Origin of the sequence: uncultured Psychrobacter sp. (assembly GCF_947495825.1) — a bacterium.
Lineage (GTDB): Bacteria > Pseudomonadota > Gammaproteobacteria > Pseudomonadales > Moraxellaceae > Psychrobacter.
In genome coordinates this window covers 57,672-115,342 of the sequence record NZ_CANMAH010000011.1, presented here as the reverse complement: position 1 = coordinate 115,342, position 57,671 = coordinate 57,672, and the positions used below count along the sequence as shown (strand labels likewise).

Here is a 57,671-nt window from a genome sequence, read left to right as displayed (position 1 = left end):
GTGTGACAGCAGATTACATGGTTTTCGGTAGCTTTTCGTCACCGTTTACGGTATAAACAATAGAGTATAAGAGATAACAATAGTTATGTTATCTCTATATAAAGTAGGTTTTGGTCAACTGCCAAGGACGTCTGACAATTTTCGCTTTATCACTGCTAAGGATAGCAATTATGTCTAAACTTGAATCCAACCTTAATAAAGATAGCAAGATCGCTCCAGTCACTTCTATGGGTGTTCAGCAAACAAACTCTATTAGTAACCCAACAAAATCATGCAAACCAACTATGGTGCGATGTGTGCTATCAGTCGCTGTAGCAAGTAGCTTACTACTGATGGCCGGCTGCGGAGACGATGACACCACGGTCACTACTGAGTATATTACATCCGTCCAGACTGTTAACGAATTTAATAAAGCTCAGATAAATGGTGGCTTTGGTCTGGAGGGCACTGCAACACCTGCTGCAAAGTGTGACATCAAAATAGAAAAAGTCAGCTATCCGACAGTGGGAGCTGCAGGCGAGCGTACCAATGCAACAGCGGCGCTAATGTTGCCAAGTGGTGATAGTGCCGACTGTCAAGGTGATCGACCTATATTGCTCTATGCTCATGGCACCACTACTGAAAAATCCTACGATTTTAGTCAAGTAGGTAATCCGCAAAATCCAGCAGGATCAGAGGCAACCCTTATAGCCGCGAATTTTGCGGCGCAAGGTTATATCGTGGTCGCGCCCAACTATGCTGGATATGATGACTCTGAGCTTGATTATCATCCTTACCTAGTGGCAGATCAACAGTCGACTGATATGGTAGATGCCTTAGATAATGCGCGTGTGATAATCAAAAAGCAGCAGCGCAGCAATGATACTAAGTACACTAATATCGACGACTCTGGTGAACTGTTTATTAGCGGATATTCACAAGGTGGCTATGTGGCCATGGCCGCAGCAAGGTTATTGGAGCAACAAGGCAAACCTGTGACAGCGATAGCGCCATCGTCCGGACCTTATGCTTTGGCGGCTTTTGGCGACGCTATATTCTCAGGCAATGTCAATATTGGCGCGACTCGGTTTGCACCGCTATTGGCAACAGGCCTGCAAAAAAAGTATAAAAACATCTATCGAAATAGCACAGATATCTTTACGACAAATTATTCTAATACTCAGCTACCAAACTTGTTGAGCTTTGGAGAGCTGGTCGCGGCTAACAAGCTGCCAGATAACGCATTGTTTGAGGATAATCCCCAAAACAACCCTACACTTGATATGTTACCGCCACCGACTGTCCCTTTTGCGTTCTTGGGATTTGCGGATGATAACTATCTTATCAAAACGGATTTTCGCACCACTTATGTAGCTGATGCGCTACAAAATCCTGATAGTCTGCTTGCTGGAACGGGTGCGCTTCCAGCAGACAGTCCACAAAACAACTTACGTAAAGCCCTAAAAGCTAATGATCTACGTGGTTATATTCCCAAAATACCAACGCTAATATGCGGTGGTAATCAAGATCCAACCGTATACTATGACCTAAATACAGGCTCTATGTCGGCGATACTGCAACAAGCGAGTATGAGTCCAGCTGCCAGTCTAAACATTACTGTATTAGATGTGGACGCAACCAATGATGATGATCGTGATCAAAACACAGTGACATCGATCGGCAGTGCTGCTATGAGCAACGCTTGGATGAATACAGATACAATCGATAATATCCAAAATAGATTTGCCACGACTTTGACGGCAGTTCAGAATCAGGCTATTGCAGATGCGCAGTCAGCAGGAGTCACCGACCCAGAGTTGCTAACACAAGCAGCAAGCGCTGCGGTACTTGCCAGCTATCATGGCGGATTAGCTAGCGCCTCTTGTACTCAAGCTGCGCGTGAGTTCTTTGAGCAAAACTTTAGACAATCATAATAGGACGCACGTAATAGATTTGTTCACACGTAGACGATGAATAAACGATGATAAAAAACGCATAAAAACTGCATCTACTTAGGTGTGGTTTTTTTGTTTTATCGTTAAAAAACAAATACTGTTATGAACGCTCAAACGTCATTTTTACTAGATTTTAATGACCGTGAAATGCCCCTAAATCAGCAAATTTGTGCTAAAATAGCTTCTTTTATTAAACCTTAAAACTATCACTGTTTTCTTACTGTTTTACACGCTTGATGATGCTTTTTATAGTTTGTTTATCGTTAATATTGATGCTTTTATGCGCCTTTATTTTTGTATGATTATGAGCGTCTTCAACTGAGTCAAATGCTAGAAAAAGAATGTGAGTGAAGGAGTGTATATGAGCGACTCGATCAGTCCTATTGCCATCGTGGATGAATTAAAGCAATCCTATTTGGATTATGCGATGAGCGTGATCGTCTCGCGCGCGCTGCCTGATGTGCGTGATGGGTTCAAACCAGTACACCGCCGCGTGATGTATGCCATGCACGTACTGTCTAATGATTATAATAAGCCTTATAAGAAGTCAGCGCGTGTGGTCGGCGACGTCATTGGTAAATATCACCCACACGGTGATAGTGCGGTTTATGATGCGATTGTACGTATGGCGCAGGACTTTAGCTTGCGTTATCCGATGGTTGATGGTCAAGGTAACTTTGGTTCGATCGATGATGATCCTCCGGCTGCCATGCGTTATACCGAAGTACGTATGACCAAGCTTACCCATCAGATGCTTGCCGATTTAGATAAGGACACAGTTGATTGGGAAGATAACTACGATGGCTCTGAGCGCATGCCAAGTGTCTTGCCTGCGCGCATTCCTAATTTGCTCGTTAATGGTGCGACAGGTATCGCAGTCGGCATGGCAACCAACATGGCACCGCACAATTTAACCGAAGTCATCAATGCATGCTTGGCTTATGCAGAGAACCCGCAAGTCTCAGCTGAAGAGTTGATGACGCATATATCAGGTCCTGACTTCCCTACAGGTGGTATCATCTACGGCCGCGCAGGTATTTTAGATGCTTATCGTACGGGTAAAGGCCGTCTACATGTGCGCGGTCGTTATATCATTGAGCCAATGAGCGATACTGGTGTCAACCGTGACCGTGAACGTATCGTCTTCACTGAAGTTCCTTATCAGACCAATAAAGCAAAACTCATTGAACGTATTGCAGAGCTTGTCCGTGACAAAAAAATCGAGGGCATCACTGAGATACGAGATGAGTCTGATAAAGAAGGTATGCGTATCGCCATTGATTTGCGCCGCGGTGAGACTGCTGAGGTTATCGTAAATAACCTATTTCTCCAAACACCACTGGAAACAAGCTTTAGTATCAACATGGTGGCGCTGGATAATGGTCAGCCAAAATTACTGACACTGCGTCAGTTGATTGCTGCTTTTGTGCGCCACCGTCAAGAAGTAGTGACACGCCGTACGATTTATGAGCTAAACAAAGCTCGCGTACGTGGACACCTGCTCGAAGGTCTAACCGTTGCACTCGCGAACATTGATGAGATCATTGCTGCGATTAAAGCGTCTGCAAACCGTGGTATGGCACGTGAGAGCTTACTCAATAATACGTGGGGCTCAGGTAGTGTCGTTGCAATGCTAACAGCTGCTGGTAGTCAGTCAGTACGGCCAGAATTCATTGAGGGTGAAGATCCAAAAGCGCCGTTTGGTTTAATCGAAGGGCAGAGACAAGGTGAGCAGCATTATCGTTTATCGCTTGAACAGGTCAATGCAATTTTAGACATGCAGTTGCATCGTTTGACAGGTCTTGAGCAGGACAAACTGACCGAAGAATATCAAGATCTGTTACGTGAGATTGCTCACTTAGAGTCTATCCTTGGCGACTTTGATAAGCTGATGGCCATCATCTCTAATGAGCTGATTGAAATCCGTGATAATTTTGGTGATGAGCGCCGTACCGATATTATTGATTCACGTACTGACTTTAACCGTGAAGATCTCATTCCTGAACAGACCGTCGTCATGACTGTGTCACGCACGGGCTACGCTAAGACTCAGCCGATTGATGATTATGTCGCGCAAAAACGTGGCGGCAAAGGTAAGTCTGCAACCGCGATGAAAGAAGATGATGTGATTGATCATTTAGTCGTGACCTCGACGCATGCAACAGTACTGTGCTTTACTGATACTGGACGTGTCTTTAGTTTACGCGGTTTTGAAGTACCTATTGCTAGTCGCGGCTCTCGTGGTCGTCCTCTGGTTAATCTGATCGGTCTAAATGGTGATGAAACGGTGACGACTATTTTACCAATACCGCAGACCACGTCCGAGGTAACTGGCCATTTTGTATTCTTTGCCACAGCCAATGGCACAGTGAAGCGGGTAGAGCTTGAGCAGTTTGCCAACATTCGCTCTAATGGTCTGATTGCGATTGGTTTAGATGACGGTGACAAATTAGTAAGCGCGCGCATTACCAATGGTAGCCAAGATGTCATGCTGTTTGCTTCAAGTGGTAAAGCCATCCGTTTTGATGAAAACGATGCACGCTCAATGGGCCGTACAGCAAAAGGTGTTCGCGGTATGCGTCTCGCTGATGATGAATTTATCAAGTCATTAGTTGTCATTGAAGATGATGTGCGTGAGATCCTGATTGCTTGTGAAAATGGCTTTGGTAAGCGTACCTTTATTGATGAATTTAATACGCAAAATCGTGGCGGCGGTGGTGTTATCGCCATCAAGACCAGTCAACGTAATGGCGCTTTAGTACGTGCCACAAAGGTTGAACCTGAAGATGATATCATTCTAATCTCAGACAAAGGTACGCTTGTACGGACGCCAGTAGAACATGTTGCAAGTGCGGGCCGTAATACTCAAGGTGTGACCCTTATTCGGTTATCTAAAGATGAAAAACTGGTAGCAATGGCACGCGTTGAGCACGAAGACAATGACAATGAGCTAATTGATGCAATGAAACAAGACGGAACGTTTGAGTCAGAAGAGCAAGTGAATACAGGTAGTACAACTGACGATACAGCGAATACTGACATAAGCGAGTCTATTGATATTGCAAATGATCATACATTGGATGATAGTACAGCAAATGATAGCAATGACGTTATCGATGAAGAGTAAGCGGAACGAATGGATGTCTAGTTGAATAGCTTTTTAGTTTAGTTCTTTGTAACTTTTCTACAAAAAAGCCTCTGACGTTATCGTTGGGGGCTTTTGTTTGTTTTTATATATTTTGAGTTTTTTATCAATCATGCCCATAAAGTTTTATTTTTTAAGGCTACTGTTATGCTCACGACCAACCAAACTTTTCAGGGAACCGTTGCATCGGTAACATCAAGTTTTTTGTTTGCGTTTATGTTCTTGTTTGGGTTATTTATGATGCCCTTATCAGGTACACAAGTAGCGTCATGGCGTGTGCTAATGATGCTATTGAGTCTGGTATTATTGGTCAGTTTTACCAAGCAGTGGCAGCATGTCTTTGATTATTTAAAAACGCTAAAAACTCCTAAAGATTGGTTGTTATTTATACTACCAACACCAATACTCGGTGGACAGATTTGGCTATTTATGTGGGGACCTGTCAACGGTTATGGTCTTGATGTGACTTTGGGTTATTTTCTATTGCCACTCATCATGATAGTAATTGGGCGCTTTTTTTATCATGAACGTATGAGTATCCTACAATGGGTGGCAGCGCTATGTGCAGCGATGGGGGTTGGTTATGATATATTTCAATACGGGTCGATATCATGGGTAACCTTGTTTGCATGTTTGGGTTATCCGCCATATTATCTACTACGGCGCAAACTGGCAGTACCGCCCGTCACCGGCTTGTTGTCTGATCTCGCCTTATTGACGCCTGTGGTATTAATCATGCTTTATGTCAGCGGTGGTTTTAGCGTTGCGTTACAGACCAGTAAATTTTGGTATTTGTTACCGTTGCTTGGCGCTTTTAGTGCTCTTGCAATGTCGCTCTCCATGGTTGCTAGTAGTAAACTGCCTGTCTCATTGTTTGGCGCGCTAAGCTATCTTGAGCCTATGCTACTGTTTGTATTTTCTATTACAATATTGGGTCAAAGTCTTCATGAGGGCGGCTCTTTATTTATGTATGGTATGATTACTTTGGCACTAGTTTTCATGATTATGGAAAGTAGCTTGGGTTACGTAACGCGGCGCCGTGACAATCGACTCCATGGCTATAATGAGCCACAAGTGGGCGGCTTTCCTCCGCGTCGCCGTCTGATAGATCGCCGTATAGATGGTGTGCTAAAGGCCCATCGTTTTCGCAGAATTAGAAAGTATCAAAGCAAAATAGATAAAATGCAGCGAAAAATAGAGCAGCTAGATGCAAAGTAAGCAGTTCTCAAGAATCAGAATTGACGGGTCAGTTGAGCAGATATATTGCTTATATGACTTGATTTTGACATAATATCGTCATGACGTAAGCAAGATAAATTCAAAGTATTTATCAAAGCATGTATCTTGGTATGGTACGACAATAGTACTGTACGATAATCTTATAAACAAAAGCCTCCGACGTAGACGTCGGAGGCTTTTGTTTTTTTTTAAAACTGCCAAGGAAGCGCTCTAATTTTTAAGGCTGTTATTATGTTCCCTACCAACCAAACGTCGCAGGGCACGATCATCGCGGTAGCTGCAAATTTTTTATACTCGTTATTGTTTTTGTTTGGCTTAATTATGCAGCCGCTATCAGGCACGCAGGTTGCCTCGTGGCGTGTGATTATGATGTTGTTTAGTTTAGTGCTACTGGTCAGTGTATTAAAGCAATGGCAACATATTTTTGATTATCTAAAGACGCTAAAAACAGCGAAAGAGTGGTTTTTATTTATTGTTCCTACGCCTATTTTAGGTGCACAAATTTGGATATTTATGTGGGCACCAGTGAACGATCTTGGTTTAGAGGTGACTTTAGGCTACTTTTTATATCCTATGATTATGATCATAGTTGGTCGGTTTTTTTATCATGAAAGCATGAGCCTGCTGCAGTGGGTTGCGATACTTTTTGCAGGAGCAGGTATTGCTTATGATGTTTTTCAATACGGTGCAATATCTTGGGCGACATTATTCGTCTGTTTGGGGTATCCGCCTTATTATTTGCTACGCCGAAAAATGGCTGTGCCGCCTATTACAGGTCTTATCTCTGATCTTGTCTTGCTATTACCCATCGTCTTGGTCACATTGTATATGAGTGGCGGTTTTGAGTTGGCCATATCCACCAACAAGCTATGGTATTTTTTGCCGCTATTGGGTGTGATTAGTACTGCGGCTATGTCATTGACTATGGTGGCCAGTCAAAAATTGCCCGTCTCATTATTTGGGACATTATGCTACCTTGAGCCCATATTTTTATTTATATTTTCGGTCACTATCTTGCATCAAAGCGTTGAGGAGGGTGGCTCGTTATTTATGTACGGCATGATCTTTGTTGCATTATTGATTATGATTATGGATAGTGGACTTGGTTATTTAGCACGCCGCCGTGACAATCGCCTACATGGTTACAACGAACCACAAGTTGGCAGTTTTCCACCACGTCGCCGTCTAAAGAATCGCCGTATCAAAGGTGTCTTAGCTGCGCATCGGTTTCGTAAGATTAGACGTTATCAATCCAAAATGAATAAGATCTCGCATAAAATTGATCAGCTATATTCAAGATAGTCCACAAAGATACGAGGCACAAAACTGACCACATAGCCATTGCATTTGACTGTCATTGGATGATCTGACTGTATTAAAGCATGGCTAAGTGCGCTATCATCAATAGCATCAACAAGTTACTTTGCTTAATTTACCACTTATCATTAGGATGAATCCATGTTACATCTGCATCATTTAGAGAACTCACGCTCGTTTCGTATTATATGGCTTTTAGAAGAGTTAAACGCAGACTATCAGCTGACCTGTTATGAGCGTACCAACGCTTATCGGGCACCTGATAGCCTAAAGAAAATTCATCCCCTCGGTCATACTCCTATCTTGGAGGTGAACGGGCGTGCGTTGGTCGAGTCAGGGTTCATCATTGAGTATTTACTCAAGCATTATGATAAAGAACAGCAGTTTAAGCCTACTGATGATAATGAAGAGGCATGGGAATCTTTTACCTTTTGGCTACACTTTGCCGAAGCATCAATAATGCCGCTATTGGTCATGCGTTTGGTGTTTACTAAAGTGGTCGAAAAATCGCCAATGCTTATCAAGCCTGTGAGTAAAAGCATTCGTAAGCAAGTCGAAAATAATATGATCAATGATAGTCTGACAACGATGCTAAACATGATGGAGCAGCAACTACAGCACAATCATTGGTTTGCAGGCGAAGCCTTTAGTGCTGCAGACATTCAAATGCATCTTGTGGTCGTCGCTACCAATGCAGGAAGTGGACTCGACAAAGTAAAATATGCCAACATACTAAATTGGTTAAAGCGCTGTGAAGCTCGTGCAGCTTTCAAGCAAGCTGAAGTCAAAGGTGGCCGTGTCCAGTTTTAGGACCACTAAATATATTAGTGCGCTCACAGACGCTATATATTTGTATGTTGATTGTGTTTAAGACATGTTCATTTTAATATGTCCTTCCATAACTCGCCCTATAAAAGGTAAGATAATGACAGATTCTAATAACTTGAATAAACCCTCTAGTCTCGATAAGGATCAGCTTGCACAGCGGCAGCTTGCTTCTCAGCAAGTAACCGTTAAGGCATGGTCGCAAAAGATATTAGTCGTTTTATTATGTATAGCCAGTTTCTATGGAGGATGGAAGTCGCACGAATCTAGCATGGTTAATCAATGTTTTGCTAATGGTGGACAAGTTGTTGAAGGTGATAAAACCATCCTTTGTAAATTGTCATAACTTCTTATTAGATATGAATAAATTTTGCTACGAATGACGACCTATGCTTCAATTAACCTTTTTGGGAACCTCAGCTGGCGTACCGACCAAGCAGCGTAACGTCACTGCGCTAGCAATTGAGTGCCTTAATCCTTATCTATCAAAATCTAATCAACAGCAAAGTAAAAAGTCACGTCCTTGGATACTCATTGATTGCGGTGAAGGCACGCAACATCAGTTGCTACATACTCACTTATCTTTGCACAAACTTACCGCCATTTGTATTACGCATGTGCATGGCGATCATTGTTATGGTTTGCCAGGATTGCTCGCTAGTGCTGCCATGTCAGGACGTAAAGAGGCGCTAACGCTTATCGCACCCAAAGCCATTAGCAAACTGTTGGATGCTGTAACCCTAACTACTGAGCTGCATTTTCCATTTGCTATTAATTTTATGGCAATAGAAGATTTGCCGTCTCAGCCAGATAATGAAAGTCAGGTAATTATCAGCTTGGACAATCAGCAACAGCTTATGATAGATATCCATCGCCTATCACATCGCGTGCCCTCTTATGGTTTTGGTATTACTCAAACTATTAGTCGTCGCATGCTCAATACTGATAAATTGCGTGCAGCTGGTATTCCGGCCAGTCAGCTATGGGGGATGTTGCAGCAGGGTAAAGACGTCATAACCGAGGACGGTAAGCAGCTACGCTCAGCAGATTATGTCGATAATGAAAAGCTACGTACAAGGGTAGTGATAGCGGGTGACAACGATACGCCAAGGCTTTTAACTTCAGCGCTACAAGATGCCGATTTATTGGTGCATGAGGCGACTTATACCGATGAAGTCTTAAATAAAATTCAAGTCGAAAACCCAGACTTTGATCCCATGCATAGTAGCGCACAGCGAGTTGGTAAGTTTGCCCAAGATATTGGCCTGTCTAATCTCATTTTGACACATTTTAGTGCCCGTTATCAGCGCTTTGATAACCTAGATAGCACGACGCTCAATATGGGACATATCCGTTTAGATGCCAAAAGCGTCTATCATGGTAATCTGTGGCTAGCTGAAGATTTTGCGCAATATAGGGTCGATGGTGCAGCAGAAGTAGTTGAGGGTCAAGCAGACAGCCGCGTACAGTGTTTAGGATCTGCACGCGATAGCAAATGAGTTAAGACTGACTATCTGCGGCAGCCAATTGGGATTGTCCTATCCAGTAACGACTAAACTGATAAGCGACACGCCCTGAACGCCCGCCACGCTCTGATGCCCAGCGTAACGCCGCTGCTCTCACAGTTCCATCAAGTTCCTTTTCCTTATCAAGCTCTTCGTCGATCTTTTGCTCGTCGCTGTTATTACCAGCATGCTTAACATCATTAAAATTGTGTGCTGACTGCAAGCTTAGATAATGCTGAACAATCTGTAAATACGTTTGCTGATTCATTGGATAAAAAGACAGCCATAAGCCGAAGCGATCAGATAGCGATACCGTCTCGTCAATGGTTTCATAAGGATTGACCTCATCGGTATTTCCATCATAAATATTGACATTGTCTTTCATCAGCTGGGGCAATAGGTGTCGGCGATTACTAGTTGCATAGACCAAAAGCTTATCTTGTTCAGAATCAAGCGAACCATCTAACACACTTTTTAGCGTACGATAGCTTTCATCTTGACCGTTAAATGCAAGATCATCACAATACACCACATAGCGACTACCACAATCAGCTGGTAGCTCGTTGATGGCTGCGCGAATCTTGTCGAGAACCAACAAATCATCCCGGGCAATCTCAATAACGCGTAAGCCTTCGCTATGATAGGCTTGCAGTAATGCTCGAATCAGCGATGATTTACCGGCGCCGCGTGTCCCTGTCATCAATACGTGATTGGCTGGATAGCCGTTAAGAAATTGGCGCGTGTTTTGTACCAGCTTTAATTTTTGAGTGTCGATACCATGCAAGTCATCCAAACTCAAAAACAAGTTAACCGCCAACGGCTCTAAATGTCCGGTGCGACCACCAACCCAGCGATACGCTAGTTGCTCAGGATCGATCTTAATGGATGGGGTCACGTGTTGTTGTAAATATTGAGTTAATAAGTTCAATAACGGCTCGGGCAAAGCGTAATCAGTGGACAGCTTATCAGTAGACGAATTGGTTGATTGGGACATAATGACTCTAATAATCAAGTTTACGTTTAATTCATTTTATAACAGTTCTATAAAGGCTTGGTCGTACCATGAAAAATAGTGCCAGCAATCCGTCTACAATACAAGCGATAAAGCAAGCCTTGCGTAGGCAAGCGGAAGAGCTATTGCCAGAATTGAGTGGAGCGCTAACAAAGCTAGGCTATGATGAGATAGCCCATCAACGTATTAGCCAACAAAACAATGACCAAAGGCCGTATGTCAAAATCATTAACTACCAAGGACTAACGCGTACGCGCCATTCGCAGTTTGGTCGTGTCATGATTAAATGGGAGCTCAGTCACGAAAGTAATCATGAGCTGTCTTCATCAAGTCATGAAGCTGCTGTCTTAACCGCTGTCAATATTTCCCAGTCAGCTGGGACTCATAGCATTCCTCAAATTATAGTACCACCAGTATTAGCCTTCGAAACCGTATATATGGAAGTTTTAGCGCAAAAAACGCAGCTTAATCTCCTTGCTATGCCTTACTATGAAAATGGCAACTTAGCACAGCAGTTAAGTAATGAGAAGTATTTATTATTAAGCGATAAGACAAAACAGCAACTCATAAAGCAGATTGCGCATCTAGTAGCCAATCTTCATAGAGCTGGCTGGCTACACAATGATATTAAGCCGAGTAATGTTTTGCTAGATAGTTTTTTACCGTATAGTGCGGATAATAGCAGCATCATGCCTAATTTATTGCTGACTGATTTTGCATTAGCGAAGAATATCGACAAACTCAGCGTAGCAAACCCTGCAGGCACTCCAGCTTATCTCGCACCTGAGCGCTGGCAAGGGCAGGACGCAACGGTACAAAGTGATATTTATGCATTTGGAATAATGTTGTATGAAATATTAACGGGCGAGCGACCGTTTAAAATTAATAATCAAAGTAGTAAGCCGTCAAGAGAGTGGGCAATTCAGCATTGTCAGCAGTCTATTCCAGCCTTACCACCAGAGTACCAGAGCTATCAGAGGATTTTGAATAAGGCTTTGGCAAAACGAGTAGAGAAGCGGTATAGAAGTATGAATGAGATATTGAAAGATTTGGAAAGTGTTTGAGTCAAAAAAAATTGCAGACACAAAAAAACCTGCTAAAAAGCAGGCTTTGATATTTGGTCTAAGATGTACTAACCGAAAATGGTGGGGCTGGAGAGACTCGAACTCTCACACCTTGCGGCGCCAGAACCTAAATCTGGTGCGTCTACCAATTCCGCCACAGCCCCATTATCAAAACTCTATCATTAAAGGCGTTTAAACTCAAACACCGTTTAGATAGTTAACTGATTCGGTAGTGCGTCTCAGTGGTTGGCTATTATATAGAGTTTAAATAGTTTGGCAACCCCTTTTTGCAATTAATTTTAAATTAATTGCATTTTTTTGCACGGGAGTTTGTAAGTCGTTGATAAATTTGCAAAATTTAAATCAAGCTTTTATTGATATAACAGCGTTATCACTGACTTATGTCATTATTTTTTATGGTTGCTCTAAGGGATTGTCTAAAGATTCAATATTAAGTAGCTGAAGCTTACGGGTTAAAGTATTGCGTCCCCAGCCTAATAAGTTGGCAGCCGCAATCTTTTTTCCGCCACTATGGGTAAGTGCTGCACTTAGTAGTACGCGTTCAAAATCAGGGGTAGCTGTTTGCAAGATGTCGGTCTCACCAGCCTGTAGTGTTTCTGTTGCCCAGCGTGCAAGCATCTCTTGCCAAGTTAATGTAGCAACTGAGTAGGAGGTAGGTTCTAAAGTCTGCATTGTGTCATTAAGATGAAGCTCGTTATCATAAACGTCATTATGTGGTTGATTAGATTGTTGCTGCAAAGAATGATTATCCAAGAGCTCAGGCGGCAAGTCTTCAATTAAGACAGTATCGCCCGTTGCCATAACTGTCAGCCATAAGCAGACGTTTTCAAGTTGGCGCACGTTGCCTCGCCAGTCAAACGCTTGCATGAGGCGTAGCGCGTCAGGATGCAACTGTTTAGGCGCAGTACTCATTTGCTTAGCTGCGCGCTGCATAAAGTGAGTGGTCAGTGCTGGAATATCCTCACGGCGTGAGCGCAGTGGTGGTAATGGCAAGCGAATGACGTTTAGACGATAAAATAAGTCTTCACGAAACTTGCCTTGCTGTACAAGATGCTCTAGATTTTGATGAGTCGCAGCGATGATACGTACATCAACCTTGATAGGCTGCTGCCCGCCAACTCGGTAAAATTCACCATTTGCCAATACTCGTAACAAGCGCGTTTGTGTACTAAAGGGCATGTCACCGATTTCATCCAAAAACAGTGTGCCACCATCTGCTTGTTCAAAACGTCCTTGTCTGCGCGTGGTAGCACCGGTAAAAGCGCCTTTTTCGTGCCCAAATAGCTCAGACTCAATCAAATCATGGGGGATGGCTGCCATGTTAAGCGCGATAAAAGACTCTTGCTGCCTTGGTGAGTGCTGATGTAGGGCGCTTGCGACCAGCTCTTTGCCTGTACCTGATTCGCCTGTAATCAGTACCGTAATGGGGGAGTGCGCCAGTCGTCCAACGGCTCGAAAGACCGTTTGCATAGCTTGTGACTGGCCAATAATACCATTAAAGCTATTATCAGCTTGCTTATTAGTCTTGTCTGTATCCAAGGATTTCTTTTCTACTGAACTGTCAAAGCGGTTCATTGGTTTGGTTTTTGGATTTAGCTTGCTTGCTTTTTCTACCTGAGCTTTGACATCGGTTTCGGCTTGTTTATTATTTATCTGATTAATCGGCTGATAGTTAATGGCTTTATAAATCGTTGCGACTGCTTCATCCAAATCAAAGGGTTTAGGCAGATACTCAAAAGCACCCGTCTGATAGCTGTCTATGGCAGAGCTGATGTCTGAATGAGCAGTCATAATGACAACGGGCAGCTGAGAAAAATGCTGATGTACCCAATCACTAAATGATAAGCCATCCATCATCGGCATACGGATATCGGTTAAAATCACATCTGGTAGCTGCGTCGCTGATGCGTGCTGTTGTAATATATCATTAAGCTGAGTCCATGCCGCCTGTGCTTGCGTAAAGCTGACAACCATAAAGCCGGCATCTTCAAAAGTATCCGCCAATATCAATCGCAGTGCTGCATCATCATCGATCAACCATAGAGTCGCAGGGTTTGCATCGGGCACATTATCGACCGTCACTTTGATCGTCTGGTTATTCATCGACTCATCATTTGACATCTGAGTAGCGCTTTGAGATTTGGGGTAGTGGTTATATTTAGTCATGTGTTAGGCCTGATGAGCAATTGTTTCAGGATTATGGTTTAATTCAGTAGAATTATTCTAATCTTTATTTCGCTATTACATTCATGTGTCAAGTACTGGCTGATTAAAGGGTAAATACAGCGTAAATTGTGTCTGTTTATGCTGATTATGATTTTTAGTAGCAGTGGAGCTAACATCAATCATACCATGATGTCGGCTGATAATATCTTGTACGATAGATAACCCTAAGCCGGTGCCCGAAGCACGACTGGTCACCATCGGGAAAAATATTTGCCCAATCAACGCATCATCTATGCCTGGACCATTATCAGTGATAGCGACTTGCAGCACTTGTTTGTGTTGCTGGCTGCCAATAGTATGCTGAAAAGCAACACGCGTCTGAATGTGCAACTGCGGTTTATAGCCTGCATTACCGTTATCTGTTTGAGTGTCATCCGCTTTTGCACAGGCAGTGTCAAAATCATTCGCTGCATATTGCTCTATCATTGCTTCACAAGCATTATTAATTAGATTTAAAAATACTTGAATTAACTGGTCTTTATCGGCATCCAACTCAGGTAAAGAAAGGTCATAATCACGTTTTAAGGTTATTTGTGGATAGTGATTCATCACCAAAGTTAACACATGCTCCAATGGTTCATGAATATTAATAGATTGCCAATTTGGCAATTGATTGGAGCCGAGAAGCTGACCGATGAGTTGGGTTAAACGGTCAGTTTCTGAGATAATAATATCTGTATAACTGCGTAGTTTTTGGACGGTTATTTTAAAATTATTGTCAGCACTTTTATGATCGTGAGTAGCGCTTTGGCTGCCCTTAGCAGCAGCATCACTGAATTTGACAAACTGTCGCTGTAACAGTTGTGCTGCGCCGCGGATACCAGCTAGCGGGTTTTTTACTTCGTGAGCCACTGAGCGCAGCATGTGACGCGCGACATCATATTGCTGCTGTTGGCGTTGTTCTTCTGAGATGCGGCTTTGTCGGTCTTTGCCCCACATCTCAATTATATAATGAGCTTGCTGCTGATACACAACAGGCGTGACGCTATAGTCTATTGTCACGGCTATGTCGCCTGCTTGTAGGGTTATTTTATGATCATGGTCGATGAAAGGTTGTTGATATTTTTGCGCTTGATTAAAGCGTTCACTCAAAGAGCAAATGGGACGTTTTTGCTCTACAGCATAAGGTTTTAAATGGTTGTGCAAAGGTTTGTTTGAGAGATTGTCTATGCTATCTCTTTCATCTTTTTTGAGTTCTTCAGGGGCTAGTAATGTCAGTATAGACTGGCCCAATAACCGTTCACGACTGACCGCTAATAGCTGCTCAGCTTGGGCATTGAGCCAAGTAATCGTTAGATCATCATTGACCCATAAGACAGCAGTATATAAATGCTGCACAATAAAAGCCGAGTCTGATGCGTCATTAGGTGCTACTGGAGATGCCATAAATATAAGAAGCCTAGTCACAAATCAAATTTAAGTGAATATTTAACCATAAATCAATACTCTAGCGCGGCAAAACTGGTGATTGTCATAAAAAAAACGTACAATGCGTCCAGCCAATTTATCTTTAGCAAGGTTAGCCATGCCCAATATTTCTACTCAGTCTTCTGATTCTACGCTTTCAATCGATAGCTCAAACTCAAATTCAGACTTAAACTTAGATACAGTCGCTTCAAGTGCTGATGTATCAGCAACAAAGATACAGACGATAAAAGATACTGCAACGGTGTTTAATCCTGCTCAAACGCAACAAGAGCAAGAGCCTGCGACTATCCAACCTTACCATCATAAGGCCAATCATAATCAAAACCGTAGCATTGCACAAAGTAGCGACGCGACTACCAACGTAGCGAGCGCTGATGCTCCCGCAATCAATGCGCCAAAGATTGGGTTTGTGTCTTTAGGTTGCCCAAAGGCTCTAGTAGATAGTGAACGTATTATTACAGAGCTTAGCCGCGATGGCTATCAAGTGGCAAGCGACTATGACGGTGCAGACCTAGTGGTGGTCAATACTTGCGGCTTTATTGAGTCAGCGGTACAAGAGTCGCTTGATGCAATCGGTGAAGCTATCAGTAAAAACGGTAAAGTCATCGTGACGGGCTGCTTGGGTAAGGAGGCTGAAAAGATACGTGAAATGCACCCAGCAGTGCTAGCAGTGACTGGTGCACATGCTTATGATGAAGTAATCACGGCGGTCTCCCAGCATGTACCCAAACCAAACCGTAGTCTCGATGCAAACTACGACCCAAAGATAGATTTGATCGATGAGGCGGGTATTAAGTTGACCCCAAGCCATTATGCTTATCTAAAAATATCAGAAGGCTGCAATCATCGCTGTACTTTTTGTATCATTCCAAGCTTGCGCGGCGATTTGGCGTCACGCTCGATTGACAATGTGATGAATGAAGCGTTGGCGCTCAAAAACGCTGGCGTAAAAGAGCTACTTATCATCTCGCAAGACACGTCTGCTTATGGGCTAGATCTAAAGTATAAGACCAGTTTTTGGAATGGTATGCCGCTTAAGTCAAAGTTTTATGACTTATGCCAAGCATTGAATGACTTAGATATATGGGTGCGTCTACATTATGTCTACCCGTATCCACACGTAGATAAAGTCGTTGAGCTCATGAGTGAGAAAAAACTTCTGCCTTATCTCGACATACCTTTTCAGCACGCAAGCCATCGTATCTTAAAGGCCATGAAGCGCCCCGCGCATAGTGAGAATACCTTGGCACGTATCAAAGCATGGCGAGATATTTGTCCTGATATCGTGATTCGTTCAACCTTTGTGGTGGGCTTCCCCGGCGAGACAGAAGAAGACTTTCAATGTTTACTTGATTGGCTGGTTGAGGCACGCTTGGATCGTGTTGGTGCTTTTACTTATTCAGAAGTAGAAGGCGCGGTTGCCAACGATTTGCCAGATCATGTGCCTGAAGATGTAAAGCAGTCTCGCTATGAGCGCTTGATGGCATTACAACAAGACATCTCAGCACAAAAGCTACAAGAGAAAATCGGTAAGACCTTAACGGTGTTGGTCGATGAGATTGATCATGAAGAAAACATTGCTATTTGTCGTAGCTACGCAGATGCCCCTGAGATTGACGGGCATGTGTATGTTGATGAGATTACCGCCAAAGTCAAAGTTGGGTCGTTCTTAACCGTCACTATTGATGATGCTAGTGAGTATGACTTATTCGCCAGTTATCAAGGCTAACCAAATCCATAAAAAGCAGGACATAAGTGTTGGACATCGGTGCCCAATGAGTGACTAAATAAAAACTGGCGCGGATTACCGATGAAAATTGCCCAATTGTGAGTAGTTTTTGCTACAATTAGCGCAATTTAGCCTACTAGCCTGTTTTGGACTATTGGTTCTAGCCTGTGTTCCAACTCTATTGGTTTTAACCATTATTTAACGATAAATTTAACGATAAAAAGGTGCCCTCATGTCTGACAAAAACCCTCGTTTCTCGCGCATACTGCTCAAACTCTCCGGCGAAGCTTTAGCCGGTGGCAAGGATATGGGTATTGATACTGAAGTGCTTGATAAGATGAGCTTGTCGATTGCACACTTGCGTGGCCTTGGGGTTCAAGTCGGTATTGTCGTTGGCGGCGGTAACTTATATCGCGGTGCACAATTGCAACAAGAGGGCTTGGTGGGCCGTGTCACTGGTGATCAAATGGGCATGCTGGCAACGGTTATGAATGGACTTGCCATGCGTGATGCGCTTGAGCGCCGTAATATTAAGACGCGTTTGATGTCGGCGTTGCCAATCGGTGAAGTAACCGAAAGCTATAGTAGCCGAAATGCGATTCGTTACCTTAAAAATGGTGAAGTTTGTATCTTTGTCGCGGGTACCGGTAACCCCTTCTTCACGACCGATACCGCAGCTTGTTTGCGCGGTATTGAGATTGAAGCAGGCTTGATTTTGAAAGCGACTAAGGTTGATGGCGTCTATGATAAAGACCCAAGCTTGCACGCTGACGCTACCAAATACGATGGTCTAACCTTTGATGAAGTGTTAGAGCAAAAGCTTGGCGTGATGGACTTGACTGCTATTGCGCTATGCCGTGAGCATAACGTACCGCTACAAGTGTTTGATATGACCAAGCCCAACGCTTTATTAAATGTCGTGATGGGCGAAAACGAAGGCACACGCGTTTATCATTAACCAAAGATAATTGTTTATAGACAGTTGATAACCCACTGCTCTAAATGGCAGTAGCATAATAGGTCATGTACCTCTCATAATGTAATAATATAGAACATTATCGATATTGATAAGTAAGGATATATAATGATTAAAGAGATTAAGCAAGACGGCGAATCACGCATGCAAAAGACATTAGAGGCGCTAGAGAACACCTTTAGTAAAGTTCGTACTGGGCGTGCACATCCAGGTATGTTGTCAGGCATCATGGTCAGCTACTACGGTGCTGATACACCGCTTAACCAAGTCGCTAGTGTCAACGTCGAAGACTCACGTACGCTACTGGTGCAACCGTTTGACCGCACTATGGTACAAGCGGTAGATAAAGCAATTCGTGAGGCAGATTTGGGTCTAAATCCAATGACTGCTGATGTCATTCGTGTACCGATGCCAGCTTTGACTGAAGAGACACGCCGCGATATGCAAAAGCTTGCACGTAGTGAGGCTGAAAACAGCCGCGTTTCTATTCGTAATATCCGCCGTGATATGATGAATGACATCAAAGACTTGGCAAAAGAAAAAGAAATCTCAGAAGATGATGAGCGCCGTGCTAGTGATGATATTCAAAAAATCACTGATAAGTTTATCGGGAGCATTGATAAAAAGCTCGATACTAAAGAGACTGAATTGATGGTTGTATAAGCCGTACTATTTTTGATAATGGTTTACTAACAGACTTATCAAATGGGTAGTCAATAGCCCGTTATTATTGGCTGCCTGTTTTTATATATCTTATGTCCAACGATGCAAGACATTTGCAGCATTTCAATAGCATCTTCTCAAAGCCGTATCGCTGATAAATTTACCTTGATAATAAGCAGTATAGTCCATGTCTACTTTACCCCCTCTCGGTTCTACTATTGTCCCTCGTCATATCGCCATCATCATGGATGGCAACAACCGTTATGGCAAAGCCAATGCTTTAGGTCGCGGAGAAGGGCATATCGCTGGTAAAGATGCACTAGATCCTATCGTTGAGTATTGTTTAGATACTGGCATCGAGATGCTAACGGTATTTGCATTTTCGAGTGAAAACTGGCAACGACCACCAAGTGAGGTGGCGCTACTCATGCGCTTACTGACCTCAACCATTCATGAGCAAATGCCGCGCATGAATAAGTATCGTATTCGGTTGCGTTTTATAGGTGATCGCAGTCAGCTTGACGACGATTTACAAACCTTAATGCTCGATGCAGAAGCCAAAACGGCACACTTTGAAGCAATGACACTGGTGATTGCTATCAGTTATGGTGGCCAATGGGATATTGCACATGCTGCAAAACAGCTTGCTCTACAAGTTGAGGCAGGTGATTTACGTGCTAAAGACATCAACAATGATTTGCTGGGTCGATACGTTCAGTTAGCTGATGCGCCTGCGGTGGATATGTTAATCAGAACAGGCGGTGAATATAGGATCTCCAATTTCTTATTGTGGCAAGCAGCCTATGCAGAGCTGTTTTTTACCCAAACGTTGTGGCCCAATTTTTGTGCAAATGAGCTTGCAGACATGATTACAGAGTTTGCCAAGCGTCAACGCCGTTTTGGCAAAACCAGCGAACAGGTTGAAACGCAAGCATTACGCTAGTTCATGCATTTGTATTAGCTGCTATAATGCAATATTGAGCAAATGTCTCTTTTTACTATAAGGTCTGATTGGTATGTGGCAACGGATTAAAACAGCAATTATTTTAATTATCATTGTTGGAATTGCATTGTTTGCAAGCCAAACGCCCATCTTTTTTGCACCGTTATTAGCGATCGGAGTCACCATTGCTGCGCACGAATGGACGAAGCTGATGCCTAAATGGCGTCAACCTGTTGTCTTTGTCATGATGGTGCTGACAATTACTCTAATATCTTTACTGCTTGAAATCACTTGGGTGATGTGGTGGATTGCCTCTTTAATCATCTGGCTGCTGGCATTATCTTGGGTACGTAGTTTTCCAACATATACAAATTGGTATGGTAAAAAGCTGAGTTTGATGGGAGTGGTGATATTGACTGCCTCTATTACAGCTATGTTTTATTTATGGCAGCTGTCGGCTTGGTGGCTAATGTATGTATTTTTATTGGTATGGTGTGCAGACAGTGGCGCTTACTTCGTTGGACGCAAGCTTGGTCGACGTAAGATGGCACCCAATGTCTCTCCTAATAAGAGTATGGAAGGGTTAGCTGGCGGCTTGATCACAGGCTTAGTGGTGGTTATCGCTATTAGTGTCTTTAAACTGCAACTGACAGGTATGGCATTGATCGCTTTTGTCGCGCTCTCAGCTGTGACGATTCTTGCCTCAGTATTGGGAGATCTATTTGAGTCTATGCTTAAACGTCGTGCCAAAGTGAAAGACTCAGGAACTATTTTACCAGGTCATGGCGGTATTCTAGATCGTATTGATTCCTTATTATCTGCCACTCCGATATTTGCCCTCGGGTTTTGGAGTCTGCAACATTTAGGATTACTCATTGTCTAAATTTGCATCTACTGCAATCTATTTATCTTAACGCTACGTTTTATAAGGTCAGCAGCAACTCTTTGCTGACTTGGCGTTTTAGCTAGACGATTTTTATTTTCAACGTTACCTTTTTTATTAATATTTATGGGCATTAATAGTTATGACGCAACGCATCGCTGTACTTGGCGCAACGGGCTCTATTGGTGACAGCACATTAGCAATTCTAGCGGCGCATACGCAAGACTATAACGTCTATGCTCTATCCGGGTATCAGCGTTTGGATAAACTATTCGCGCTGTGTCAGCAGTTTGAGCCGATGCGTGTTTGTGTACCAGCGGCGGCTGTTGATGACTTTGCTCAGCGTTTAGATGAGGCAGGCTTGTCCATTGATGTGGTAAGCGGTGATAGCGGTCTGATAGATATTGCCACTGATACCCAAGTAGATACTGTGGTCGCGGCCATAGTTGGCGCAGCAGGACTGCCATCTACATTGGCTGCTGCACGCGCGGGCAAACGTATCTTACTTGCCAACAAAGAAGCATTGGTCATGGCTGGACAAGTCATGATCGCAGCGGTTAAAAGCCATCACGCTACTTTATTACCCATTGACTCTGAACACAATGCCATTTTTCAGTGTTTGCCACCTGCTATTCAGCAAAACAATACCCATATTCATGAATCAAACCATGGTGTGCGCAGACTGTGGTTGACCGCTTCAGGTGGACCATTTTTGCAGCAGTCTTTTGAACAAATGCAGCAGGCAAGCGTTGCTCAAGCGGTCAAACATCCAAACTGGTCGATGGGTCAAAAGATATCGGTTGATTCTGCGACAATGATGAACAAAGGACTTGAGCTGATTGAAGCTTGTCATTTATTTGATTTGCCAGAAAGTAAGATAAATGTGGTCATTCATCCACAAAGTATTATCCACTCAATGGTAGAATATAGCGATGGTAGCTTTTTAGCGCAGCTTGGTAGCCCAGATATGAAAACGCCGATTGCGCATGCTTTGAGCTATCCTGAACGGATTGATAGTGGCTCTCAACCATTGGACTTATATGCGCTAAGCGGTTTAGAGTTTATTAAACCAGACTTGCATAAGTTTGCTTGTCTGCGTCTTGCACGTCAAGCCATGCAAGCGGGTACGCAAGCGACCATTATATTGAACGCTGCCAATGAAATAGCAGTCGCGGCATTCTTAGCAAGTCGGTTACGTTTAACTGATATAGCCAATATCAATGAGCAAGCGTTAACCGAGATACAAGTACCACTATTAGATGAAAATGCTGATATTGATGACATTTTAGCGATTGATAGACTAGCAAGGCGTCATACTGAAGCGCTTGTCGCTGAGATGGCATAGCACGATGAAGAGTAACCTAAACGAGAAAAGATCATGACGTTCTTACTAACACTGCTCGCAGCGATTTTTGTTTTAGGGCCTTTAATTGCACTGCATGAGTGGGGTCACTATATAGTGGCACGATTGTGCGGTGTCAAAGTGCTAACCTATTCTATTGGTTTTGGCCCAAAGCTGACGGGCTGGACCAGTAAAAAAAGCGGCATCGACTATCGTATTTCTATGCTGCCGCTAGGTGGTTACGTCAAGATGCTTGATGAGCGTGAAGGTGAAGTGGCAAAAGATGAGCTACATCTGGCATTTAATCGTCAGCACCCATTGAAGAAAATCGCTATCGTCGCTGCTGGTCCAATTATGAACTTTATCATCGCGATTGCGCTGTTTTGGGTATTGTTTATGACCCCATCTGAACAATTAGCGACGAAGATTGGTCAAGTACTGCCAGACACTCCAGCAGCGATGGCACAATTGCCAGTTGGGGATAAAATCATCGCAATTGATGGTCACGAAGTACAGACGTGGGAAGGTATTAATTACCGTTTAGCAGGACGAATGGGTGAGACGGGTAATGTCAGTATTACGCTACAATCAGACAAATCATCTACAGATGCGGCAAAAACCTATCCAGCACCTGTTATACAATTTATGCAAGGTGATGATAAAGGTAAGGATGCGTTAACCAGCTTTGGTATGTTACCTTGGCAACCACAGATTGTACCGATCGTTGGTGACTTATCAGCGGATGGGGCAGCCATACGTCAAGGTCTAGAGGTAGGCGATCGTATAACAGCGATTAATGATCAAGAGATCAAAGATTGGGTTAGTGCCACACGAATTATTCGTGACAACCCTGAAGTGTTACTCAACTTTACTGTCACGCGTGATGGCAAGCCAGTACAGCTACAGATCATGCCACAAGGCAAGAAAGACAATCTAGGTAATGCCTACGGTCAAATCGGCGCTATGGTTGAACAAACCGAAATCGTCATTCCTGATGCGTATAAAGCCACCATAGTTTATGGTCCTGGCGAAGCAATAGTAAAATCGTTTGAAAAGACGGAACAGCTGGCCGTGATGACAGTCAGTTCAATGGGCAAGATGATCTCAGGTATGATAGGTTTGGACAATCTATCTGGGCCTATTACCATCGCTAAAGTTGCCAAGCAAAGCTTTGATATTAGTTGGGAGATGGTGCTATCTACTGCCGCCTTAATCAGTTTGAGCCTTGCAGTTTTAAATCTATTACCGATTCCTGTGTTAGATGGTGGACATATTGTGTACCATCTTATTGAGCTAATTCGTGGCAAGCCCTTATCAGAAGGGGTTCAAATTGTAGGATTAAATATTGGTTTACTCTTACTGGCAGGTTTCATGGTGTTAGCGATTGGTAATGATATTAGTAGGCTATTTTGATTAGAGGATAAGTCATTTATCAAGTAAAGTACGACAAACTAACGTCTATATAGACATTGTGTCCTAGTTATTTGGTCGTTTTACTATTACTAACGCATCGATGTAACTGTACTAATCGTAATTTTTAGTTTATTTTATGATGCATTTTATATAAAGTGTCCTCTGTCAGTTCATGTTTGAATCGCAAATTGCGTACCAATCGGACTAGACAAAACACGCTTTTTACCTTAACTTAAGCAAGTTTTTTATTGACGGATAGTGTTTATGCGTACGCCTTTATTTATGAGTGCGGCTGGGTTGCCGTTAGTTGTAGCAATGATGAGTATGCCTGTACAGGCGGCAAACTTTGTAGTCACTGATATTGGCTTTACTGGTCTACAACGTCTAACCCCTGATAGCTTGTATCCAGTCTTACCTGTCACAGTAGGTGATACGGTCAACGACAGTAGTCTTGCAGCCAGTATTAAAGCACTGTATGCCACTGACAATTTTGCAAATATCCAAAGCCGTGTCGAAGGTGGTCAGCTGATTTTTGATGTCATCGAACGCCCTATTATCGCTGAAGTGAATTTTGAAGGTAATAAGCTTATCCCCGAAGAAGGTCTAGAGCAAGGACTTGAAAATGCTGGATTATCTACAGGTGATGTACTCAAACAATCCACTCTACAAGGCGTTGCCAACGAGCTACAACAACAATATATTAGCCAAGGTTATTACAATAGTAATATCGAGGTGGATCAAACCTTACTTGATGGCAACCGTGTAAAACTAGATGTGCGCTTTATCGAAGGCAAGCCTGCTAAAGTGGTCGATATCAATGTCATTGGTAATAAGCACTTTATTGATGAAGATATTAAAGACGTTTTTGCGGTAAAAGAATCCTCATGGACACGTCTATTATCTAAATCTGATCGCTATGCAAAAGAAAAGCTGGCTGCCAGTTTAGAGAACTTAAAAGCTCTATACCAAAACGACGGTTATATACGCTTTAATGTTGATAACGCTGTACTAAATATTAGTGAAGATAAGCGTAGTGTGTTCATTGAAGTCAGTGTAAGCGAAGGTGAACAGTATCAATTTGGTGAAATAAACTTCTTAGGAGACCCAAAATTTGCTACTGATGAGCTGAACGAACTCGTTACTTTTGAGTCCAATGAGCAATACTCGCAAGCCAAGCTTGATGCATCTACCGCTGCTCTAAAAAGTCGTTATGGCAATGAAGGGTACTATTTAGCACAAGTACGTCCAGTACCACGTATTAATGACGAAACCAAAGTTGTTGATATTGATTATTATATTGATCCTGCACGCCCTATTTATGTACGCCGTATCAACTTCAATGGTAACATCAAAACCCAAGACGAAGTATTACGTCGTGAAATGCGTCAGTTAGAAGGGGCGTTGGCATCTAATGATAAGATACAGCTATCACGTACTCGTTTGATGCGTACAGGTTTCTTTAAAGCGGTCAATGTCGATGTAAAACCAGTACCCAATCAGCCAGACCAAATAGATATTAACTATACGGTTGAGGAACAACCGTCTGGTAGCTCGACCATTGCTGCGGGTTATTCACAAAGTGGCGGTGTGACGTTCCAGCTAGATCTTACTCAAAACAACTTCATGGGTACAGGTAACCGCGTTAAAGCTGCTTTATCACGTTCAGAGACACGTGATTCTTATAGTTTAGGTTATACAGATCCGTACTTTACAGAAAATGGCGTATCTCAAGGCGTCAGCGCTTATTATCGCGAAACTAAATACGATGATCGTAACGTTAGTAACTATGTTACCGACTCTTATGGCGCAACACTAAACTATAGCTACCCTGTAGATGAGACCAAGCGCGTCAGTGCTGGGGTAAACTTTGATAACACTGCCGTACGTGGTGGTCGCTGGCTTGGCGTATCAAACGTTCAACAAATCATTGATGATGGCGGTACTACTGAAGAGTTTAGTGGAGAGTTTGATGGTCGAACTAGTTTCAAAAACGACTATAACACCTACAACCTACTTTTAGGGTGGGATTATAGTACGTTAGATCGCCCCGTATTTCCGACTAAAGGCATGAGCCATAATGTTAATGCAACCTTCGGGTTTGGCGATACGAATTATCAGAAACTACTTTATACGGGTAATGTGTACTATCCTGTATATAAAGATGTGATCGCACGTGGTTATACCAAGCTTGGCTATGGTAATGACTTGCCTTTCTATGAAAACTTCTACGCTGGTGGTTATGGTTCGGTACGTGGTTATGAAGCGTCGACGCTCGGTCCACGCTCTGAGTCTTATTACAATGCAGTAAAGGGCTTTGAAAGTAAACAAAAAGAAGAGGTTGGCGGTAATGCGTTAGCGACCTTTGGTACTGAACTGATCCTGCCAATGCCATTTAAAGGTGACTGGGCTGATCAAGTGCGTCCAGTACTGTTCGCTGAAGGTGGTCAGGTCTTTGATACCACAGATAAAGAAGATCGTAACTTTGTTGATCCGATTAGTGGTACTGATGAGTTTCCAGACCGTAGTGATCCTGATAATCCAGACAAAACCAAGAATGTACCCTTATTGATACAGGATAATGATCTACGCTTTAGTGCTGGTTTAGGGGTCACTTGGTATACACCTATCGGTCCTATCTCATTAAGTTATGCGGTACCTATCGGTGATAAAGAAGGCGATGAGACTGAGAAGGTGCAGTTCCAGATTGGTAGCACGTTCTAGTTAAGTCTATGGACTTAAAGTCGCTTTATTACGAAGTTAACTTTAAAAGCTTGGTATTATTTTATACCTATTATGTTAATTGGTCGCTAAACTGAAACATCAGTTTGGCACCAGTTTTATCTTTATTAATAGTATTAACGCCAATTATGATAACGATTAAGCAACTTATCTCTCAGATTGAGCAGCGTCAGCCGGTATTGAATAAAGCTGAGCTTACTACCGATCAGTTAACTCTAACCATGAGCGGTGTCGGTAGTCTGACTGGCGCAAATAGTACGCAGCTGAGTTTTTTGGCAGATCCAAATTATATAACCAGCTTAGCCCATACTCAGGCAGGCGTAGTGCTCGTCACTGAACAGTATCGTGAGCAAGTACTGCCATCGTCTGTTGCTCTAGTCGTCGCGTCACCCTATTTGGCTTATGCTAGCAGTAGTCAGCTTTTTGTCCGTCATACTACAAAAACCAATAATATTCATCCGACAGCAATTATCGCTGAGAGTGCAGTAATTGGCAATGATGTTCATATTGGTCCTTATTGCGTGATTAGTGAATATGTGCATATCGGTGACCGTAGCTGCCTAGACGCTAATGTAGTCGTTGAAGCATACAGTCATGTTGGTACTGATTGTGTGTTTAAGTCGCAAGTCGTCATTGGACATGATTGTGTTATTGGCGATTATGTTAGACTACACGCTGGTGTTAGCGTTGGTGCTGAAGGCTTTGGCTTTGCACCTACTCAAGACCCAAGTATTGATGGATGGGAGCGTATCGCCCAGCTAGGCCGCGTGGTCATTGGCAGTCATGTCCGTATTGGTAGTAACACCTGTATTGACCGCGGCGCTATCGATGATACCGTCATCGATGATCATGTCATTATTGATAATTTGGTTCAAATCGCTCATAACGTACGTATCGGTGCTGGCACTGCTATTGCTGCGAATACAGGTATTGCTGGTAGTACTACTATAGGCAAACGTTGCATCATTGGCGGCGCAGTAGGTATCAATGGTCATATCGATATCACAGATGATGTTACTTTATCAGGTATGACGATGGTGACCAAGTCTATCAAGACTGCCGGCTCATACTCTTCAGGAACGGCTGCCATGCCAACCGCGAAATGGCGGCGAGCAGCAGTACGCTTCCGCCAATTGGGTGACAGCTAAATATACTTATTTAAAGTTATCTATAAGATTATTAACATGAGAACAATTCTACTATCAACAATATGTAATAAAAGCAAGGAAGCCCCTTTATGAGTGCTACAGACATAGATACTTTAAACGACGAAGACATCAAAACATTATCTGAGCAAGGTCTGACGCTGCCGCTAACTTATCATACGCTCAAACATTATTTGCCACATCGTTATCCTTTTATGTTGGTGGACAAGATTACAGCCTGTAAACCTGGTGAGTGTATTACTGGCATTAAGAATGTGACTATTAATGAAGAGTTTTTTAATGGCCATTTTCCTGATGAACCTATTATGCCAGGTGTATTGATGGTTGAGTCTATGGCTCAAGTTTCAGGCGTATTAGGCTTTATTAGTGCAGGTCTAACTGCCGAAGATGGTTATTTGTATTTGTTTGCAGGGGTTGATAAGGTTCGTTTCAAGCGCCGAGTGATTCCTGGTGATCAGCTCATCATCCGTGCCAAAACTGTAATGCAAAAGCAAGGCATTTATAAGTTTGACTGTACCGTACACGTCGAAGATGAGTTGGCCGCCAGCGCTCAAGTGATGATCGCTCGCCAAGAGCAATAAAGAGCTGATGATGAAGGCGTTTGAATAAGTAATAGGCTAGATTTGTTGGAGAATTATGTTAGCATTCGCGATGAGAATCATCATCAACAATAATTTTGGTTATAATTGGTATTAGCCTTGAGGCTAAACTATTGGTATTCTGTTTTACCATTTACTCGCATTAAATGATACAAAGGCCTATATTATGAGTCAGATTCATCCCACAGCGCTCATCTCACCATCTGCCAAGATTGATGAGACAGCTATTATAGGACCATATTGTATCATCGGTGATGAGGTAACGATCGGTGCCTATACTACTTTGCATCGACACGTGGTAGTGACCAAACTCACTCGGATTGGCAAGCATAACCAAATTTACCAGTTTGCAAGTATCGGTGAAAACCCACAAGACCTAAAATATGCAGGTGAGCGTACATGGCTTGAGATTGGCGATCACAACACCATTCGTGAAGCTTGTAGCTTACACCGTGGTACTGTGCAAGATAACAAGTTAACCAAAGTTGGTAACCATAATTTATTTATGGTGAACACTCATATTGCTCATGATTGTATGATAGGTGATCACAATGTGGTTGCAAACAATGTCGGTATTGCAGGACACGTGACGATTGGTAATCATACTATTATTGGTGGTAATTCAGGCATACATCAGTTTTGCCGAGTAGAAGATTACAGCCTAGTTGGCGGTGCTAGTCTAATTTTAAAGGATGTCGCTGCTTTTACTATGGTTTCAGGCAATCCAGCACATGCTCATGGGCTTAATATTGAAGGTATGCGCCGCAAAGATTGGCCACAACAAACCATCGATATATTACGCCAAGCATATGTGACTATTTTTAGATCGGGATTAACGACTGTTCAGGCTCTCAAGATTTTACAAGAGGATTTATTACCAAAAGAACCAAAAATCCAGCTGCTTATTAATTCTTTACAGTATAGCAAACGAGGTGTGGTACGTTAAAGTCTGATAAACCTCTTCTGATATTGTGTACTCTTTTCTTATATTTTTCTATAAATGTCAGCATTTAAAAAAGCCATAACTAATTGTTATGGTTTTTTATGTTTATGAGTACTTGACTTTTTATAATGTTTAGCAGAAACTTTCTAGAGTTATTCAGTAAGATTATAGTAACTTAATTTAATTAAGAAATATTTAATTAATAGATAATTTATAACATTTTTTTTGCTAATTTAGCTATCTCTTGGTTTATGAGATTTGAGTAGCTTACCATTGTAATGTTAGGAGGAGTGTATGGCGGAACCAAGAGAGAATTGGTCGAGTAGGACTGGTTTTATTGTAGCGGCTGTCGGTTCAGCAGTAGGATTGGGTAACATATGGCGGTTTCCTTATGTGGCTTATGACAATGGTGGTGGGGCATTTATGGTGCCTTACCTTATCGCTTTATTAACAGCAGGTATTCCACTGTTGTTTTTAGACTACATTATAGGACATAAATACCGCGCCGCCGCACCACGTGCTTATAAGAAGATGGTAAAGTCTGCCCAGTTTGTAGGCTGGTGGCAGACGCTCGTATCTTTTGTCATTGCTATTTACTATGCTGCCGTCATTGTATGGGCAGGCAGTTATATGCTTTTCTCGTTTGGACAAAGGTGGGGAGAAGATACCACAACCTTCTTTGTCAGTGACTTTGTACAGCATACAGGAGATCTGACCTCTGTATTTGTACCGCAGATGTTCACAGGTCTACTTATCGTTTGGGCATTGGCCATCTTAATTATGTTTGGCGGCATTCGTAAGGGTGTTGAGCTTGCTAACAAAATCTGTATTCCACTACTCATAGTGTTGTTTGGCATTATGGTGTTTAAAGCCGTCAATTTACCAGGTGCACAAGTTGGTTTGAATGCTTTTTTTGAACCAAATTGGGAGAGAATGAAAGATCCTAATGTTTGGCTAGCGGCTTATGGCCATGTGTTTTTCTCATTGTCAGTCGGTTTTGGTATTATGGTGACTTATGCCTCTTACCTAAAAAGAAATACCAATTTAACTGGCGCAGGCTTGGTTGTAGGTTTTGCTAACTCATCATTTGAATTGATTGCTGGTATCGGTATCTTTGCCGCTATTGGTTTTATGGCGATGTCAACAGGTCAAGAAGTCTCTGAGGTTGCTAGTGGCGGCGTAGGACTGGCGTTCTTTGTATTCCCCAAAATCATCTCAACGATGGGTGCTAGTGGTGATTTTATTGGTTTCTTGTTCTTTGGTTCTTTAGTAGTCGCTGGTATTAGCTCTTTAGTGAGTATTCTTGAAGTACCTATTTCAGCTTTTCAAGATAAGTTTGCTTGGTCTCGTAAAAAAGCAGTTGCTGCAATAGGCGGTGTATGTGCCGTAATATCGATTGCGGCGTTCTCTACTGGTAGTTCGCTGGTATTGGTAGATGTCATCGATCATTTTGCGAATAACATTGGTATTGTTGCCGGTGGCTTAATGTCGATTGTATGGGTAACTTGGTTTAATCGCCATAAGATTCCAGGCTTATTAGAACATATTAACCGTATCTCAAGTGTCAAATTAGGCGGCGCTTGGGTATTTATGCTAACCGTTATTACGCCAACTGTACTTACCATTGCTTTAGGATTGAAGCTTATCAATTTGGTCCAAGAGCCTTACGAGGGTTACTCTACTACCATCCTATTATTGTTTGGCTGGGGTGTTGTAGTATTCTTTGGATTAGGGGCGTTTATACTTTCTCGTATAAGAGGTCGTCATGATGAAGAAGATGACAAGTCTCGTTTGATTGATGACGCCCACTAACCAAATTGAAATTTTAATAGGAATTTATTATGACAACATCAGCAATTATTTTTATGATTATTTCAATGTTACTTATATGGGGTGGTTTGATCGCTGCAATTTTGCACTTAAGAAAACATCCTGATATTCCAATGAGTGATTTGCCAAAGGATCATGTTTAAGGACAGTAAGTTTTTTACAGTGATAAAAAACCATATTGCTTAAAAAATGTGAGCATGTGAAAAAAGCCAGTCAGTAAGAAACTGTCTGGCTTTTTTATGTTTGATGGTTTTGCTAAAAGCTTTATAAGTAAATCGTACTTAAATTATCGTAAGTTTAGCTCAGGTACCGTTTGACCACGCTTGGCATAAAACTCACTGACAAAGGTATCGAAGTTATCTTGCTCGATTGCGTCTCTGATGCCTTGCATCAAGCGCTGATAATAACGCAGGTTATGAATGGTAGCCAGCTGCGCCCCTAGCATCTCTTTACACTTATTGAGATGGTATAAATAGGCACGGCTAAAGTTTTGGCAAGTATAGCAGTCACACTCAGGGTCTAGTGGGCCTTCATCGTTACGATACTGGCTATTACGGATACGTACCACGCCTGCATTGTCTGTATCGCCTGTGACGAAGTAATGACCATTACGGGCGTTACGAGTGGGCATAACACAGTCAAACATATCGACCCCGCGGCGTACCGCCTCAACGATGTCCTCAGGCTTGCCAACGCCCATCAGATAGCGCGGTTTGTCTGCTGGCATCGCATCTGGAATATAGTCTAGTATATCCATCATCTCATCTTTTGGCTCGCCGACAGATAGGCCGCCGATGGCATAACCATCAAAACCAATCTCAAGCAGGCCTTCGAGCGATTGCTGGCGCAAATCTGGGTACATACTACCTTGAATAATACCAAACAGCGCATTGGTGCTGCCCAGTCTGTTGTGCTCATCGACGCAGCGCTGGCCCCAACGTAGCGACAGCTCTAAAGACTTTTTGGCCTCGTCGTGAGTGGCAGGATAGGGGGTACACTCATCAAACTGCATGACGATGTCTGAGTTTAAGCTGTACTGAATTTGCATCGATTTTTCTGGCGACAAAAACACCTTGGCACCATCGATGGGCGACTTAAAATTGACGCCTTCTTCGGTGATTTTGCGCATTGCACCGAGACTGAAGACCTGAAAGCCGCCTGAGTCGGTCAAGATAGGCTTATCCCAGTGCATAAACTTGTGTAGGCCGCCGAACTTGTCGATGACCTCAGTACCAGGACGTAACCATAAGTGGAACGTATTGCCAAGGATAATATCAGCGCCAATGGCTTCGATATCGCGCGGCAGCATACCTTTGACCGTGCCGTAAGTACCGACAGGCATAAAGGCAGGCGTTTGTACGTCGCCATGATTGAGATGGACAGTGCCACGGCGCGCACGCGTTTCGCCGCTGGCCGTTTTGTGTAAGACAAATTGCATATGATAACCGCTATGTAAGCTATGAAAATGGCGCTAATTATACCATTGTTAGGAGTTTTTTTGGATATGGATGCCAGTCTCAATTTTGTTGCCATTTATATTATGCGCGGCTCATAGCGCGTTTTGAGGAGTGAACCTAAAAGCGCCATAAAAAAAAGACAGCCATTTGCTGCCTTTCTTGTACTTCATAGTTGAGTTGTAAAATTAGGCGTTTTGCTCGCGGATGATGTTTAGCATACGGCGTAAGGGTTCAGCTGCGCCCCATAGTAGCTGATCACCGACGGTAAATGCACCGAGATATTCAGGTCCCATATTTAGCTTACGTAGACGTCCTAGCGCTACAGTTAAGGTACCTGTTACGGCAACTGGCGTTAAGCGGTTCATAGTGGCTTCTTTGTCGTCTTCGACCACATCTAACCATTTATTGCCGCTATTTTTTAGCGCCGCTTCGATCTCCTCTAGCGGGATGTCTTTTTTGAGCTTGATGGTCAAGCCTTGAGCATGACAGCGCATGGCACCAATGCGTACACACATACCATCAATAGCGATGTTGTCAGCTTCAGAGTTGCCAAGGATTTTGTTGGTTTCGACGCCGCCTTTCCACTCTTCGCGTGATTGCTTGTTTTCTAATTGCGCATCGATATAAGGGATCAAGCTACCTGCGAGCGGTACGCCAAAATACTGCTTAGGAAAGTTGTCTGCGCGCTGGGTCTGCGCGATTTTTTTGTCGATATCAAGAATGGCACTTGCTGGATTAGCCAGCTCGTCCTTGACTGCATCACGTAGCACGCCCATGCCTTCGATAAGCTCACGCATATTGTTTGCGCCTGAACCACTGGCTGCTTGATAAGTCATGGCGCTGACCCATTCTACCCAGCCTTTGTTGAACAGCTCACCGATAGCCATTAGCATCAATGATACCGTACAGTTACCACCGATGAAGTCTTTTTTGCCACTGGCCAGCGCGCTATCGATGACGTTACGGTTAACTGGATCAAGGATAATGATGCTGTCGTCTGCCATACGCAAGGTGCTGGCTGCATCGATCCAGTAGCCATTCCAGCCGCTATCACGTAGGGGTTGATGTACTTTAGAGGTATAGTCGCCGCCTTGACAGGTAATAATTACATCGCACTCTGCTAGCGCATCAATATCATGAGCATCCTTTAATTGACTGGTTTTAATACCGTCAAAGCTTGGTGCATCGCCACCTGCGTTACTGGTCGAAAAAAACACAGGCGTAATACCATTAAAGTCGTTTTCTTCTTGCATGCGTTGTATTAATACTGAGCCAACCATACCGCGCCAGCCCACCAAGCCTACTGTTAAATTACTCATGAAATCTAATCCTATTTACAATCAGTTATTACATCGTCAACCAGTAACAATGCCGTGAATATCCTTAAAAATCAAGGTATTTTAATCGTTTTTCGAAGTTTTTCACACAATATTTACTGTGCTTATTATAACTTTTGGTTATTACTATAGGAATGGTATTCAGTGGAGAGTAGAACCATTAGCTATTAGATTGATCGATATTCGACTATGATGATTTAAATGAGGTTAAGTGAATTTTGCTTTCAATGCTTTACATATTGAATTTGTAATATTTTATGATAGTTTAGGCTTGAGTAATGTTTAGCAATAGGCGATAGTCTTATGAGATGCTAAAGTGTGTACCTGATATAAATATTCAATATACTTACTCGTGTAAGCACGTAGCACAAAAGCTCAGATATCTTAAAAGTAAACTGTACGAGCTTTTGTCATTTAATTTAAGTTAAATATAATCATAAACTTAACCAACAAACTTATAAACGGTTAACACAAACTATGGATCTATCCCTATTATATTACGGCATACAGTGGTTAGCAGGATTCATCGCATTTTTGACAGTCTGGGGCTGGTTACCTTTAGATAATTGGTGGGTACGAGGTGTTGAGTTTCCACGTATTCAAATCATGATTCTTGGTATTGTCGCTTGGGTCGGCATGTTGATGTTTTGGCCAGAGTGGCAACTAGGACAGTGGCTGTTATTTATTGTCTTGAGTATTACGCTGGCTTTTCAGCTTAGAATGGTATTGCCTTATACTAAACTTTGGAAAAAAGAAGTCCAAAATGCAAAAGACAAGCCAGAAGGGCAGGCATATCAACTTAAAATAATGGTATCAAACGTTCTGACTCCTAATGATGAGACACAAAAACTGGTCAATTTGGTCAAACAAAAACAGCCTGATATTTTGATCACTTTAGAAACTGACGATAAATGGGAAAAGGCTCTTAATCAAATTGAGCCTGATTATCCTTATACGGTAAAAGTACCACTGGATAATTTATACGGCATGCATTTGTACTCTAAGCTTGAGCTGATCGACCCTGAAGTAAAGTATTTGATGATAGATGACATACCGTCGATCCACTCGCAGCTGCGTCTGCAAAATGGTCAAGTGATTTGGCTGTACTGCTTGCATCCGATGCCGCCCAGTCCCACTGAGGCCGACAAGTCGACCACTCGCGATGCCGAGCTGCTGATGGTGGGCAAGCACATCAAAGAGCACAATCAAACCGCCATACTGGCAGGCGATCTAAATGACGTGGCATGGTCGAAGACCACGCGCCGTTTTCAGCGTATCTCAGGCTTGCTAGACCCACGTATTGGTCGACATTTTATCAATACCTTTCATGCTGATTATCCGTTTTTGCGCTGGGCATTAGATCATTTATTCCATAGTGCTTGCTTTACTGTGGTTGATATTCAGCGCCTGCCATCTGTAGGCTCTGATCATTTTCCTGTCATGACAATTTTGCAGTACGAACCGGAGGAAGCTGACAAACAAGAGCAGAATGCGCCTACCGCTCAAACTGAAGACATTGAAGAGACAAAAAGCAAAATCGAAGAGGGTAAAAAGGAAGGAGATAAAGTAACAAAAGAACATGCAGATTGTAATTGAAACAATGTCCAAAACACTCTTTTTCTTTTTATTCACTTAAGCGGATAAATGTAAGCAAAAACGTACAATAAATAGAGTTTTTAGCCTCTATCTACCTATATCCGTTTACCATACAATAGTTTCATCAACACAAGGATAGGCAAGGATGCAGTGTTGAGACAATAATGCTATGAGAACAGGTCAGCCCGCTGTCTTATAGGTTATTGTTTAAGACTTAGGATGGGTCATTAAGGAAGAACAATAATAATAACATGAAGCGCTAAAGCCCCGAACCAATTGCCCTAGGTTCGGGGCTTTTCTTTGTGAAACAAATAGCTGAATAAGATGTTATTGTCTTTACCACGCTAGCTGCAAATACAAAAAAGCATATGTATCTATATATGCTTTTAAATAAAAATCATTTATTCATAGTAAAACTTTAGAATAATAACACTTATTCTAACAAGCCATAAAGCCAGCTTTAATTACAAATTGGCTTCTTGTTGTGTCAGTGGAACGATTTTGATAGGTACAGCATATAGCCAAGTCATACCAGCGGTACAATAAAACTTTCCATCACGGAAAGATACGATACGAGCGGTAAAATCATTGTCAATTTGATCACTAATAGCACGTGCATCGCTATCGTCATCTACAGCACACCAAATCTTTTTATCGCCACGATTTAGCATTGCTCGAGTTAAGTCACTGCCAGTTAATGTATTATTCACGCTTATGTATCCTAAATATCAATTATGATTATGGAGTTATAAAAAATGCACGGCGATACATCCTTTCACCTTTATAATATCCTCGATAGTCTGTAAGACCTTAAATTGTGATGTTCTCACTCAAAATAAAACCATCGAGGAAGGACTCCTCGGACTTAGCAAACTGTCGTAGCATTATATTTACTAAACATCAGCTGATTGTTACAGTTATTGTGAATAAAAGTTAGAAACAGTACAAACAACTATAAAGAAACTTGAATAAATGAAAAATTTATGAAGCCAAACCCTAGTTTGCTATATTGATATTAGCACATAAGAAGTTGATTGCAGGTTGTAAAAGTGTTGATATTTTATAGTTATAATATATAAGCTCTAAGCACTATCAATAAAACTTAAGAAAATAAAAAGGACGTATATAAATATATACGCCCTTATGAGTTAATAAATATTATGTAAATAAATGGTAAGGCAACTGACCTTAGTTAAGGACTTGTATATAAGCACCAGCCCGCAATTCTTGTAACCAGTCCTCTTGCGCTTGCGGTGCTAAGCGTTGATAAAGCGCTTGACGAGCCATATTGCGACGGTATTGATCACTGAAATCTTGTTGACGTTTGTCTTCTACTTTTAGAATATGCCAACCAAATTGAGTTTTGAAAGGAGCAGAGTAATCACCGACAGTAGTGTTTTTCATAACATCTTCAAATGGACCAACCATATCTTCTTCGCTGACCCAATCAAGATCGCCACCACGTCCTGCTGAGCCTGGATCATCAGAATAAGTCGATGCTAAATCAGCAAAACTCGCTCCTTGACGTAGCTGATTATATAAATCATTAATCTTCTGTTCAGCGAGAGCATCTGTTTGAAGCTCATCAACTTTAACCAAGATATGACGAGTATGCCACTGCGGTATAATCATGGTATCACTTGATTTTTTGTCAGCTAATTTGATGATATCAATACCTTCAGGGGTCACCAACGGAGCGCTAACAGCACCTACTTCAAGCTTGGTAATTTCGCTAGAGAGCTCTGTAGGTAATGCCGCAGCTTTGTGATAACCCATGTCGCCACCCTGCAATAGGATAGGATAACTGCCTTGAGCCTCAGCGACTGCAGCTTCGACATCGGCGTTTGGTGCTTGCAGGCGAGTACGCAAATCCTGCGCAACTTTTAGTGCCTCACTACGCTGAGCTTCTGATAAGCGACTGTAGTCATCTATGTAAGGTACGCGAATGTGGATGGTTTGATACTCACTTTGATTTAGGCGTTTTGCTTCAGGAGAGCTCAAAAATGCATCAATATCTTGTTCACTGATGCGTACACGGTTAGTGATTTGTCGCTGTTGTAGTGCTTGAATAGCGGCATCTTCAATCAGTTGAGCACGTAAAGCCGCGTAGCTTCCTGCTTGGCTGGCATCTAGGCGCTGCTGTAGTGCACCAATACTGTTAAGGCCTTCAGACTGAGCAATTTGTGCAAGACGTTGATTGATAGCAGCCTCATCAGGCTTTAGGCCGACACGATTGACCAATGATAACTGTAGCTCACGCAATATCAGCGCATTTAGTACCTCAGACTGCAATTGTGCTGAATTAGCGATAGGTTCGCCAGCGGCTTGTGCCCGTGCTTGTGTTTGCGCAATAGCATTTGCTAAGTCACTTTTTAATATAGCATTATCATTGACCAAAGCGATAATACCGTCAGTACTACTAGCAGACGTTAAACGAGCGTTATTATCTTGACTAGATGTTACAGCGTCCGTTTGCGTAACTGCTGGTGCAGCTTGGCTACCAGTGCTTAATAAAATGCCTGCACTAATACTCATAGAAACTAGTACAGCACGGCTGGTCTGGCGTAAAGAAAAAAATCTCATGATGCTCCTCATCAATATCATCGCATCGGATGGTAGTTGAGCAATTATCCTTATGACACGTTGCGAGTTATCGTGCAAATAATTGTGTACTAGATATTTTGCTCATAATATTGTTATGTGATTATTCACACTTGTTTTTCAGTTTATTATACGGCACAGTTTGCTATATTATCGCTCATGCATCTAATTTTGCTAAACTTGGCGTTAGCGTAACTGTCAGTCTTTCCACGCTGTTTGTACTGGCTCAAAACCTAAGACTTTATCTGCCAGTAAGCGAGTCAGACGACTGCTACTACTGCCAAGTCCATTAAGTCTGATCTCTGCCATAACCGCTTGTGTGGGTTTTTCTCTAAGGTTTAGATCATTATAGTAGCGACGACCATAAACTGCAAAACCAATGCAGCAGTCTTCATAATCGATACCAACGAGGGCGTCCAGCATTTTGTCGCTACGATAATCGTACTGACCTTGAGCAAGCACACGCCAGCTATTATTGACAGGGAAAATAGCAGACGCTGTAAACGCAGATAATGGCAACTGATCTGTGTTTTCATCACGTTGACGCTTCACAAAGCCGACGTTAAATAAGCTATTATTTGATGGCTGATAGCGTAATTCTGTCGTAAGGTAATTAAGATCATAGCTATTGTCTAACGCGCCACTGACATCAACCCACACGTTATTGTAAGGTTGAGCACTAGCATTCCATACCATTCCAGAGGAAGACGTGCTAAATACGGGCGTTTGGTCATCAAGAGTGACGCGCCCATCACCATAATAGAATTGCTCTGCAATGCTACCATCAAAACGTGTCACGCCCGTTGCATCGATGTAACGATAATTGATACCTGGCGTGATGGCATGCAAGTCCTGCAAGCGATCATGTCCTAAAAACCAGCTGTCCGAAAATAACTGTTCGTAATTGATAGAAGCAATACGAGTATTAAAGTTAGGAATGTCGTTTTGATCTTCAAAGGGCGAATAAGTGTATTTCAGTCGCGGGCTAAGTAGCTGATATCCACCCATGGTATTGTCGAAAGCTCCAAAGGGTGAGCCTGCACGATATAGATGCAATCCAGCATCGATACTAGCTTGCGGTACAAAGACCGATTGACTGCCATCTTCTTTATTCAACTGGTTGTCTTCTAAACTGTCTTGATCATAAGAGGTATATAGATGTTGTAAGCTAAGCTTTGGTTTTACATAACCCCACGCAGCTTCAATTGGGTAAGTAGTACTGAGTTTATTGTAGACACGTATACCGCTTTTTTCGTCCTCAGAGCCGTCATCAATGGATTTTTTGAAGTAAGCTGAATCATGAACGCCTGTAATGTCAAAGGCATCTAACCAAGGCAGACGATAATTGAGAGATAGCTGCGGCAGGCGTGAGTAGGGTTTGTCTTTATCTTCTAACGCATCGCCCGTACTTGTGAAGGCACTAAGCGTCTGGAACGTTTCAAGCTTTAGCTCACCATTGACATAATCATTGTAATAGTTAAGCCGCCCGCGTCTTGGTAAGTTTAAAGTATTGTCTGATAGACCAAGTGTATCAAAGTCGTTTAAGTAGTCTTCATCAGACACATAACTGTATTTAGCATCGCCGCTCAAACGCGGAATGCTACTCGATGACCAGTAGTGATCATAAAAAAAGCTACTGCGATTCTCCCCATCGTATTCTCTATCGTTGGGTAAGTATGAGCCATTAAAGATGCCCTCGCCATAATCTTCAGTTAAGTAACGAAACTCGCCTGATAGCATAGGATTTCGATTGGTATAAAGATGAGTGTTGAGCGTAGCATCATAGTTGGGCGCGAGGTTAAAATAGTAGGGAATATCGATTTCTAAACCACTCTCGCTACCGATATTCGCGCTGGGTAATAAAAAACCACTACTACGGCGACTGTCTATAGGGAAGTTGAAGTAAGGTAAGTAAAATACAGGGACATCTGCAATACGAAAAGTAGTATCGTAAGCTTCGCCGCGTCCAGTCTCGGTATCTAGATCAATACTTTTGGCATCGAACTGCCATTTACGATTGGTTGGCGGGCAAGTACTAAACATTACCTCATCAAGCTCATACTGAGTATCATTAGGTCGATTCAAACGCTTAGCATAACCGTGTGCCTGCAACTCTACACTGGCAAACGCCACTTCATCAGCAGTAGATTGTCCAGTCTCTGTGTTATATGCTAGATTATCTGCGACCCCAATAAGACCGCCCTTTGCAGCTTTATCAGTGATACTGACTTTACCGCTGCTTTGAGCATTGTTATTATTGGAAGCTTGGTCAGTAAACATGACTTTGCCTTGTGCTGCAGCAATGCCATTAGCCAGATCAAGCGTCACCTTATCGGCTTCGATATGCTGACTACCTTGGTCGATAATGACATTGCCAGATAGCTTAGCATAATCTACATTATTATAATAGCCATAGTCAGACTCCGAAAACAGAGGTGCTTGCTCGTTGGGAATGCCATTAAGGTTGGTGTTTGTCTGTCCGTCTGTTTCGTTGACTGCACGTTGATAATTGGGGTTACGCTTAGGGCTGACCCATTGACCTACACAGCGCTGTGCACTATCCACTGTGTTCGGAAGTAGCTTTAATTCTTTACCTACTTTAGGGATATTTTGAGTTGTGGGCGTTAGTTGATTTCGAACATCGCTTTGTTCAGAGCTTATAGCAGCATTGTTGTTCCTTAAGGTTGATAAATCTGTGTCTGGTGTCAGCTCATAAAACTCTGCTAAACGCATCAGGCTGTCTTGGACACTCTCATCATTGATATCAAGACGGCTATTCTCAACTGCTGGACTCTGCTTTATAGGTTGTTTTGCCTGCTCTGTATTTTTTTTATTGTTACTATCGATATTGTCTTGTGACTCCTTAACATCAATGTTTGAAATTTGAGTGGTTTCAGAGATTGTTAAGGTGGCATTATTAGTATTAGACACTGTACTATTAGCAGCCAAATCATCACTGGCATTGAGTTTTTCGCTAGGGGCTAAGGGATAGCCGTTGTCGTTAGCTTGGTTACCAATTGCCGTATCAGCACTGTGCTTAGCGTTTATAGGATCTACGGTAGACAAAGGAGCAACATCCGTGGTTGTTGTATTGCTCAAGCTGTTGCTATCTCTGCCGCGGTAGTCTTTAGTAGAAGTACTGGCGATACTAGGGCTGTCAGAAATTAGCGGCGCTGCTGCCTGCTTATCATCGTTATCTATCGTGGCAGCGCTTACAGTCAAACCTGTTAAGCTGATGGCACCAAACAAAATCAAACGAATGCTTTGGTAAAGCGGAGAATATAACAAGGGCACACCTATGATTGCAAAGCCTATGGGGTTGCGGTATTTGATTTAGTTGTAGGTTTTAATCTCGCTGTATGTTTAAGCTGAACTGATAAAAACCAGTTTGAAACAATAAAAGCGAGTTAAAAGTAGTCATATTTCTGACTACTATACGGTAATATAAATTTGAATATACCATCATATTACAACTATTGACGACTTATCATAGTCAAAAAAAACCAAATCAGCTACACTATTCATCAAATTTTTTGACGTAGTAAGATGCTTTTAGCGTTGAAGCTTAGCACAGCCTATAAACTGAAGCTTAAAAGAGCTAAAACGTCTAGCTGTTAAAAATAGCTCGTCATTCTAGCAAGTATTTACTTTATTTATTACTACTTTAGCTATTAATGCTTAGTATTTGACAGTTATGTTCTCAATATCATGGTTTTATAATGATCAAATGCTCAAGCTTACTACCTGTTAACCTGCGATGCCCTTATGACAGACAATATACCTTTACAGCCCGATACCAATACGAATCTTAACGCCAGTGCAGTGACCACCACCACTACTACTATGGCTAATAATAATGTGACTAATCGTCAGCAGCAACTAGAGAACTGGTTGCAGCAAGTATTTGTAGATCAGACGTTTATGCTTGATAGCTTACCGGGTGATGCCAGTGCACGCCAGTATCACCGCATACAGCTATTTGATAGCAATAATAGCGATGATATCCCAGTGGCAAGGTATATCGTCATGGATTCTGCTGATGAACAAGATGCCATGCAGCAGTTTGTCAATGTGACTAAACTGATGGCGCCTGTAGTCAATGTACCAGATCTTGTGGCTCAAGATATGGCACAAGGGTTTTTAGTATTACAAGATTTTGGAGCGACAGAGTTTGCGCACTTATTGGTTGATGCACCAGCTAAAAAAGTTGACGATTGCTATCAATTGGCGATGAAGACGTTGATTGACCTACAAAAGACGCCTGTGCAAATAGCTCGCGTAGAGCACGAATTGCCAGATTATGATAGCGCAATGCTCAATCGAGAAATGGATTTGTTCCGTGATTGGTTCATACCTTATATCGGTGTAAGCCTTGATGAGACGTTATGGGAAAATTTAAAAGCAGCTTTAATCAATGATATTTTGACCCAGCCGCAAGTCGTGGTTCATCGTGATTATCACAGTCGCAACTTAATGCAAGATCAAGTAGATCATTCGCGCTTAGGTGTCATTGACTTTCAAGATGCTGTCATCGGTGCGTATACTTATGATTTGGTATCGTTAGTGCGTGATGCTTATGTGGAGTGGCCAGAGAGTCAGGTATCAAGCTGGGTTAATGATTTTTGGCAATTGCAACAGCAGGCAGTGCTACCGACAGCAGACAGTGCTGAGCAGTTTGAGCATGATCTAAACGTGATGGGTGTACAGCGACACCTAAAGGTATTAGGGATTTTTATTCGCTTGTCTGAGCGTGATGGTAAAAACCGCTATTTAGCTGATATTCCAAAAGTCATGCGCGATCTTATCTTTGAGTTAGATTGGTTGGCTGAGCAAGGTTGTGATGCTATGACACAAGCAGTATTGCCGTTTAATCAATGGTTAAAAGATAGCGTATTACCTGCTTATCGAGATAAGTTTGCATCGTGATAAACACTAATGAGTTATAAATAATAATGAATTGAGTCAATTTTTAAAATAATAATATTAATAAGGAGCATACATGGCTGTTATAACACAAGCAATGATTTTGGCGGCTGGCAAGGGGACTCGTCTGCGTCCATTGACTCTTGAAACTCCAAAGCCATTAGTTGAAGTAGGCGGACAGCCGTTAATTGTCTGGCATATTAAGGCGTTACAAGCAGCAGGCATCAATGACATTGCTATCAATGTCTCGTGGCTCGCTGAAAAGCTGATGGATGCCCTAGGCGATGGGTCACAATACGGAGTGAATTTACATTGGTCGGTTGAAGATGATGAGCCTTTAGAGACCGCAGGTGGGATTTTTCAAGCGCTACAAACGGGTAAACTGCGAGATGAACCTTTTATTTTAGTCAACTCTGATGTCTGGACGACGTATGATTTTGCACAATTACAAGATTATACATTGAGCGCCGATCAGCGTGCACATTTATTATTAATTGATAATCCAGAGCATAATGACAGTGGCGACTTTGCTATTAATAATGGGCTTGCCAGTGAGAATCCAATCGGTGAGGCGGACAAATATACCTTTGCTGGTATTAGCGTGATGTCACCCAGATTGGTTGATGGCTTGGTCGCGGGGCAACCAGAGGCGCTAGCGCCACTACTCAAGCAGGCGATGCTTAAGTTTCAGATTACCGCTGAAGTTATTACTAATAATTGGATAGACGTTGGCACACCTGAGCGTTTAGCACAAGTTAACGAGTTTATTGAAAGTAAAGGCGTGGATAATCATTACGGTGCTTGATTAATAAAAAACTTGATAAATAAAAAAGGCAGCGCTAATCATAAGATCAGCGTTGCCTTTTTGTATTAGATAAACAACGTTTTAAACGCCCATTGCCAGTTTGATTAATTGAGCAATAGTAAAAATAACCAAAAAACCTGCCAGATATAGACCAATGAACCATGCCCATTGCGATTGTTTTTTACTGAGCTTTTTCATGGGAACCTCCCCATTTGCTTTTGTTTGCGGCTGGCATCATCTAATTGCGGCAGCCACAGTCATTCTAATTTATCCAATACATATCGCTATTATTTATTAATACATAGGATTGTGATCAGATTTTCCCTTAAAGGTATAATACGCAAAAGCTGTATAACTTAGGATAATCGGTAGCATAATAGCGGCACCAATCAGCATAAAGGAGAGCGAGGTATCAGCCGCCGCTGCCTCATAAATCGTCATCTGATACGGTACTATATAAGGGAATATGGCAAAACAAACACCGATATATCCCATCAAAAATAGAGCAACCGTCAATAAAAATGGACGATATTCGCGCTCAGTGTTTAAGTCTTTACGCATTAAGAAAAATAGCACTAATACAATAATAGGCATCGGCGCAAGATAGAGCAAACCTGGGAAGCTAAACCAGCCTTCAAGCGCATCGATATCCGAGAAAAACATAAAGATTGTAACTACTATCATCGCACCCACTAATGCCATCAACATCCAGCTAGAGACTTTGCGTGCCCATACTTGTAGCTTATGTTCAGTTTTGATAATAAGCCAAGTAGAACCAAGTAGTGCATAACCAATGATAAGTGCAAATCCACACATGATTGGGAAGGGTGAAAACCAGTCAAAAGGACCGCCAGTGTACAAACGGTTGCTGGCTTCTAATCCTTGCACCAATGCACCAAGCATGATTCCTTGAGAGAAGGTGGCAATCACAGAACCTACAAAAAAGAAGGTGTCCCAGACATGCCGGCGTGAGGAGGCTTTAAAGCGAAACTCAAACGCAACCCCACGCATGATGAGGCCAAACAGCATAGCGGTAACGGGCAAGTAAAGGCCAGTCATGATAATACCGTAAGCGACTGGAAAGGCAGCAAATAAGCCACCACCGCCCAATACCAACCAAGTCTCATTACCATCCCAAAATGGGGCAATGGAGTTCATCATTCGGCTACGGTTTTTGTCTGAGCCTGCAAATGGAAATAAAATCCCACAACCTAAGTCAAAACCATCAAGTAGCACGTAGATAAAGACAGAGAGCGCGATTAGTCCGCCCCAAATCAAAGGTAAGTCTAATACATCACCGTAGTTAAACATTAGCGTAACCCTCCGTCATCGACATCATCTGTCGGTGTATCAAGATCTTCTCCGTCATCCTTCTTAGTGTTTTCAGAAGGATTACTGTCACCACTCAATGTGCGACCTTGTCCTTCAGTAATAGAGTGTTCATAAAAATTGTCATCTGCAGGGTCTTCGTAAGGTTTTGGCCCTTGAGCAATCAGACGTAAGATATAAAAACTGCCCGCACCAAAGACAAAAGTGTATAGAACAATAAAGCCAATCAGCGTCGTTGCAACTTGCTGAGCTGCCAGTGGTGACATACTTTCAGCGGTACGTATTACCTCATATACTGTCCATGGTTGACGCCCTGTTTCAGTGACGAACCAACCGGCAAGTAAGGCAACAAAACCAAGAGGCGTCATCATCATCCATGCACGGTGGAACCATTTACTTTCAGGACTGTACTGCTGTTTTTTAAAGTATTTATAGAGACTAAACAATCCGACTAGGACCATCAGCGTACCTATACCCACCATGACGCGAAATGACCAAAACACAATAGGAACATAAGGCTGATCTTCTGGCGCCCAATTCTTAAGCCCTTTAACTTCACCATCCAACGAGTGCGTCAAAATTAGACCAGATAAATAGGGGATTTTAACTTCATAATGGTTTTTTTGTGCTTCTTGGTCTGGAATGCCAAATAGGACTAATGGCGCCCCGCGCTCATCTTCCCAAAGACCCTCCATCGCTGCAACTTTAGCAGGTTGATGCTCAAGCGTGTTTAAACCATGCATATCGCCAAATACTACCTGCGCTGGCGCAACAAAAATAGCCATTACCATTGCCATACCTAGCATGACGCGGCCATGTTTGCGATGTTCAGTATGTTTTTTGGATTGGATATAGTAGGCACCGATACCACCAATCACAAAGGCAGTGGTTAAGAAAGCTGCCGTTATCATGTGGGCGTAGCGGAACGGGAATGATGGGTTAAAGATAATCTCAAGCCAGTTGGTTGGATAGAGCAAACCATCTGCACCAACCATAAAGCCCTGCGGCGTCTGCATAAAGCTATTAGCCGCCAAAATCCAGAACCCTGAAATGAGTGTACCAACGGCCACAATCGCCGTTGAGGCAAAGTGCATGCGCTTGCTAACACGCCCCCAACCAAACAGCATAATACCAAGAAAAGAAGCTTCTAAGAAAAATGCGGTCAGCACTTCGTATGCCAGTAGAGGCCCCAAGACGTTGCCGGCTTTATCTGAGAATACTGCCCAGTTGGTGCCGAATTGGTAGGACATGACCACGCCTGATACTACGCCCAAACCAAAAACAACAGCAAATATTTTTACCCAGTGCTTGTAAACTTCTGCATAAATAGGCTCGCCTGTCTTTAGCCACCGAAATTCAAGCACAGTTAAAAAACTGGCGAGTCCGATAGAAAAGGCAGGAAAAACTATGTGAAAAGAGATAACAAAAGCAAACTGGATACGCGCTAGCATAAGCGCATCCATCTGATCGATCATAAACGTAGCGAACATAAACGGTTACCTTTACCTGTTAGCTGACTAGCGATGGCTTCCATGATACGCTCAAATAACTGTCCGTAATCAATAATACAAACGTTACGGGCAATAGCCAATTGTTATTTAGCTACAAACGACATTTAGCTAAGAGCGTCTTATATAAAGATATTTTATACAAACACTATTTAGCTGTAGTAGATAACCTATATCCTTATAAATTAAAGTCATTTGTCTATAAATTACGTAAATTAATATCTATTAACGTGCATATATTATGCGCCACCCTAAGTACACACGCAAGCTGTGCATGGTAAGTGTTGTTAACCTAACGACTACGAGTCCGTCCTCAGTAATTACTGATAATAAAGATATACTTAATAGTTGCTCATAACATATATTATTGCTTTAGCTGCTTATGTAATATGCGTCTCAACGTCAAAATAGTCTGCGGATTGGCTTGGATACTATGGCCGCCGTTGATGACGGTTTCAGAAGACGTGCCTTCAAGATGAGCGCTGGTGTAAGGAACGATGCCATCAGATAATCGTTCTGTGAGTGCTTGACTGATATCATTGTCTACGACGACAGCAGCGACCAGTGGTTTACTAGATATGCCCGATGTGTCGCTCGTATCGGATGATACTGCTGTAGATAAGTCTATCTTGGCACCGTTTGGCTGCATCTGCGCCAAGCCTTGAGTAATATCTGCATCGTTGTTGGCGATAATTGAATGATAAGTAACACCGTCATCGATAGAAATGTCTTTAGTCAATTGAATAAAGGAGGACTTATTACTTAATTGACTGGCCCCATTTTGTAAATATAGGGCACCTAAAGGATTTTGTGCCAAATCACCTTTGATGGTAATGGCGGCTAAATTATCTGTGATGGTTTTTACCAAGCCTACTGGTAAGTAAACAATACGGCGCAGGGCACGAGTAAACCAGCGATCTGCATAATCAGTCCCTCTAAATGGCGCTGACAAAAAAACAGCTGTATCTACTTGTGGTAACGTTTGTAATTCAAAGCGATCTTTTAGTTGTTGACCGCCAAAAGACTGATTAAGTGCATTACGAATTTTATGCTTTTCACTCATAGAAAGCATGTCTTGGTCATCAAGCCTATCTAAATCATCCATTAAATTGTCGTTAGATAGCATCATACGAGAAATAACAGCACCCATACTATGACTAATAATCACGCTATTTTTGCTAGCGCGGTTTTGTCCGCTAGGGTCTGTTTGTTGATAAGTGGTTTCGAGTAGTTTTTGAATCTGATAGCGATTTTCTAAAATAGGCAGATTGGTTGGATAAAATATCTGCCATACTTGATAGTTATCACGTAGCTTGTCGTCATTGAATATATCATTGGTTAAGTTGACCCAAGTAGCGGGACTAGAGGCCAGACCATGTATCATGACAATCACCCGCTTATCTGGATCGTAAGGTTCAAGCATAAATAGCTTAGGTAGTGTGGTTTCTTGTCGCCGCGTCAGTAAGTTTAGATAACCGACCCCATCAAGCTGGTTTTCTGCTAGCCATAGTCCATACCCTGCTGAGAAGTTGGCAGCAAGTGGATAGTCATTGCCAAGAATACGGACGTTACGACTACGGTAAGGATTGTATAAGTGAATATCGAGCTGATTGCTACTAAGCACATCAAGAATGCTGTCACCAGCGGGTTTTATGAGACCTGTCAGGAGAAGATGGCCAGTAGGATAGATACGTGAACTTACATCGCTATCGTTCATACTGCCGTTGCTTGCCATAGTAGATAGCTTACCCGATAACGATGAAGCCAACAATTGGCGAATAGTAGTCGTATAACGATCGTTTAATGAGGCAACCAAGCTTACGCCAAGACCTGGGCGCTTACTAACAGAATTTAGCCCCGATAGACGCAGCTCATAGGCTGAAGTTAAGTCTGTAAGAGCAGAGTCTTGCTCATGTGCGTTTTGTAAGTAGTTATTTTCGTTAGGCAAATAAACATTAAGGTCATAGTTGTCGACTTCAATATTCATGACGTTAATCTGATCAGTAGGTTTACCATTTAATGGTGCTTGGTTGGCAATTGCTGCTTCATTACTATTGTTAATTTTTGCATCGGTTGGTAAATGCTTTATTTTGGTATGGCCCATCAAATTATTTGCACTATCTTTTGACTGGTAGAGCTGTTTGATAACGCTGTTAGTGGCAGCATTATATACGTCTTGAGTTTGTATATCGATTTCTGTTGGAATACGGTTTGATGGATGTGTGACAGTCTTGTCCGTATTGGTCTCCTCAAAATCATGAAGCAAACTGTCATAAAATAGATAGCTGTAACTGAGCTTAATCGCATCGAAAAGCCTTGCTTGATAGCTGCTGGTACAGTTAGTAGCATTTTGCTGTTGAATCTTAGCTTGCTCAGTTGTCAAAGGCGCATTGGCGTAGTAAGGATCAAGGGGCGGCCGGGTTAAAGACTGCTGACAATCGTTTGAATTAACAAGTTGACGCGCCTTTGCATAGTGAAGCTCAGCATAGACAGCAAGCGCGGCTCTATAGTGCTCGTCAAGCATGCTATCTGATAACTGCGCTAAACACTGATCAAAGTACTGTAGACAAGCTTGCTCATCGAGACCTGCAGACAATAGGGTTGAAGACGTAGCCGTACTCAGCTTATTTTCAGTAACAATACTACCACGCTGATCTTTGATGGTTTTTGATGGTGTTTGAGTGTTGACTGAGACTGTACTACAGGCGGGCAGTAGCATCATAGTCGCTACAAGTACTGCTGGTACTGTGGTAGCCATCGACTTTTTCTTAATATATGCTGCTGTGATCGCAGTAAGAGTGGCAAATGACATAGCAGACCTTAGTAAATAAGTTTTATAAATATAGATTTTCCATAATTGTTTGCATTACGAACACCCATATACTAATGAGTCTAGCGTAACTTATGCGTTTACACTATATGGATTAACGCTTAATATTGAAATCTTAATAACTGAACAGTGGGTCTTAAAAAAAGTAATGCTAAATACAGACGGTTTTATATAACAAATATACCAGCCCATAAAAAAGCACGTTCGCTCTATTATCGATATATTATCAATATAAAACGAACGTGCTTTACTTAAGGTGAGTTTGTAGGTAACGCTTTAATTAACCATATAAATGAGCGGTATGCACTCATTTATGGCCACTCATAAAATTAGGTAATCGGAGTATTTGGTTTAACATCAATATCAGGTGCAGGCAAATCCCAAATGTAGTACTTGCCATCTTCAATCAGTTTAATCTGTTGACGAATGATTGAGTTGTCCGGCACTTGTTGTTCAAGACGACGTAGGCGCTCTAAGGCTTCATTACGGCGATCACTCAACAAATCAGACTGCGCTAAGCTTTGCTCAGCTTCGGTATAACCAAGCTCGACCGCTTTGTCCAGATACTTTTTACCCTCTTTAAACCCGCCACCTTCTGATAGCATCATGCCATATAAAAAGTTGGCTTCTCCGCTATCTGGCTTGGCTTTAATAGCGCGATCTACATATTGACCAGCGCGAACTGCATAATCTGAGCCTAAATCTAAGTTACGACCCATACCGTTAAGTTTGGCGGCGCGCAATAAGACATCATAAGAAGCGTCAGGCTCGCTGGCATAAGGTTCGATCCATTCAGTCAATACTTTGATTTTTTCACGAGTGTAGTGACGTTGTGAGCGGTTGGGGAAGTTTGGAGGATAGTGGCGTGCGTTGGGCGAGACGTCTTCAATAAAGTCATCAAGTAAGCTGACATCCAGCTTGTCTGTACCAAGGCCAGTTTTTTGTGGAATCAACAGCGTAGGGACAAAGCTAATATCTGAGATACGGACTTGCGGCGTTGGTATGCCGTTTAGCTGACCACGACTGATATCGATACCAGTGCTGGTAATAGGGCCGCGTTGATAAACTTGTGTCGTACCAGTAGGTTTAGGTGCTACAGGGACTGCAGGAGTATATGGAGTTGGTTGAGCTTGTGTCAAAGAGTTATCTTGCTGCGCTGCATTTTGACTGGTCATTGAATCAGGAGTAATGGCGTTAGCAGCATTTGACTGCGCGCTATTTGATTGTGGACTGTTAATAGTTGCATTGGGTTTAGCACGACGGATAATGCGTTTACTTGAGTCAATAGCACTAGGTGCGGTAGCCGTAGGTGCAGTCGCTGCATCAGGAGTTGCCGCTAGCGCAGGCGCTGAAAGCATTAAAGTACATGCCGCTGCTAAAGCAGTTAAAGTAGCTGATTTATTATGTTTGACGGGATTTATGGGTTGGCTCATGGCAATCGTTACCTTGGTTATTGATAAATTATTTCTGATAAGTAATGTCTATGTGTTAAACACATATAGTAAATGCTAACTGGTTAGAAACTGTACAAATTTTTTATACCCTATCAAATTAGCATAAATCCTCTCAATAGCAGGATTGTTAAAAACCCTACAGGTTAGCTTCAATTGTCAAAGTCATCAGGGACTTTAGAGACTAAAACCTTTTATCGAAATGTAAGATTTTAGTAGGCTATTTTAGCGTCAAAACAGCTCGCGTAGCTTTGCTAGACTACAAATGATAAGCCGTGGCTTTCATGCGATTGGCCATCCAGCGCATAGTACGGCGAATAGGGGGAGATAATGCCGCACCGCCACTGTTAATTGCCAGCTCTCGATGATGTAGCTCTTCGATGTCCATCTGTGCCAGTATGGCACGCGAACGCTTATCTTGTGCTGGTAGCTGTTCGATATGATCTTGCAAATGCTCACTAACTTGAGCCTCAGTTTCAGCGACGAAGCCTAAGCTAAACTCGTTTGAGATAGCACCAGCAACAGCACCAAGACCAAAAGACATACCATACCACAATGGGGTAAAAATACTGGGATGACTGCCCAACTCTTGCAGACGAGTCTCACACCATACTAAATGGTCCACTTCTTCTTCGGCTGATTGCTGCATGGCTTGCTTTACGTCCTCGTCTTTGGCACTAAAAGCTTGTCCATGATATAGACCTTGCGCGCATACCTCACCAGTATGATTGATGCGCATAAGACCTGCCACGTGCCGCGATTCTGTAATGCTCAGCTCAGGAATCGTATCATCATTGACTGGTAGTGGACGAGTACTGGGGTTAGAGTTTGGAACGACTGCCCGTAGCGCTTTATCAACGCCAAGAAGCAAATTGTCTATCTTAGTTAACGAACGCAGTGCCATAATTAGCTCCTGATATAGCTTTGTATCGGTGTTGGCTTATTCAGATTGCAAAAATAATCTTTTATCACTATAGCAAACAATCTTAATTATCGGCATGAAAATTCGTGCTATAGCGTTATTATAATTTAACTGCTGCTTTATATATTTTTGATAAAAAATGTCATACTACATTAGCCTTCACTGCTAAGTGGTTCATCACAAGTTTGCATAACGGCTTGACCAATATGCTTATTAAGCTTGATATATAAAAACACGCCGAAGATGATATTGAGTAGGCCTGTGACCAAAAACAATTGTGGCAACGACAGGTTTAGCGTGTTTAATACCACTATGGCAAATATAGCCGAAGTGACCATAAATATAGCATTAAAGATATTATTGGCACCTACGATACGTGCACGATGGCTTTTGGGAGCATAAGCTTGCATAGAAGCGTACAAAGGCACAATATACAATCCACCACTAAACCCTAAAAAGAATAAATCAGCAAATACACGTAAGCTACCGCTTCTACCAAGTACATCACTGATTCCTAAAAGAGTATTGGAAGTCAAGTCGATATCTAACCCTGATAAAGAAAAATAAAGATCGATAGCAAAGATGCTCAATCCTGCGATGCCAAAAGGCAATAGACGTAAGCTCACTTGGTTCTTAGTCAAACTTTTACACAATAAAGAGCCAATAGACACGCCAACAGAGAAGAGAGTCAATAGAAAAATAACGACAGATTCATCACCCTGTAAGATGACTTTGCTAAATTCAGGCGTCTGAGTCAAAAACGTTGCCCCATAAAACCAAAACCAGCTATTGCCCAAAATCACAAAGAACAAAAAAGGCAAAGAATACAAGTAACGTACCGTAGCTATGCTAGTGGTAAAAATATTCCAATTAATGGTCAGATTGGGCTGCATCGCTGGCGTCGTAGGAATAAAGCGCGCTGCCATGTAGCCCAATAAGGCTATGACTACAACTGTTGCGCTGATCCAATATAGTGACTGCGGCAGCTGCGTTAATACCCCAGCGACTATCATGCCGAGTAAGATAGCGAGAGAAGTCCCCATCTGAAACAAGCCATTGGCCCCGACAAGCTCGTCTTTTTGCATTGCTTGTGGCAGATAAGCATATTTGATTGGACCAAAAAAGGTAGAATGCGTACCCATCAAAAACAGCGCCACGAATAACAGGGCGTACCATTCAAACACAAAGCCTATGGCCGCCACTGTCATGATGACCAGCTCAAGCAGCTTAACAAAGCGAGTGAGTTTAGACTTTTCAAACTTGTCTGCAATTTGACCTGCTAGAGCAGAAAATAAAAAGTAAGGCAAAATAAATAGCATGGCGGCTAAGTTATTTAAGATACTTACTTCTACGCCGATTTGACTGGCGGCAGTATAGGTCAAAACTAAAATCAGTGCTTGCTTAAAAATGTTGTCATTAAAAGCGCCCAAAAACTGGGTAAAAAACATAGCGTTAAAGCGACGACGCTTAAATAACTGAAATTGATTTGCCATGTGGTCTCCTACAAGTGGCTAGCGTCTGAGGCATAAAGTGGACTAAACACAGGCAGCATAAGGTGCTTGCATGCTATATAATTATGATTATTATCAAAAACTTATCAAAATATAAGATAGGTTTTATTATTTTTAGACCGTATAATAGCAAGGCTTTGCTATAAATACATGTGCTAGATGCTATGATTTGATAATTAACTAAGCTATGATTTGTAAGTTTGACATGGTTTTGTCAAAGTTGATTACAAGCGTTATTAATAAATATTAAATATGATAAGTATATTCATCGGTTAATGCAGGCGTGTAGCCATCGTCAGTATCAATATGCCGCGTGAAGTGATAGGAAATAAGTATGATAAGACATCAGCCTTCAACGCAGTCGCGCAGCTTGTCAGGTTTGCCGCGTAGCTATTTTAACCGCTCAACGCTTTTTACAGCGTTAGCAAGTGCGTTAGTCGGCTTTGGTGTGGCATCTCCTGCATTTGGTGCAGATGACGCCAATACCAATAGCGAAGCATCTGCCAAGCTTTCAAGCTTGTCTAAATACAATGCGCTAATGAATGATCAACAGACTGAGCTTGATGCAGCTTTAGATGCTCTACGCCTAAAAAAGGCAGTAGAGCAAGGTGTCATCGATGAGTCAGTATTAGAAGATTATAGTGAGCAAACATTAAAAGGCGAATCAAAAAACTCTTTGTCGACCAAACCTATCAATAGTAAGACGACTGACTCGGACAATATTGAAAAACGCTCATCTAACACAGGTGATGATGATTTATTAGAGCAAGCAGCCACAGTACAGCAGCAAGGCTATCAGATGATGACGCCTGAGCAGATTGAGCGAGAGCTGGCTGCAGTAGAGGCACAAAACAATCAAGACAATGTGACAAATGAGAACAATAACGACAATAACGACAATAACGACAGTGACGACGATTTTGATAACCCAGTAGCGACTTTAGATAGCCGTGATACACCTATCGGCTTAGATCCAAGTCTGGATGCAGCAAGCTTACCAGCACCGACCAATCTCGATACCCTTGGGCGTCTGGAGAGTAGCGATAAGAATGCTAAAACTGATGAGATTATGTCACGTCCGATTGAGGTTAGTGATGCAGTTAGTAGCGATGGTGTAGATAGTAGCCAACAGAGCCCGACACAGACGCTTGCGCAGCAAGAACGCGATCCAGTAACAGGTGCTGACGATACTGTCATTGATACTAAGGTTGATGCAAGTACGGGTAAGTTGCCTAGGGTAGATGAGACGACAGACCAGACAGAATCTTTAAATCCAGATGATTATTTACCTGATTATCAAGCAACAACAGAAACCCAAGCAGTGACCGATAGTATCGTGCAAGCATCCAAACCTAGCACACGTGTACGTAATAGTAGCAACGTCGTTAAACGCTTATACAATCGTTTGTTTAATGGTGGTGCAATGGCGCTGCCACACGTAGAGACAAGCGTTTACTTACAGCAGATAGATGGCAATAGCGCTGAAGATACAGTCGATACGTCGCCAAAGCTTATCAAAGCTGATGAAGATATCCAGCCAATTAACAATATCAAAGCCGCGCTTGATGATACAACTGTACAATCTGTCGCCGACTTTACCGCAGCTTTACCACGTTTGCGCCAGACTGCCCTAGATGCTGCACGCGCAGTGGGCTACTATGATGTTACCCTACGTTTGCGCCAACCAACTGTCGATACCATTGATGTTATTATTGAAAATCTTGGTGAGCCAGTACGTGTCGATAGTCACGTTGTAGATATTCGCGGTGAAGGTATTGAACAGCAGGAGTTCCAAACTCTAGAAACACAGATGCCCCCGCAAGAGGGAGAGGTATTTAATCACCGCGTCTATAAAAACAGTAAAGCGGCACTGGAAGCATTAAGTAATACATATGGTTATTTTGATCAATATTGGTTAAACAAATCAGTTGATATTATTTTGCCGGACAATACAGCTGATGTGTCATTGGTCTACAATACAGGCGATCGATATAAATACGATGATGTGGTGTTTTTTACTTATGATGAAGAGACAGGAACACTGACGACAGATCCTGAAAAGTTGCCGGTAGAGTCCTCATTATTAAAGCAGATGTTTGACTTTGAAGCAGGCGACCCGTTCTATCGTCCTGATATCACCAAACTTGGTAATGATCTATCAGCGACTCGTTATTTTAATACCGTCAATGTTGAGACAGTATTGCCACCAGATGATATTAGCGAAAATAGCACTTTAGCTTTCGACAATACACCGGTAGATACTGACAATGATAGCGTTATCGATGATGATATCGACAGTGGTGGTGTTGATATTGATGCTTCTAATATCGTCAGTAGTAGCGATGATATGGATGATAGTCGTACAGATGCCAATGCTGCTGACGCTAATATTGCTGATAGTATCGAGGCCAATAGTGGCGCTACTGTAGATGCAATGGATGTCGCTCCAATTGAGTTTGAAGTGGATCAAGAAACGCAAGATAAACTACTGGCTATCAAACGTAAGGCGGATCGGTTAAGCGGGTTGCCAAATGATCGAGTGCTCGACGAAAAAACACAAGAAGCCGATAATCTTTTAGGAAAGATCAGTGACTCTATTAGTAAAGTCGCCAAAAAGATATTTCCTGATAATGAAGGTGTATTAGACGAAGATTTTGTACCGCCAACCCTTGCTGGACGTAAAACACCAGCAGAGGTTCAAGAAAGCAAAAAAGTACCACTGTATGTTTTTGTCTACGCTGACAAGCCGCGTGATGCACAAGTCGGTATCGGTTATGGCACAGACACAGGTGTGCGAGCGACTGCTAAGATAGACTACAATTTAATCAATCGTAAAGGCTACCAAGCAGGCGCAGAAACCGAGATTTCTCGAATTAATAAAAATATCGCTGTCTATGCCAGTCGACCATGGAAGCATCCACTCAACGATAAACTAGAGGGACGTCTCTCTTATGAAGAGGAAGTGATTGATCAAGGTGAAGGTAACTTTGATCTGTCAACCAAAACGCTAAAGGCTGCATTGGCTCGTAATATTCGCCGTGAAAACGGTTGGAACCGTAGTTATTCTGTGCGTTATCGTCTAGATGAGCTAGAGACCGGTGTTGATGACACCGAATTGGATGATCTGCCTATACGTTTTACATCTTCTAGACCCAAGCAAAAGGCACTATTATTTGGGTATGGAGTCAATAAAACGGACGTTGACAGTGCGACTAATCCAACGCGCGGCATACGTCAGTACTACGGTATTGAGGCGGGCGCGGATAAAGCGCTTAGCGATACTGACTTGGCCATAGTTCGCGCAGGTGTCAGTGGTATCTATAGCTTTGGTGATGATGACAAGCATCAAGTGCTTGGGAGCGTAAATACAGGCTATATATGGGCAGATGACTTTTATGAAGTACCTTATAAGTTGCGCTTTTTTGCTGGTGGCGACCAAAGTATTCGCGGCTATGATTATGAAAGTTTGTCTCCGTTAGAAAATGGCTATCTAACTGGCGGACAAGTACTAGCAGTCGGTAGTGCCGAGTATAATTATGAATTTATTCCAGGCTTTCGCGGTGCGGTATTTACCGATGTGGGTAATGCTTATGACAAAGATTTTGAGACTGAAACCAAGGTCGGCGTTGGGGTTGGTGTTCGCTGGGCATCACCTGTGGGTATTGTACGTGTAGATGTAGCCGCTGGCGTGACAGAAGATAGTGTTCCAGTTAGACTACACTTCTTTATTGGCTCGCCACTCTAGTGAAAACTATAGACGTGACTATATGTAGACGATTACACTCACTAAAGTAGAAAAGCTATATAAGTCATCTTTATTAATTCTACCGATTGCCGGTAAACAATCTTTTAACGTAGTTGAGTATCATGTTGAACAAAAAGACCCCGCCTAAACGTTCACCCGATGAAGATCCAGCTCAAAGAGATGCTCGTGCAGTAAAGCGCTGGTATCCACTTTCCTTTGTATTTAAATTATTGATATTGATAATTATCGTTCTACTGCTTATGTTTGCAGTATTCTTTTATATGATGGGCACAGAGTCAGGGACGAGGTTTGTCTTAGAAAAGGTCAGTGCAGAAACAGGCATTAAGATTACATACGGCAAGGGCAATTTGCGGGATGGTATTTGGGTCACAGATATAGACATCAAAGCGACTGAAGATCTTGAGGTCGTGGTGGATAAAGCCTATGTTAAGGTGGGCTGGCGCGCGGTCTTTTCTAAAGAAGTACACCTTCGAGATGCTGACATCCAACGCATAGAAATCATCAATAACAAACCACCAACTGGTGAGCCATTTGATTATAAGACGCTCAAATTACCAGTCAATCTACGCTTTGATCAAGCCAAAATAAAAAACATTGTTTATAAACAAGTCACCAAAGATCCTATCGTAGTCCATGATATTAGTGCTCGAGATTTAACGTGGGTAGGGAGTGAAGTCACTGTTGGTCGCGGTG

The 57,671-nt window shown here is 42.4% G+C and carries 41 protein-coding genes and 1 tRNA gene (1 of these 42 only partly in view); 26 read left to right on the top strand and 16 right to left on the bottom strand.

The window, feature by feature from the left end:
- Positions 1 to 170 precede the first annotated feature (170 nt).
- The 7 genes from Q0895_RS11850 to Q0895_RS11820 all read left to right on the top strand — a co-directional run bounded on the left by Q0895_RS11850 (position 171) and on the right by Q0895_RS11820 (position 9,959).
- Positions 171 to 1,913, top strand: coding sequence for an alpha/beta fold hydrolase (locus Q0895_RS11850; RefSeq protein WP_299189179.1), 1,743 nt, complete (start codon positions 171 to 173; stop codon positions 1,911 to 1,913).
- A gap of 382 nt (positions 1,914 to 2,295) precedes the next feature.
- On the top strand, positions 2,296 to 5,061 hold the full coding sequence (gene gyrA, locus Q0895_RS11845) for a DNA gyrase subunit A (RefSeq protein WP_299189177.1): 2,766 nt from the start codon (positions 2,296 to 2,298) through the stop codon (positions 5,059 to 5,061).
- Between the two features lie 165 nt (positions 5,062 to 5,226).
- On the top strand, positions 5,227 to 6,297 hold the full coding sequence (gene rarD / locus Q0895_RS11840; RefSeq protein WP_299189175.1) for an EamA family transporter RarD: 1,071 nt from the start codon (positions 5,227 to 5,229) through the stop codon (positions 6,295 to 6,297).
- Positions 6,298 to 6,549: 252 nt separating this feature from the next.
- Positions 6,550 to 7,620: an EamA family transporter RarD gene (rarD, locus tag Q0895_RS11835; RefSeq protein ID WP_299189173.1), complete on the top strand. Its 1,071-nt coding sequence runs from the start codon at positions 6,550 to 6,552 to the stop codon at positions 7,618 to 7,620.
- A 156-nt stretch (positions 7,621 to 7,776) separates the two neighbouring features.
- Entirely contained in the window at positions 7,777 to 8,445 is a 669-nt protein-coding gene (locus Q0895_RS11830) for a glutathione S-transferase (protein ID WP_299189171.1), read from the top strand.
- A 115-nt stretch (positions 8,446 to 8,560) separates the two neighbouring features.
- Positions 8,561 to 8,806 carry a hypothetical protein gene (locus Q0895_RS11825; protein ID WP_299189169.1) on the top strand — a complete coding sequence of 82 codons (246 nt, stop codon included), beginning with the start codon at positions 8,561 to 8,563 and terminating at the stop codon, positions 8,804 to 8,806.
- A gap of 43 nt (positions 8,807 to 8,849) precedes the next feature.
- The gene (locus Q0895_RS11820) at positions 8,850 to 9,959 is read left to right on the top strand and encodes a ribonuclease Z (protein WP_299189166.1); all 1,110 of its coding nucleotides are present in this window, start codon (positions 8,850 to 8,852) and stop codon (positions 9,957 to 9,959) included.
- 1 nt (position 9,960) lies between these two features.
- Here Q0895_RS11820 and Q0895_RS11815 read toward each other — a convergent pair whose 3' ends face one another.
- Positions 9,961 to 10,959 carry an ATP-binding protein gene (locus Q0895_RS11815; RefSeq protein ID WP_299189164.1) on the bottom strand — a complete coding sequence of 333 codons (999 nt, stop codon included), beginning with the start codon at positions 10,957 to 10,959 and terminating at the stop codon, positions 9,961 to 9,963.
- 68 nt (positions 10,960 to 11,027) lie between these two features.
- Between Q0895_RS11815 and Q0895_RS11810 the strand changes: the two genes are divergently transcribed.
- Positions 11,028 to 12,041, top strand: coding sequence for a serine/threonine-protein kinase (locus Q0895_RS11810; RefSeq protein WP_299189163.1), 1,014 nt, complete (start codon positions 11,028 to 11,030; stop codon positions 12,039 to 12,041).
- A 79-nt stretch (positions 12,042 to 12,120) separates the two neighbouring features.
- On the opposite strand, the gene Q0895_RS11805 is transcribed toward Q0895_RS11810, so the two are convergent.
- From Q0895_RS11805 to Q0895_RS11795, 3 genes are all read right to left on the bottom strand, one after another.
- Positions 12,121 to 12,205, bottom strand: a tRNA-Leu gene (locus tag Q0895_RS11805).
- A 250-nt stretch (positions 12,206 to 12,455) separates the two neighbouring features.
- A complete protein-coding gene (locus Q0895_RS11800) occupies positions 12,456 to 14,165 on the bottom strand; it encodes a sigma 54-interacting transcriptional regulator (RefSeq protein ID WP_299189225.1) in 1,710 nt (569 codons plus the stop codon).
- Positions 14,166 to 14,309: 144 nt separating this feature from the next.
- Positions 14,310 to 15,674: an ATP-binding protein gene (locus Q0895_RS11795; RefSeq protein WP_299189161.1), complete on the bottom strand. Its 1,365-nt coding sequence runs from the start codon at positions 15,672 to 15,674 to the stop codon at positions 14,310 to 14,312.
- 139 nt (positions 15,675 to 15,813) lie between these two features.
- Here Q0895_RS11795 and rimO point away from each other — a divergent pair, with 139 nt between their 5' ends.
- The 13 genes from rimO (at position 15,814) to Q0895_RS11730 (ending at position 31,085) form a co-directional block, all read left to right on the top strand.
- Positions 15,814 to 17,445, top strand: coding sequence for a 30S ribosomal protein S12 methylthiotransferase RimO (gene rimO, locus Q0895_RS11790; protein ID WP_299189158.1), 1,632 nt, complete (start codon positions 15,814 to 15,816; stop codon positions 17,443 to 17,445).
- 232 nt (positions 17,446 to 17,677) lie between these two features.
- The gene (gene pyrH / locus Q0895_RS11785; protein WP_299189157.1) at positions 17,678 to 18,403 is read left to right on the top strand and encodes a UMP kinase; all 726 of its coding nucleotides are present in this window, start codon (positions 17,678 to 17,680) and stop codon (positions 18,401 to 18,403) included.
- Between the two features lie 126 nt (positions 18,404 to 18,529).
- A complete protein-coding gene (gene frr / locus Q0895_RS11780) occupies positions 18,530 to 19,084 on the top strand; it encodes a ribosome recycling factor (RefSeq protein ID WP_299189156.1) in 555 nt (184 codons plus the stop codon).
- Between the two features lie 187 nt (positions 19,085 to 19,271).
- Entirely contained in the window at positions 19,272 to 20,027 is a 756-nt protein-coding gene (gene uppS, locus Q0895_RS11775; RefSeq protein WP_299189155.1) for a polyprenyl diphosphate synthase, read from the top strand.
- A gap of 73 nt (positions 20,028 to 20,100) precedes the next feature.
- A complete protein-coding gene (locus Q0895_RS11770) occupies positions 20,101 to 20,910 on the top strand; it encodes a phosphatidate cytidylyltransferase (protein WP_299189152.1) in 810 nt (269 codons plus the stop codon).
- Positions 20,911 to 21,052: 142 nt separating this feature from the next.
- Positions 21,053 to 22,255: a 1-deoxy-D-xylulose-5-phosphate reductoisomerase gene (gene ispC, locus Q0895_RS11765; RefSeq protein ID WP_299189149.1), complete on the top strand. Its 1,203-nt coding sequence runs from the start codon at positions 21,053 to 21,055 to the stop codon at positions 22,253 to 22,255.
- A 33-nt stretch (positions 22,256 to 22,288) separates the two neighbouring features.
- Positions 22,289 to 23,665: an RIP metalloprotease RseP gene (rseP, locus tag Q0895_RS11760; RefSeq protein WP_299189147.1), complete on the top strand. Its 1,377-nt coding sequence runs from the start codon at positions 22,289 to 22,291 to the stop codon at positions 23,663 to 23,665.
- 264 nt (positions 23,666 to 23,929) lie between these two features.
- A complete protein-coding gene (gene bamA / locus Q0895_RS11755; protein WP_299189145.1) occupies positions 23,930 to 26,386 on the top strand; it encodes an outer membrane protein assembly factor BamA in 2,457 nt (818 codons plus the stop codon).
- 146 nt (positions 26,387 to 26,532) lie between these two features.
- The gene (lpxD, locus tag Q0895_RS11750; RefSeq protein ID WP_299189144.1) at positions 26,533 to 27,552 is read left to right on the top strand and encodes a UDP-3-O-(3-hydroxymyristoyl)glucosamine N-acyltransferase; all 1,020 of its coding nucleotides are present in this window, start codon (positions 26,533 to 26,535) and stop codon (positions 27,550 to 27,552) included.
- An 89-nt stretch (positions 27,553 to 27,641) separates the two neighbouring features.
- A complete protein-coding gene (gene fabZ, locus Q0895_RS11745; protein ID WP_299189142.1) occupies positions 27,642 to 28,151 on the top strand; it encodes a 3-hydroxyacyl-ACP dehydratase FabZ in 510 nt (169 codons plus the stop codon).
- 184 nt (positions 28,152 to 28,335) lie between these two features.
- Positions 28,336 to 29,115, top strand: a complete 780-nt coding sequence (gene lpxA, locus Q0895_RS11740) for an acyl-ACP--UDP-N-acetylglucosamine O-acyltransferase (protein ID WP_299189140.1) — start codon at positions 28,336 to 28,338, stop codon at positions 29,113 to 29,115.
- 291 nt (positions 29,116 to 29,406) lie between these two features.
- Complete coding sequence (locus tag Q0895_RS11735) at positions 29,407 to 30,924, top strand: sodium-dependent transporter (RefSeq protein WP_299189138.1); 1,518 nt, start codon at positions 29,407 to 29,409, stop codon at positions 30,922 to 30,924.
- A 29-nt stretch (positions 30,925 to 30,953) separates the two neighbouring features.
- Positions 30,954 to 31,085: a methionine/alanine import family NSS transporter small subunit gene (locus Q0895_RS11730; RefSeq protein ID WP_299189135.1), complete on the top strand. Its 132-nt coding sequence runs from the start codon at positions 30,954 to 30,956 to the stop codon at positions 31,083 to 31,085.
- Positions 31,086 to 31,228: 143 nt separating this feature from the next.
- On the opposite strand, the gene tgt is transcribed toward Q0895_RS11730, so the two are convergent.
- Both tgt and asd read right to left on the bottom strand, forming a co-directional pair.
- The gene (gene tgt / locus Q0895_RS11725) at positions 31,229 to 32,380 is read right to left on the bottom strand and encodes a tRNA guanosine(34) transglycosylase Tgt (protein ID WP_299189133.1); all 1,152 of its coding nucleotides are present in this window, start codon (positions 32,378 to 32,380) and stop codon (positions 31,229 to 31,231) included.
- Between the two features lie 204 nt (positions 32,381 to 32,584).
- Positions 32,585 to 33,718, bottom strand: coding sequence for an aspartate-semialdehyde dehydrogenase (gene asd / locus Q0895_RS11720; protein WP_299189132.1), 1,134 nt, complete (start codon positions 33,716 to 33,718; stop codon positions 32,585 to 32,587).
- A gap of 495 nt (positions 33,719 to 34,213) precedes the next feature.
- On the opposite strand from asd, the gene Q0895_RS11715 reads away from it, so the two are divergent.
- Entirely contained in the window at positions 34,214 to 35,332 is a 1,119-nt protein-coding gene (locus Q0895_RS11715) for an endonuclease/exonuclease/phosphatase family protein (protein ID WP_299189130.1), read from the top strand.
- 464 nt (positions 35,333 to 35,796) lie between these two features.
- On the opposite strand, the gene Q0895_RS11710 is transcribed toward Q0895_RS11715, so the two are convergent.
- The 3 genes from Q0895_RS11710 to lptD form a co-directional block, all read right to left on the bottom strand.
- Positions 35,797 to 36,042 carry a hypothetical protein gene (locus tag Q0895_RS11710; RefSeq protein WP_299189128.1) on the bottom strand — a complete coding sequence of 82 codons (246 nt, stop codon included), beginning with the start codon at positions 36,040 to 36,042 and terminating at the stop codon, positions 35,797 to 35,799.
- Between the two features lie 478 nt (positions 36,043 to 36,520).
- A complete protein-coding gene (locus Q0895_RS11705; protein WP_299189126.1) occupies positions 36,521 to 37,915 on the bottom strand; it encodes a peptidylprolyl isomerase in 1,395 nt (464 codons plus the stop codon).
- 216 nt (positions 37,916 to 38,131) lie between these two features.
- Positions 38,132 to 41,227, bottom strand: a complete 3,096-nt coding sequence (gene lptD, locus Q0895_RS11700; RefSeq protein ID WP_299189125.1) for an LPS assembly protein LptD — start codon at positions 41,225 to 41,227, stop codon at positions 38,132 to 38,134.
- Between the two features lie 549 nt (positions 41,228 to 41,776).
- Here lptD and Q0895_RS11695 point away from each other — a divergent pair.
- Positions 41,777 to 42,859: a phosphotransferase gene (locus Q0895_RS11695; RefSeq protein WP_366139951.1), complete on the top strand. Its 1,083-nt coding sequence runs from the start codon at positions 41,777 to 41,779 to the stop codon at positions 42,857 to 42,859.
- A gap of 73 nt (positions 42,860 to 42,932) precedes the next feature.
- A complete protein-coding gene (murU, locus tag Q0895_RS11690; RefSeq protein ID WP_299189119.1) occupies positions 42,933 to 43,661 on the top strand; it encodes an N-acetylmuramate alpha-1-phosphate uridylyltransferase MurU in 729 nt (242 codons plus the stop codon).
- A gap of 81 nt (positions 43,662 to 43,742) precedes the next feature.
- Here the strand turns inward: murU and Q0895_RS11685 are convergent, their stop codons facing one another.
- The 7 genes from Q0895_RS11685 to Q0895_RS11655 all read right to left on the bottom strand — a co-directional run bounded on the left by Q0895_RS11685 (position 43,743) and on the right by Q0895_RS11655 (position 53,194).
- Positions 43,743 to 43,859, bottom strand: a complete 117-nt coding sequence (locus Q0895_RS11685) for a DUF2474 domain-containing protein (protein ID WP_149031854.1) — start codon at positions 43,857 to 43,859, stop codon at positions 43,743 to 43,745.
- Positions 43,860 to 43,955: 96 nt separating this feature from the next.
- Positions 43,956 to 44,972, bottom strand: coding sequence for a cytochrome d ubiquinol oxidase subunit II (cydB, locus tag Q0895_RS11680; protein WP_299189115.1), 1,017 nt, complete (start codon positions 44,970 to 44,972; stop codon positions 43,956 to 43,958).
- On the bottom strand, positions 44,972 to 46,465 hold the full coding sequence (locus Q0895_RS11675) for a cytochrome ubiquinol oxidase subunit I (protein WP_299189224.1): 1,494 nt from the start codon (positions 46,463 to 46,465) through the stop codon (positions 44,972 to 44,974). The genes cydB and Q0895_RS11675 overlap by 1 nt, the downstream gene beginning before the upstream one ends.
- A 397-nt stretch (positions 46,466 to 46,862) precedes the next feature.
- Complete coding sequence (locus tag Q0895_RS11670) at positions 46,863 to 49,310, bottom strand: alpha/beta hydrolase (RefSeq protein ID WP_299189113.1); 2,448 nt, start codon at positions 49,308 to 49,310, stop codon at positions 46,863 to 46,865.
- Between the two features lie 347 nt (positions 49,311 to 49,657).
- On the bottom strand, positions 49,658 to 50,761 hold the full coding sequence (locus Q0895_RS11665; protein ID WP_299189112.1) for a hypothetical protein: 1,104 nt from the start codon (positions 50,759 to 50,761) through the stop codon (positions 49,658 to 49,660).
- Positions 50,762 to 51,038: 277 nt separating this feature from the next.
- Positions 51,039 to 51,677: a 2-polyprenyl-3-methyl-6-methoxy-1,4-benzoquinone monooxygenase gene (gene coq7, locus Q0895_RS11660; RefSeq protein WP_299189222.1), complete on the bottom strand. Its 639-nt coding sequence runs from the start codon at positions 51,675 to 51,677 to the stop codon at positions 51,039 to 51,041.
- Between the two features lie 176 nt (positions 51,678 to 51,853).
- Complete coding sequence (locus tag Q0895_RS11655) at positions 51,854 to 53,194, bottom strand: MFS transporter (RefSeq protein WP_299189110.1); 1,341 nt, start codon at positions 53,192 to 53,194, stop codon at positions 51,854 to 51,856.
- Between the two features lie 352 nt (positions 53,195 to 53,546).
- On the opposite strand from Q0895_RS11655, the gene Q0895_RS11650 reads away from it, so the two are divergent.
- Positions 53,547 to 56,957 carry a BamA/TamA family outer membrane protein gene (locus tag Q0895_RS11650; protein WP_299189108.1) on the top strand — a complete coding sequence of 1,137 codons (3,411 nt, stop codon included), beginning with the start codon at positions 53,547 to 53,549 and terminating at the stop codon, positions 56,955 to 56,957.
- A gap of 122 nt (positions 56,958 to 57,079) precedes the next feature.
- On the top strand, positions 57,080 to 57,671 hold the 5' end (the start) of the coding sequence (locus tag Q0895_RS11645; RefSeq protein ID WP_299189107.1) for a translocation/assembly module TamB domain-containing protein. It continues 4,403 nt past the right edge of the window; the window shows 592 of its 4,995 coding nt (coding positions 1-592); the start codon lies at positions 57,080 to 57,082; the stop codon falls past the right edge of the window.

Coding starts and splice junctions, on each gene's coding strand:
- Q0895_RS11850 (WP_299189179.1), top strand. CDS start 171: ATGTCTAAACTTGAATCCAACCTTAATAAAGATAGCAAGATCGCTCCA.
- gyrA (WP_299189177.1), top strand. CDS start 2,296: ATGAGCGACTCGATCAGTCCTATTGCCATCGTGGATGAATTAAAGCAA.
- rarD (WP_299189175.1), top strand. CDS start 5,227: ATGCTCACGACCAACCAAACTTTTCAGGGAACCGTTGCATCGGTAACA.
- rarD (WP_299189173.1), top strand. CDS start 6,550: ATGTTCCCTACCAACCAAACGTCGCAGGGCACGATCATCGCGGTAGCT.
- Q0895_RS11830 (WP_299189171.1), top strand. CDS start 7,777: ATGTTACATCTGCATCATTTAGAGAACTCACGCTCGTTTCGTATTATA.
- Q0895_RS11825 (WP_299189169.1), top strand. CDS start 8,561: ATGACAGATTCTAATAACTTGAATAAACCCTCTAGTCTCGATAAGGAT.
- Q0895_RS11820 (WP_299189166.1), top strand. CDS start 8,850: ATGCTTCAATTAACCTTTTTGGGAACCTCAGCTGGCGTACCGACCAAG.
- Q0895_RS11815 (WP_299189164.1), bottom strand. CDS start 10,959: ATGTCCCAATCAACCAATTCGTCTACTGATAAGCTGTCCACTGATTAC.
- Q0895_RS11810 (WP_299189163.1), top strand. CDS start 11,028: ATGAAAAATAGTGCCAGCAATCCGTCTACAATACAAGCGATAAAGCAA.
- Q0895_RS11800 (WP_299189225.1), bottom strand. CDS start 14,165: ATGAATAACCAGACGATCAAAGTGACGGTCGATAATGTGCCCGATGCA.
- Q0895_RS11795 (WP_299189161.1), bottom strand. CDS start 15,674: ATGGCATCTCCAGTAGCACCTAATGACGCATCAGACTCGGCTTTTATT.
- rimO (WP_299189158.1), top strand. CDS start 15,814: ATGCCCAATATTTCTACTCAGTCTTCTGATTCTACGCTTTCAATCGAT.
- pyrH (WP_299189157.1), top strand. CDS start 17,678: ATGTCTGACAAAAACCCTCGTTTCTCGCGCATACTGCTCAAACTCTCC.
- frr (WP_299189156.1), top strand. CDS start 18,530: ATGATTAAAGAGATTAAGCAAGACGGCGAATCACGCATGCAAAAGACA.
- uppS (WP_299189155.1), top strand. CDS start 19,272: ATGTCTACTTTACCCCCTCTCGGTTCTACTATTGTCCCTCGTCATATC.
- Q0895_RS11770 (WP_299189152.1), top strand. CDS start 20,101: ATGTGGCAACGGATTAAAACAGCAATTATTTTAATTATCATTGTTGGA.
- ispC (WP_299189149.1), top strand. CDS start 21,053: ATGACGCAACGCATCGCTGTACTTGGCGCAACGGGCTCTATTGGTGAC.
- rseP (WP_299189147.1), top strand. CDS start 22,289: ATGACGTTCTTACTAACACTGCTCGCAGCGATTTTTGTTTTAGGGCCT.
- bamA (WP_299189145.1), top strand. CDS start 23,930: ATGCGTACGCCTTTATTTATGAGTGCGGCTGGGTTGCCGTTAGTTGTA.
- lpxD (WP_299189144.1), top strand. CDS start 26,533: ATGATAACGATTAAGCAACTTATCTCTCAGATTGAGCAGCGTCAGCCG.
- fabZ (WP_299189142.1), top strand. CDS start 27,642: ATGAGTGCTACAGACATAGATACTTTAAACGACGAAGACATCAAAACA.
- lpxA (WP_299189140.1), top strand. CDS start 28,336: ATGAGTCAGATTCATCCCACAGCGCTCATCTCACCATCTGCCAAGATT.
- Q0895_RS11735 (WP_299189138.1), top strand. CDS start 29,407: ATGGCGGAACCAAGAGAGAATTGGTCGAGTAGGACTGGTTTTATTGTA.
- Q0895_RS11730 (WP_299189135.1), top strand. CDS start 30,954: ATGACAACATCAGCAATTATTTTTATGATTATTTCAATGTTACTTATA.
- tgt (WP_299189133.1), bottom strand. CDS start 32,380: ATGCAATTTGTCTTACACAAAACGGCCAGCGGCGAAACGCGTGCGCGC.
- asd (WP_299189132.1), bottom strand. CDS start 33,718: ATGAGTAATTTAACAGTAGGCTTGGTGGGCTGGCGCGGTATGGTTGGC.
- Q0895_RS11715 (WP_299189130.1), top strand. CDS start 34,214: ATGGATCTATCCCTATTATATTACGGCATACAGTGGTTAGCAGGATTC.
- Q0895_RS11705 (WP_299189126.1), bottom strand. CDS start 37,915: ATGAGATTTTTTTCTTTACGCCAGACCAGCCGTGCTGTACTAGTTTCT.
- Q0895_RS11695 (WP_366139951.1), top strand. CDS start 41,777: ATGGCTAATAATAATGTGACTAATCGTCAGCAGCAACTAGAGAACTGG.
- murU (WP_299189119.1), top strand. CDS start 42,933: ATGGCTGTTATAACACAAGCAATGATTTTGGCGGCTGGCAAGGGGACT.
- Q0895_RS11685 (WP_149031854.1), bottom strand. CDS start 43,859: ATGAAAAAGCTCAGTAAAAAACAATCGCAATGGGCATGGTTCATTGGT.
- cydB (WP_299189115.1), bottom strand. CDS start 44,972: ATGTTTAACTACGGTGATGTATTAGACTTACCTTTGATTTGGGGCGGA.
- Q0895_RS11675 (WP_299189224.1), bottom strand. CDS start 46,465: ATGATCGATCAGATGGATGCGCTTATGCTAGCGCGTATCCAGTTTGCT.
- Q0895_RS11670 (WP_299189113.1), bottom strand. CDS start 49,310: ATGTCATTTGCCACTCTTACTGCGATCACAGCAGCATATATTAAGAAA.
- Q0895_RS11665 (WP_299189112.1), bottom strand. CDS start 50,761: ATGAGCCAACCCATAAATCCCGTCAAACATAATAAATCAGCTACTTTA.
- Q0895_RS11655 (WP_299189110.1), bottom strand. CDS start 53,194: ATGGCAAATCAATTTCAGTTATTTAAGCGTCGTCGCTTTAACGCTATG.
- Q0895_RS11650 (WP_299189108.1), top strand. CDS start 53,547: ATGATAAGACATCAGCCTTCAACGCAGTCGCGCAGCTTGTCAGGTTTG.